Raw genomic sequence first — 57,671 nt, 5'->3', positions numbered from 1 at the left:
AGTCATTTCGGCGTCTTGGCCTACAAAGTGAGTTGTAACGCCCATCTAGGCTTGGCCGAAAGTCTGAAAGGGAGACACATGACTGCACTCGACAGTGGTGCGAGGGTGTGGGCGGGTCTGGCCGTCACACCTTCCAGTGAGTTGATGTTCATCGTCGGCGTGCTGCTGGCCGGCGCGTTGGCCGGCGAATTCATTGCCGCGACCACGCGGCTGCCGCGCGTGGTCGGCTACACGCTGGCCGGCTGCTTCGCGGCCGCCTTCGGCCATGGCGTGGCCATGCCGCTGGGCGGCGCCGCACAGACGGTCACGGACCTGGCGCTGGGCCTGCTGCTATTCGAGATCGGCAGCCGCGTGCACCTGCGCTGGCTGGCCCGCAACCCGGGCCTGGCCGCCACCAGCCTGGCCGAGGCGCTGCTCAGCGCCGTGGCCGTGGCGCTGGTGCTGCGGCTGTTCAATGTCGGCTGGCAGACGGCCGTGGCCTGCGCCATCCTGGCCATGCCCGCGCCGGCCGCCGTGTCGGGCCGCGTCGCGATGGAACTGGGCGCCGAAGGCCAGGTCACGCAGCGCGCGACGGTGCTGACCGCGCTGAACACGCTGTACGCCGTCGTCGCGCTGACGCTGATGCGCACCTGGTGGGCGGCCGACGACGGCGGCAGCCTGCCGCAGGCGCTGGCGGGCCTGGCCATCTCGCTGCTGACGACGCTGGGCGTGGCCGCACTGCTGGCCGCCGCGACATTCCTCGCGGCGCGCCGGCTGGACCTGCGCAACGAGAGCGCGGCGCTGCTGCTGTTCGGCCTGGTCGCCTTCGCCATCGTCGCGGCGCGCGCCATCGGCGTGTCGACGCTGCTGATGCCGCTGCTGGCCGGCCTGCTGCTGCGCAACACCAGCGAGCGGCCCTGGGTGTGGCCGCGCCATTTCGGCACGTCGGGCGGCGCGCTGGTGCTGATGCTGTTCGTCATTGTCGGCTCGGCCTGGACGCCCAAGATCCTGGTGGCCGGCGGCTTCGCGGCGCTGGCGCTGCTGGTGACGCGCTTCCTGGCCAAGGCCGTGGCCATCGTCGCGCTGTCGCCCTGGGCGCGCAGCAGCTGGCGTCAGGGCCTGGCGCTGTCCATCACGATGACGCCGCTGTCGGCGACGGCGCTGGTCATGCTCAGCGAGCTGATGCGCGCCGAGCCCGAACTGGCGGCCGGTGCCGTGCCCATCATCCTGGCAAGCATCGCCGTGCTGGAGTTGATCGGGCCCATCGCCGTGCAGTTCGCGCTGCGCCTGGCGGGCGAGCTGCCGCCGGCACCCAAGCGCGCAACGCGCAACAAGGAGGGCAGGTGATGAGCCTGGGAGAGTTTGCGAAATCGCAGCCGCTGACGCTGGGCGTCGAGCTGGAGCTGCAGATCGTCAGCAGCGACGACTACGACCTGGCGCCCGTCTCGGGCGACCTGCTGCGGCTGATGGAGAAGCGCAGCATCCCGGGCGACGTGAAGCCCGAGATCACCAGCAGCATGATCGAGCTGGCCACCGGCGTGTGCACGGGCTTCGGCCAGGTGCTGTCGGAGCTGGGCCAGATCCGCGACGCTCTGGTGGACTGCGCCGAGCAGCTGGACGTGGGCCTGTGCGGCGGCGGCACCCACCCTTTCCAGCACTGGACGCGCCGGCGCATCTTCGAGACGCCGCGCTTTCACGAGCTGTCGTCGCTGTACGGCTACCTGTCCAAGCAGTTCACCATTTTCGGCCAGCACGTGCACATCGGCTGCCCCAGCGCCGACGAAGCGCTGGTGCTGCTGCACGGCATGAGCCGCTTCATCCCGCACCTGATCGCGCTGGCCGCGTCGTCGCCGTTCGTGCAGGGCGAGGACACGGGCTTTGATTCGGCGCGGCTGAACTCGGTGTTCGCCTTCCCGCTGTCGGGCCGCGCGCCCTTCGTGCAGACCTGGGACGACTTCGGCAGCTTCTTCACCAAGATGACGCGCACCGGCGTCGTCTCGGGCATGAAGGACTTCTACTGGGACATCCGCCCCAAGCCCGAGTTCGGCACCATCGAGGTCCGCGTGCTGGACACGCCGCTGACCATCGAGAAGGCTGCCGCGCTGGCCGGCCTCATCCAGTGCCTGGCGCGCTGGATCAGCGTGGAGAAGCCGTTCAAGCTCAGCGAGGACGATTACCTGCCCTACACCTTCAACCGCTTCCAGGCCTGCCGCTTCGGGCTGGACGGCACCTTCGTGGACCCCGAGACCGGCGAGCACCGCGTGCTGCGCGACGACCTCATCCACGTGCTGACCAAGCTGGACAGCCATGCGGGCGACCTGCACGCCGAGGCCGCGCTGCAGTACATGCGCCGTGAGATCAACGGCGCGGGCAACGACGCCGCCTGGCTGCGCGGCATCGAGGACGAGAACCACCTGCTGCCGGAGATGGTGCGCCGCGCCACCCGGCGCTGGCACGGGCGTTGAGGCCTCAGCGGCCGGCCTGGCGCAGCGTCTGCAACAGCATCTGCTGCAGGCTGTCCACGGCCTTGTTGCCCTTGGACGCCGGGCTGCGATAGACGGCCACTTCCATCGGTGCCAGCGGGCCCAGCCCCTGCTCCAGGCCCAACACCTGCAGGTGCGGCGGCGCGCTGCACTGCGTCAGCGCCGCGATGGCCAGGCCGCTCTCGACGGCGGCGATCTGCCCCGCCAGGCTGGAGCTGTTGTAGACCACCTTGTAGGGCCGGCCCTGCAGCGCCAGCGAGTTGATGGCGCTGCGCCGTCCCAGGCTGGCTTCCTCGTAGACGGCGATGGGCAGCGGGTTGCGCGCCCAGACGTCGAACTGCGCCGCACCGACCCACACCATGGGCTCGTGGAACAGCAGCGTGCCGCGCCGGGCGTGGTCGCGCGACACCAGCGCCAGGTCCAGCTCGCCGCGGGCCACGCGCGGGATCAGCGCCGTCGATTGCTCGCAGTCCAGCTGGATCTCCACGCCGCCATGCCGTGGCGCAAAGCGCTTGAGCACCGGCGTCAGGTATTTGCTGGCGTAGTCGTCCGGCACACCCAGGCGCACGACGCCCGAGATGGCTTCGCCCTGCAGCGCTGCCTGCGCTTCGGCCTGCAGGTCCAGCATGCGCCGGGCGTAGCCCAGCAGCGTCTGTCCTTCGTGCGTCAGTGCCAGCTGCCGCGGCCCGCGCAGCAGCAGCGCGTGGCCCACGGCGTCCTCCAGCTTCTTCAGCTGCATGCTGACGGCCGACTGCGAGCGGCTCACCTCGGCCGCAGCCGCCGACAGCGAGCCGGCGTCCACCGTGGCGACGAAGCACTTCAGCCAGTCGATCTGCAGGTCGCGCATGGTTTCGAAAACCTCATGGATGCCCAATGAATTATGAGCTTTTCGATTTCAGCAGACGGCCGCAGAGTGGCGTCATGCCGTCCCCTTCGTCACCCGCTCCCCTGGACGCCCGCGCCGGCGGCCTCATGACGCTGCTGTGCCTGGTCTGGAGCCTGCAGCAGATCTCGCTGAAGGCGGTGGCGGCCGACGCCAGCCCCCTGCTGATGGTGGCGCTGCGCTCGCTGATCGCGCTGGCGCTGCTGGCCGCGCTGATGCGCCGCCGCGGCGAGGCACCGCAGCGCGATCGCTGGGCGCCGGGCCTGCTGGCGGGCGCGCTGTTCGCGCTGGAATACCTGCTGGTGGCCCAGGCGCTGCAGCTCACGCACGCGTCGCACGTGGTCATCTTCCTGTACACCGCGCCGCTGTTCGCGGCACTGGGCCTGCACCTCAAACTGCCAGCCGAGCGGCTCGGCGCGGTGCAGTGGGCCGGCATCCTGCTGGCCTTCGGCGGCATTGCCGTGAGCTTTCTGGGCGGCGCTGCGGGCGACTGGTCGCCGCTGGGCGACCTGCTGGCCCTGCTGGCCGGCGCCGCCTGGGGCGCCACGACGATCACCATCCGCTGCTCGCGCCTGGCCGCCGCGCCGGCGCCCGAGACGCTGTTCTATCAACTGCTGGGCGCGGCCGCCTTGTTGCTGCCCGCGACCTGGCTCAGCGGGCAATGGCACTTCGAATCCTCGGTCGCCGTCTGGGCGCATCTGGGCTTCCAGAGCCTGGTCGTGTCGTTGGCCAGCTTCCTGGCCTGGTGCTGGCTGCTGCGCCGCTACCTGGCATCCCAACTCGGCGTGTTCTCCTTCCTGACGCCTTTCTTCGGCGTCGCGCTGGGCATGTTGCTGCTGGGCGAGCGGCCGGCGCCGAGCTTCCTGGCGGGCAGCGCCCTGGTGCTCTCCGGCATCGCGCTGGTCGGCGGGCAGGCCAGTGTGACGCGCTGGCTGGCGCGGCCGCGGCGCGCGCCGTCTCCCCACCTGCGCTGAGCGACCACGACGCCCGAGCGCGCCGTGGCTGCCGAGAGGCTTCGGCCGTCAGCCGATGCGGCGCCGCCGCGACAGGAGCCCCACCACGCCCAGCCCGGCCAGCAGCAGCGCGTACGGCCCCGGCTCGGGAACCGCGCTGATGGACAGGTCGAGCACGGCGTCGCGCACGGCCGTACCGGTGGCCACCAGGTGGTAGGTTCCCGGGCCGATGGCGCCATTCAGGCTGGAAATGGCGAACCCGCCGAGCGCGCCGGTGAACGCGTCGCTGAACACCAGCGTGTTGCTGGCGTCGAGGATGTCGATGTTGACGCCGATGAGGCGCGGCCCAGGGCCAGTCGCCGTGGAGATTTCCCACGCCGCGCGCCCCGTGAGGCCGGTGACGCCAGCCCCCAACGTGAAGGTGATGCTCTGCAGCAGCGCGCCGGTTTCCTGCGTGACCGTGGTGTCCAGCATCAACGTGTCGCCCGAGAGGAACGGTGTCGCCAACGTCGCCGACGCGTTGAGCACGTTGAACTCCACCACTTTCGTCACGGCATGCGCCGGCAACGCCAGCGCGGCGACCAAGGTCGCGGCCGATGCCAGCGCTGCCTTCTTGAACCCTGCAAACCCAGCCATCGCACTCTCCTGTTCGCACATCCAGGCGCCCAGCACCTCGCCGGGTTCCAAGCTGGAAAACTTAGGTGGCGACAAGGTGCGATCAAACTTCACTACTAGGGGAGTCCCCCCATCTGCGGGTGCCGGGCGCGCCAGTTGCTGGACAAGCCGCTCAGCAGAAAGACAGCGGCGGCTTCGTAACCCAGTTGCGGCAGATTTCACGCAGTCTTCGCGTAAACCCCAGGCCCACTTCGCCACTGCCGTGAGCCTGGCGCCCAGGCCCGCATGGCGTTATTCCTGTTTTGCATGACCCCACTGATCCCGGTGGTTACGGCGTGATTACATTGGATTCGACAATCCGCCTCCCGCGCGAGGTGTGCTTGGGCCAGCTTGCCGCAGCTGGCCCAAACACATCACCATGATCGGAGCTCCCATGAACCAACCCGCGATGCAGGGCTTGCGCCTGAACCTGCCCGCCTATGTGAAGAACGCCCGGCTGATCGCCTGGGTGGCCGAGATCGCGGCCCTCACCGAGGCCGCCGACGTCTACTGGTGCGACGGCAGCGCCGAGGAGTACCAGCGGCTGTGCGACCAGCTCGTCGCCGCAGGCACCTTCAAGAAGCTCAACCCCGAGCTGCGCCCCGGCAGCTACCTGGCCAATTCCGACCCCAGCGACGTCGCTCGCGTCGAGGACCGCACCTACATCTGTTCCGCCCGCAAGGAAGACGCCGGCCCGACCAACAACTGGATGGCCCCGGCCGAGATGCGCGAGCTGCTGCAGACCGGTGACAAGGCGCTGTTCAAGGGCTGCATGCGCGGCCGCACGCTCTACGTCGTGCCGTTCAGCATGGGCCCGCTGGGCAGCCCGATCGCCCACATCGGCGTCGAACTGAGCGACAGCCCCTACGTGGCCGTCAACATGCGCACGATGACGCGGATGGGCCAGGCCGTCATCGAGCTGCTGGGTACCGACGGCGACTTCGTGCCCTGCGTGCACACGGTCGGCGCGCCGCTGCAAGCCGGCCAGGCCGACGTGTCCTGGCCCTGCAACAAGACCAAGTACATCGTCCACTACCCCGAGACGCGCGAGATCTGGAGCTACGGCTCGGGCTACGGCGGCAACGCGCTGCTGGGCAAGAAGTGCTTCGCGCTGCGCATCGCGTCCACCATGGGCCGCAACCAGGGCTGGCTGGCCGAGCACATGCTGGTGCTGGGCGTGGAAAGCCCTGCCGGCAAGAAGATGCACGTCGCCGCCGCCTTCCCCAGCGCCTGCGGCAAGACCAACTTCGCGATGCTGATCCCGCCTGCTGCGTTCAACGGCTGGAAGATCACCACCATCGGCGACGACATCGCCTGGATCAAGCCGGGCGCCGACGGCAAGCTGTACGCGATCAACCCCGAGGCCGGCTACTTTGGCGTCGCCCCCGGCACCAACTCGCACACCAACCCCAACTGCATGGACAGCCTGCAGCGTGACGTGATCTTCACGAACGTGGCGCTGACCGACGACGGCGACGTCTGGTGGGAAGGCATGACCGACACGCCGCCGGCCCACGCCATCGACTGGCAGGGCAAGGACTGGACGCCGGCCATCGCCAAGGAGACGGGCGCCAAGGCCGCCCACCCGAACGCGCGCTTCACCGTCGCCGCGACCAACAACCCGGCGCTGGACGCCAACTGGGACAACCCCGCCGGTGTCGCCATTGACGCCTTCATCTTCGGCGGCCGCCGCTCCACCACCGTGCCGCTGGTGACCGAGGCGCGCGACTGGACCGAAGGCGTCTACATGGCCGCGACCATGGGCAGCGAAACCACGGCCGCCGCGGCTGGCCAGCAGGGCGTCGTGCGCCGCGACCCGTTCGCGATGCTGCCGTTCATGGGCTACAACATGGCCGACTACTTCCAGCACTGGCTGGACCTGGGTGCCAAGCTGCAGGCCTCGGGTGCCAAGCTGCCGGCCATCTACTGCGTCAACTGGTTCCGCAAGGGCGCCGACGGCAAGTTCGTCTGGCCCGGCTACGGCGAGAACATGCGCGTGCTGAAGTGGATGCTGGACCGCCTGGAAGGCACGGGCGGTGGCCAGGAGCATGTGTTCGGCGTGACGCCCAGCTACGCCGACCTGAACTGGGACGGCCTGGACTTCTCGCAGGAGAAGTTCGACACCGTCACCCGCATCGACGCCGCCGAATGGCAGGCCGAGATGAAGCTGCACGACGAGCTGTTCGCGCAGCTGGCGCAAGGCCTGCCGGCGCAGCTGCCGGCGACCAAGGCCAGGATCGAAGCCCGCCTGGCCGAATTGGGCTGAGCCCCGCCGGCACGGCCAGAACGGGCGCCTGAGGGCGCCCGTTTTCATTGCGCCGCCGCTGGCCGCATGACTCTGCACGAGCGGGATCGAACCGCAATCGATGCCATCGATGTCACTCACGCACCACATTGGTATTTACCCAAATGACATCGATAACATTTGTCGTCAAAGTCCAGCCCATCGAAAGTCGATGGCCGCCGCGCCGGCTTTCGGGACGTACAACAACCACCGGAGACATTCCATGCAAAGCACTCAGGCCGCGTCGCGCACCGGCGCCCGCTTCCGTCCCCAGTTGATCGCCCTGGCCGTCGCCGCCCTCTGCGGCACCGCATTCGCGCAGGACAGTGCCAAACCCGCCGCCACCAAGGCCGCCGAATCGCCCGAGGTCAAGGAACTCGACGCCGTCGTCGTCACCGGCACGGCCCGCCGCGAAGGCGTGCGCAAGCTGGAGGCGGGCTTCTCCATCACGACCGCCACTGAAGAGCAGATCAAGCAGGCCGCCCCCACCAGCACGGCCGACATCCTGAAGACCGTGCCCGGCATCTTTGTCGAGACCTCGGGCGGCCAGGCCGGCGCCAACATCCGCGTGCGCGGCTTCCCGACACCGGGTGACGGCCCCTACTCCACCTTCCAGCTCAACGGCGCGCCGCTGTACCACCTGCCCACGCTCTCCTTCTTCGAGCACTCGCAGCTGTTCCGCCTGGACGACACGATCGACCGCATGGAAGTGCTGCGCGGCGGCCCCAGCCCCATCTTCGGCAGCGGCCAGCCGGGTGTGACGGTCAACTTCATCCAGAAGGACGGCCGCAACCCCGAAGCCAGCCTGCGCGTGACGACCGGCACCGGCAGCCTCAAGCGCATCGACGGCGTCTACGCCGGCAAGCTCAGCGACGCCTGGAACATCATGGTCGGCGGCTTCTGGCGCCAGAGCGACGGCGTGCGCGACACGCAGTTCCCCGCCGACGACGGCGGCCAAGCCAGCGTGGTGCTGAGCCGCAAGCTCGACGGCGGCAGCCTGCAGCTCTATGCCCGTGCGCTGCGCGACCGCAATGCCTTCATCACGGCCATCCCGGTCGTGGGCGGCAGCGACGGCAAGAGCGTGTCCAGCTACCCGGGCTTCAATGCCAGCAAGGACTATTTCTACGGCAATGAGCTGCGCAACATCGTGCTGGAGACCGGCCGCGCGACCGGCCGTACGCTGCCCAACGGCAAGCCCGAGATCCTGCGCAGCACGGTGACCAAGGACCTGGCCGACGGCCGCGGCGCCGACGTGCAGACCTACGGCGCCAACCTCGACACCAAGCTGGGCGACTGGACGCTGACCAACAAGCTCAGCCACACGACCGGCGACACGCCCACCTACGCGCTGTTCTCTGGCGCCAACCCGCAGACGCTGTCCAGCTACATCACGTCGCAGGTGACGGCCGCCAACGCCGATGCGGCCGTCGTCGCCGCGGCCGGCGGCGTGGCCACCACCGGCACCGCCACCTTCACGAACGGCGGCGGCGCGGTGGCGAGCACGACGCCGGTCATCGTCAACGGCATGTGGGCCGTGGACAAGGCGCTGCGCTCGACCAGCAACGAGACCCGCCTGTCGCGCGAAATCACCCCGGGCAACAACCTGACGGTCGGCCTGTACCTGGCCGGCTACAGCTCGCACGATGTCTGGACGCTGGGCCAGGCGCAACTGATGACGGTGCAGTCGCATGCCCGCCTCATCGACGTTCAGCTGGACAACGGCGTCAAGGCCTCGCGCAACGGCTACGTCACACCGCCGTTCTCCTTCAACCTCGATGCGAACTACAGCGGCAACACGCACGCCTTCTTCATCGCCGACGAATGGCAGCTGACGAAGGAATTGCGCGTGGACCTGGGCGCGCGCCGCGAGACGCAGCGCATCACCGGCACCATCGCCAACGTCAGCAACGGCGACCTGGATGCCGACCCGACGACGATCTACAACAACAACCTGTCGTACTTCAACGGCACCAACACGCTGATCGACAGCAAACTGACGCGCAACTCCTTCACCGCCGGCGCCAATTACGCCTTGAGCCGCGAGTTCAGCGCCTTCGTGCGCGTGAACAAGGGCCACCGCCTGCCGGACTTCGACGTGCTGCGCGGCCGCGGCGCCAACGAGACCAAGGATTCGGTCGAGGACATCACGCAGTACGAGATCGGCCTGAAGACCGCGACCAAGCTGTACAGCGCCTTCCTGACGGCCTATGCCAACAAGTTGACCAACTCGCAGACGCAGCAGTTCACCAACGCCGGCAACGTCGTGCTGCGTCCCAACAGCAAGGCCACGGGCGTGGAGTTCGAGCTGGCGCTGCGCCCCGGCTATGGCTTCGAGATCGCCGCGACCGGCAACTTCCAGGACGCCAAGTACAAGGACTTCCAGCAGTTCACCGGCAACCGCGTCGAGCGCGCACCGAAGTTCCAGGCGCGGCTCACGCCCAGCTGGCAGACGCAGACCGGCTTTGGCCAGCTGCGCACCTTCGCGACCTTCAGCCATGTCGGCGAGCGCTTTGCCGACCAGACCAACACGCTGAAGCTGCCGGCCTACCGCACCATCGACGCGGGCGCCGTGTTCGCGATGGACAACGGCCTGGAAGTGCGCCTGACCGGCACCAACCTGACCAACAAGATCGGCCTGACGGAGGGCAACTTCCGCGTGCCGGGCCAGGGCGTGGGGCAGGACGGCGTGTTCCTCGCGCGGCCCTTGTTCGGCCGGGCCTACGAGCTGAGCGTCGGCTTCCAGTTCTGACGCGCCAAGATGGCGCAGCCTGAACTCAACGCAGCCCTCGACATGACACAACCTTCCACCTTGCCGGCGGTGCCCCTGTCGAGCGGCGGCCTGCGCATCAGGCTGGCCATCATCCTGACCTACATGCTGTTCGGCGCGCTGCTGAACAGCGTCGGTGCGGTCAACCTGCTGGTCGTGCAGACGCTGGGCGTGCCGCGCGCCGAGGCCGCGCTGCTGGACGCGTGGAAGGACTTGCCGATCGCGCTGACGTCCTTCCTCGTCGCCTCGCTGCTGCCGCGGCTGGGCCTGAAGCGGTCCATGCTGCTGGCCGTCGCCGCGGTCGGTGCGGCGTGCGCCGCAATGCCGGTGCTGTCGGCCTTCTGGGCCATCAAGCTGCTGTTCGCCACGCTGGGCGCGGGCTTCGCGCTGGTCAAGGTGTCGGCGTATTCCATGATCGGCCTGGTCACCCATGACCGCGCCGGCCATGCGCGTTTCACCAACCTGCTGGAAGGCCTGTTCATGGTCGGCGTGCTGGGCGGCTTCCTGCTGTTCAGCAATGCCGCCCACGCCGAAGGCACCGGCTGGCTGCAGGTCTACCCGGTGCTCGCGGCGATCGCCGCGGCGGCCTTCGTGCTGCTGCTCGTCAGCCCGCTGGACGAAGGCCCCATCCAGTCGCCCGGCACGACGCTGCGCGAAGACCTCGTCGCGATGGCGCCGCTGCTGAAGATGGGCCTGGTCGTCGTCTTCCTGCTGTCGGCCTTCCTGTATGTGCTGATCGAGCAAGGGCTGTCGACCTGGTTGCCCAGCTTCAACAACGAGGTGCTGCACCTGCCCACGGCGATGAGCGTGGGCCTGGCGGTCATCATGCCGGCCACCACCGCACTGGGGCGGCTCACCAGCGCGGCCGTCATCGGCCGGCTGGGCTGGTTCGCGGTCGTCATCGCCTGCCTGGTCGGCATCGCGGCGCTCATCCTCGTGGCGCTCCCGCTGTCGCGCGGCGCCGCGCCGCTGACCGGCGACGTCGGCTGGCTGAACGCACCGCCCGCGGCCTACCTGCTGCCGCTGACGGGCCTGCTGCTGGCGCCCATCTACCCGGCCATCAACTCGGCCATGCTCAGCGCGCTGCCGCAGCGCCAGCACGCGGCCATGACCGGCCTCATCGTCGTCTTCTCGGCGCTGGGCGGCACGCTGGGCAGCTTCATCACCGGCCGGCTCTTCGTCGCCTTCGACGGCGCCACCGCCTTCGCCCTGCTGCTGGTGCCCGTCGCGGCGCTGGCCGTCTCGCTCACCCGGCTGCGCCGGGCTCTCTCCTCATGACCCCCTCCCGTCCGCGCGACCTGGTCGCCGCCGCGCCCGTTCACGCCGTCGCACCCGCCGCACAAGAGACGGCGGCCACACCGCACGAGCTCTATGGCGAGCTGTTCGTCGCCGTGCAGATGACGCGGGTGTTCGGCGACGGCAAGAGCTTTGTCGACGCGCGCCCCAAGACCGCGCCGGCGCTGATCCGTGCGCGCTTCGAGGCCGAGCGCCGCCTGCCCGGCTTCTCGCTGAACGACTTCGTGCACGCTCACTTCGTGCTGCCCGGGCATGACACCGCCGTCGGCCCGCGGCTGGGCATCCGTGAACACATCCAGGCCCTGTGGCCGCTGCTGGTGCGCGAGCATCGCGACGCCGCCGACGGCGAGAGCCTGCTGGCGCTGCCCCGGCCCTATGTCGTGCCGGGCGGGCGCTTCCGCGAGCTGTACTACTGGGACAGCTACTTCACGATGTTGGGCCTGGTGGCGGACAGCCGGCGCGACCTGGCCGAGCACATGCTCGCCAACTTCGCGCACCTGATCGCCACCCACGGCTTCATTCCCAACAGCAGCCGCAGCTACATGCTGAGCCGCTCGCAACCGCCGTTCTTCTTCAAGATGGTCGAGCTGCTGCACGTCGACGACCCGGCCGCCGGGTTTGCCACCCACCTGCAGGCGCTGACGGCCGAGCATGCTTTCTGGATGGACGGCGAGGCCACGCTGACCCCTGGCCAGGCCCACCGCCGCGTGCTGCGCACCGCCGATGGCGCGCTGCTGAACCGCTACTGGGACGACCGCTGCACGCCGCGCGAGGAGAGCTGGCGCGAGGACGTGCTGACGGCCGAAGCCGGCGGCCGCACGCCCACCGACGTCTGGCGCGACATCCGCGCCGCCGCCGAGAGCGGCTGGGACTTCTCCGGCCGCTGGTGCGCCGACCCGGCCGACATCGCCACCATCGAGACGACAGCATTGGCGCCGGTGGACCTAAACGCGCTGCTGGGCGGCCTGGAGAACGCCATCGCGCTGGGCGCCGCGCGCAGCGGCGACACGGCCACGGCCCAGGCCTTCGAAGCGCGGGTCACGAACCGGCGCCGGCTGCTGCAGACCCGGCTCTGGCGCGCCGACGTGGACCACTTCGCCGACCTGAACTGGCGCGACCCCGCCGACCCGCGGCCGCTGACCGCCGCCGCCCTGGTGCCGCTGTACCTCGGCCTGGCCACCCAGCCCCAGGCCGACGCGATGGCGGCCCAGGTGCAGCGCCACCTGCTGGGCGCCAACGGCCTGCTGTCCACGGCGCTGGTCACCGGCCAGCAATGGGACGCCCCCAACGGCTGGGCGCCGCTGCAGTGGATGGCCGCGCTGGGCCTGGCCCGCTACGGCCACGCGCGCCTGGCCCGCGACATCGCCGAGCGCTGGTGCGCCAGCGTGCACCGCGTCTACCTGGCCACCGGTCGGCTGCTGGAGAAATACGACGTCGCCGAGGACCGGCCCGGCGGCGGCGGCGAGTACGAGACCCAGGACGGCTTCGGCTGGACCAATGGCGTCTTCGTCGCGTTCAAGGACGGCCTGCTGCAAGCCGCGCCCCCCTGATCCGAAGGCCTGACGGCGTCTTGGTCTGTCATCGGCTGCGGCTAAGCTGACGCTCGATGCCTGCCGACACGCCCTCGCTCAGCCCCGCCGCACTCGCCCGTTGCGTCCCGTTCGTGGTTTTCATGGCCTTGCTGGCGCTGCGCGGCTACCTGCCCGTCGAGCTGGGCCTGGATGCGCGCTGGATCTACGGCGCCCAGACCCTCATCGTCGCGGGCCTGCTGGCCTGGTACTGGCGCGACTACGGCGAACTCGTGCGGCAAAACCTGCCCGACGCCCGCGAAACCGGCTGGGCCGTCGTCGTTGGCGTGGTCGTGTTCGCGATCTGGGTGCAACTGGACGCACCCTGGATGCAGCTGGGCACGGCCACGGCCAGCTTCGTGCCGCTGGACGCCGCCGGCCAGCCGATCTGGGCGCTGATCGCGCTGCGCCTGGCCGGCGCCGCGCTGGTCGTGCCCGTCATGGAAGAGCTGTTCTGGCGCAGCTTCCTGATGCGCTGGGTGCACCACCCCGGCTTCGAGCGCGTGGACCCGCAGCGCGTGGGCATCAAGGCCATCGTGCTGTCCACCTTCGTCTTCACGCTGGCCCACACGCTGTGGCTGGCCGCCGTCGTCGCCGGCCTGGCCTATGCCTGGCTATACAAGCGCAGCGGCAAGCTGTGGACGGCCGTCATCGCGCACGCGGTGACGAACGGGATGCTCGGCATCTGGGTGATCTGGACGGGGCGCTGGGAGTTCTGGTAACCCCCTTGAATCGCAGGGTCTGCGGTTCTAGGGAGAACCCTGAAATACCCCGCTCCGGCTTCCTACACTGCGCCCCGCCTCGAAGTCCGAGGCCGTCAGGTGCGAGACAGCGCCGGGACCATCACGCAGGGAGTGCCATGCTTCACCCGTTCCAGCGCCTGCTCGGCGCTTTCGCCAGCCTTTGCCTTGCCACCAGCCTGACCGCCAGTTTGAGCGGATGCGGCGGAGGTGGCGGCACGGCCGACACGCCCACGCCGCCGCCCATCGTCGCCACCGGCCAGATCACCGGCCAGGTGCTGGGCGCCACCGGCGCCAACCCTGTGGCCGGCGCGCGCATCACGGCCGGCGGCACCAGCACGACCAGCGATGCCCAAGGCCGCTTCACGCTGGGCGCGGTGCCCTTATCTGCCGCCGTGGTGCTGCGCATCCAGGCCGACGGCCATCTCGACGCCGTGCTGCCGCTGACCGTGCTGGCCAACCAGACGACCGCCATCACGCAACGGCTGACCGCCGCCGCCAGCGCCCAGACCTTCAGCGCCGCCGCACCCGGCACGGTGCGGGCCGCCAACTCGCTGGCCAGCGTGGACCTGCCGGCCGACGGCTTCGTCGTCGATGGTGGCACCACCGCCGCCACCGGCACGCTCAGTGCGCGCCTCACCGTCATCGACCCGGTGCGCGACCCCGCCGCGATGCCGGGCCGCTACGTCAGCACCACCGGCCGCGCCATTGAGAGCTTCGGCGCGCTCAGCGTGGACCTGCGCGACGCCGCGGGCAACAAGCTCAACCTGAAGGCCGGGGCCACCGCCACCGTGCGCATCCCGCTGGCGACGCGTTCGGGCACCGCGCCGGCCACCGTGCCGCTGTTCCACCTGAACGAAGCCACCGGCGAGTGGGTGCAGGAGGGCCAGGCCACGCTGAAGACCACGGCGCAAGGCAGCTACTACGAAGGCACCGTCAGCCACTTCAGCGTGTGGAACGCCGACCGGGAGATGGACACCATCTACGTGAACGGCTGCGTCAACGACGCCACCGGCAAGCCGGTCAGCATGGCGCTGGTCACGGCCACCGGTGTCGACTACTCCGGCAGCGCCTACGACCTGAGCGCCAGCACCGGCAAGTTCCGCGTCGCCATCCGCAAGAGCTCGCTGGCCGAGGTGGTGGCCACGTCCGCCAACCTGTCCAGCACGCCGCTCGTCGTCGGCCCGTCAGACACCGACATCACGCTGCCCACCTGCCTGGTGCTGGACGCCCCCGCCGTGCCCACGATCGCCATCGCTCCTGCCGACCGCACCGCGGTCGAGGGCCAGCAGGTCTATTTCAACGTCAGCGCCCGCGGCGGCGAGCTGCGCTACCAGTGGCAGCGCAACGGCGTGGACCTGGCCGGCGAGACGTTCAGCACGCTGAACCTCACCGCCCGCCTGGCTGACGACGGCGCGCGCTACACCTGCGTGGTCAGCAACGGCCTGGGCCGCGTCACCAGCGCGGCTGGCGTGCTGCACGTCAGTGCGGCCACGGTGCCGGTCATCGACGAGCAGCCGGTCAGCGCCAGCGCACTGGTGGGCGGCAACGTCACCTTCGTGGCCACCGCGCTGGGCAGCGGGCCGCTCAGCTACCAATGGCAGCGCAACGGCGTGGACATCGCCGGCGCCACCGCGCCGGCGTACACCACCCCGGCGCTGGTGCTGGCTGACCAGGGCACGCGCTACCGCCTGGTGGTGCGCAACGCCTACGGCAGCGTCACCAGCGCCGAGGCCACGCTGAGCGTCACCGCCGTCGTGCTGGCCGCGCCCAGCATCACGGTGCAGCCCACCGACGTCTCCCGCGCCGCAGGGCTGACGGCCACCTTCACCGTGCTCGCCAGTGGCAGCCCCACGCCCACCTACCAGTGGCTGAGGAACGGCACGGCCATCCCCGGCGCCACGTCGACCGTCTACATCACGCCCGCGCTGACCACCGCCGACAACGGCGCCAGCTACAGCGTGCGCATCACCAACAGCGAAGGCAGCGTGACGAGCGCCAGCGCCGTGCTGACGGTGCCGACCAACACGGGCGGCAGCGACGCCGACAAGGCCAACCTGATGCGCCTGCTGGGTACTGCCGGCGTGTGGCTGGAGGCCGTCGGTGCGCCGATGGAAGTCAGCGACGAGCAAGGCGTGGTGATCAGCAGCGCCGCGCTGTGCCGCAGCGGCAGCGTCAGCGCGACGCTGAACGGCGCCAATGTGGTGGTGGGCCAGACGCTGCCCGCCACCGGCGTGCTGGCCACGCGCTTCACCGACTGCATCGACGACGGCACCCGCTACAACGGCAGCGCCAGCGCAAACTACAACCTGACCAGCCTCAACAGCCCGATCAACGGCAGCATCACCGTCACGCTCGCCAACCTGCGCATGGCCGACATCGGCGGCAGCAGCGATGACACGGTGGACGGCGGCGCCAGCGTCGTGCTGGGCGGCAGCGTGGACAACGGCACGCTGACGCAGACGGTCATCGTCACGCCGACCGCCGGCACCCGCATCACCAACAACCTGCTGGGCTTGAGCGCCACGCTGTCGGGCGGCAGCCTGACCGTGGGCAGCGGCACCCGCGTCAGCGACGATCGCCTGCTGACGAGCCGCATCAGCTACACCGACTTCAGCTTCACCGTGGCCGGCACGCCCTATGTGACGAGTGGCAGCCTGGTGCTGGGCTTCAGCACCGTCGATGGCAGCCCCACCAGCGGCAGCGGCGAGATCCGGCTCTTCAGCAACGGCGCCACCGTGGGCCGGCTGTACTTCCTGAACGGCACGCTGCAGATCGAGGTCAACGGCACGGTGCAGCCGTTCTCGGCAGGCGGGCGGCGCTCGGCGTTGGCGAACGCGTCGCCGCCGCGGCGCGCTGGCCGCTGATCCGGCGCGACGGCCGGGTCAGCGCGACCGGCCGTTGTGCGTGCGCGCCAGGCCCAACCCCGGGCGTTCGAGGTCGCGAAACGCCTCGAACACCCACGACCGCAGGCCGATGACGACGCTGTAGGGTCGCTTGTCGGCGGACGGCAGCTTCTGGTCCAGCAGGTGCTGGCGCGCGAAGTCGTCGGCCGCGCGCTGCAGCCGCTCGGCCAGCTCGCGCGCATGGCCGGCGCCGAACTCGCCGTGCACCAGCGTCAGCAGCTCGCCCTCGCCGTCGAAGCCGCCAGCGAAGAAGTCCGCCATCACGCGCTCGCGGAAGAAGGTCATCACCGGCCCCTGCGCGCGCCAGCGCAGCGTCTTGGCCACCAGCAGCTTGTAGCGGTTGTGCGGCCGCAGCTCGATGACGCCCAGCCGGTCCAGCTGGGCCAGCGCCGCCACCGCCTCGGCCTCGCCGATGCGGTAGCGCGACAGCACGTCCTCCAGCGCCCAGTGGCTGAGGCAGCAGATGGCGACCAGCAGCAGCACGGGCGACGCGACGACGGCCTGCTCCTGCGCCAGGCTCAGCTCGCGCAGCTCGGGCGCCTGCGCCGCCAGGCGCGCGGCCAGCTCGGCGAAGTCCAGCTTCAGCACGCGGCAGACCTCGTCCACGCGCGACAGCGGCATCTCCCCGCCGGGCGCCAGCATGCGCTTCACGCTGGACTCCGACAGGTCCAGCTCCCGGGCCAGCTCGGCATAGCTCAGCCCCTGAGATTTCAGCTCGGCCTTGATCAAGGCCACCAGCGATTGCGTGCTCGACATGGGCGAGACGGTAGCGCAAGACAGGCCCGGGAGCGCGGCGGTGTCATGCCGTGCTACCGCCCGGCGCTCGCCATGCGCCTCGGAACTATTCCCGAGGCCGACTCCGCCGGCTTCACGCAAGATCGCGGCCATCGCAACATTCGCTCACACAACGACACCATGTCCCACTTCCCCACCGTCCGTCGCGACACCAGCGCCTGGCGCCTGCAGGTCTGGATCTCGTTTGCCATCAGCGTGCTGCTGTGCGCCTCGGGCCTGGCCTGGCTGCCGGGGCAGGACCTGGACCGCGCCTTCATGGTCATGGGCTATGTGTTCTGCCTGTCCACCGCGTTCGCGCTGGCCAAGTTCATCCGCGACAACCAGGCCCGCCCGGTCGACACGCCGATGTGGCGCGTGGTCGTGTGGGCCGGCTTCGCACTGGCCATGGGCCTGACCGGCTGGGGCCTGTGGCGCATGGAGATACAGCCCGTCTGGAAGGCCTACCTCGGCGTGTGCTGGCTGTACCTCATTTCAAACGTCTTCACGCTGGCCAAGATGCTGCGCGACGCGCACGAGGCCGACCTGATGGAAGCCCGCCTGCAGGGCCGCCGCGAGGCCGCGATGCAGCCGCAAGCCGAAACGCAGTAACCCCCGGGGAACCCACGATGAAACGCCTGCTTGTCCTCACCAGCCTGTCCCTGTCCCTCGCGCTGAGCCTGCCGGCCCAGGCCCACACCAGCCCGTCGGAGGCCAGCGCGGCCTTGTCGCTCGCCCCCGTCGTGCTGTCGGTCGGTGCGGTCAGCGCCACCGGCGTCGCGCTCAGCGCGCTGCCGGTGGGCATCCTGTCGGCCGGCGTCACGCTGGTGGTCGTCAGCGTCGAGGTGGTCGGCGGCGTGACGGTCTGGGTGCTGGAGCGCGCCTCGGACGGCGCCCGCATCAGCATCAAGGCCTCGGGCAAGCTGGCCGAGGGCGTCGTCGTGTCGACCGGCGCGGCCGTCACGGTGTCCGTCATCGGCGCCGGCACCCTCCTGTCCGTCGCCGGCGAGGTCATCGCCTTCATCCCCAACGAGATCGGCAAGGCGCTGCTCTACAACGAACAGGTGAGCCGTTGAGGCGGCCACTGGCCCTTGCGGCGCTCACGCTCGCCACGGCGGCCCATGCGGGCCGCACCTGCGAGGAGAAGCAACCCACGGTGCGGCAGATCGAGCAAGGCCTCCAGCTCGCCCAGGCCACGGCCCGGCAGCTCGACGCCAGCGGCGCGCAGGTCGTCGTGCTGGCCCGTGCGGGGCAGGACCTCTCCAAGTACGGCCTGCAGTGGTCGCACCTGGGCTTCGTCTACAAGGACACGACGCAGCAACCCACGGTCTGGCGCGTCATGCACAAGCTGAACCACTGCGGCACCGACCACGCCGCGCTGTACCGGCAAGGCCTGGGCGAGTTCTTCCTGGACCGCCCCCACCGCTACGACGCCGCCTTCGTCGTGCTGAAGCCCGAGCTGCAGCAGGCGCTGCTGCCCATCCTCACCGACAACGCCCGCGTCGCGCGCTTCAACGAGCGCCGCTACAGCATGGTGGCCTATGCCTTCGGCACCAAGTACCAGCAGAGCAACCAGTGGGTGCTGGAGACGCTGGCCGGCGCCGCCGCGCCCGGCGTCGTCAGCCGCCGCGCGGCCCAGGACTGGCTGCAGGCCCAGGGCTACCAGCCCACCGACCTGCACCTGTCCACGATGACCCGCCTGGGCGGCCGCATGACGCAAGCCAACATCGCCTTCGACGATCATCCGAGCGCGCGCCGCTTCAGCAGCCACATCGACACGGTCACCGTGGACTCGATGTTTGCCTGGCTGCCGCGCGCCGGCCTGTCCCAGTCACCCCAACTCGTCCAGCAATGAGCCAAGACCACCCGAATCAGTTCGCGCTGCTGGGCCAGCGCCGCTTCGCGCCCTTCTTCTGGACGCAGTTCCTCGGCGCCGCGAACGACAACGTCTTCAAGTTCGCGTTCACGCTGATGATCACCTACCAGCTGCAGCTGGACTGGCTGCCGCCCAGCCACGCGGGCCTGGTCATCGGCGCGCTGTTCATCCTGCCCTACGTGCTGTTCTCGGCCACCAGCGGCCAGCTCGCCGACAAGCACGACAAGGCGCGGCTGATGCAGCTGGTCAAGAGCCTGGAGATCGCCATCATGGCCATCGCAGGCTGGGGCTTCTACGCGGCGAACGTGCCGGCGCTGCTGGGCTGCGTGTTCCTGATGGGCCTGCATTCGACGTTGTTCGGCCCGGTCAAGTACGCCTACATGCCTCAGCAGTTGAGCGAGCGCGAGCTGACCGGCGGCAACGGCATGGTGGAGATGGGCACCTTCGTCGCCATCCTGCTGGGCCAGCTGGCCGGCGGCATCCTGGTCGACACGCCCGTCGTCGGGCCGCAGCATGTCGCCTGGGCCTGCATGGCGCTGGCCATCGCCGGCCGCGCGACCGCACAGGCGATTCCGGCGAGCCCGTCGACCGACCCCACGCTGGTCATCAACTGGAACCCCTTCACCGAGACCTGGCGCAACCTCAAGCTGGCGCACGAAGGCCTGGCCGTGTTCCGCTCGCTGCTGGGCATCTCGTGGATGTGGTTCTTCGGCGCCGTGTTCCTGAGCAACTTCCCGGCGTTTGCGAAAGAGGTGCTGCACGGCAGCCCGCAGGTCGCGTCGCTCTTGCTGGCGGTGTTCTCCATCGGCATCGGCATCGGCTCGCTGATGTGCGAGATGCTGTCCAAGCGCCATGTCGAGATCGGCCTGGTGCCGCTGGGCGCCATCGGCATGAGCGTGTTCGCCATCGACCTCTACTTCGCCGCGACCGGGCTGCCGGTCAGCGAGCCCTACACGGTGAGCGCCTTCCTCAGCGTGACCGCCCACTGGCGCGTGCTGGCCGACCTGACACTGCTGGCGCTGTTCGCCGGCCTGTACAGCGTGCCGATGTATGCGCTGATCCAGCTGCGCGCCCAGCCCACGCACCGGGCCCGCATCATCGCGGCCAACAACATCCTGAACGCGGTGTTCATGATCGCCAGCTCCGTCATCGCCGGCGCCATGCTGAGCGCGGGCCTGACCATCCCGCAGATCTTCCTGGCCGTGGGCATTGCCAACGCGGTGGTGGCCTTCTACATCTTCCTCATCGTGCCGGAGTACCTGCTGCGCTTCGTCGCCTTCGTGCTGACACGCCTGGTCTACCGCTTTCGCATCGTCCACGACGAGCGCATCCCCACCACCGGCCCGGCCGTGCTGGTCTGCAACCACGTGTCCTTCGTCGACGCCGTGCTCTTGATGGCCGCCAGCCCGCGCCCCATCCGCTTCCTGATGGACGCGCAGATCTTCCGCACGCCGGTGCTGGGCTGGATGTTCAAGCTGGCCAAGGCCATCCCCATCGCGCCGGCCAAGAGCGACCCGGCCACGTACGAGGCCGCCTTCACCGCCGCACGCGCCGTGCTGGCCGATGGCGAGATGGTCTGCATCTTCCCGGAGGGCGGCATCACGCGCGACGGCACGCTGCAACCGTTCAAGGGCGGCGTCATGAAGCTCATCGAAGGCATGCCCGACGTGCCCGTCATCCCGATGGCGCTGGGCAACCTGTGGGGCAGCTATTTCTCGCGCGTGGAGGGCGGCCAGGCGATGGTCAAGCCGATGCGGCGCGGGCTCTGGAGCCGGGTGTCCTTGCACGTCGGCGAGGCGGCGGCGCCGGCCACCGTGTCACCCGAGCATCTGCGAACGCAAGTGCAGGGACTTCTGGCAGGAGCGGCATCATGAGCGACACCGGGTCTTCCGTCGGGCGCGCCTTCGTCATCGGCGTGCTGTCCATCGCGACACTGGGTTTCGGCATGGCCGGCCTGTGTGGCGGCGTCTTCACGGCCGTCGCGCTGCCGGAGATGTTCTCGTCCAGCCACGAGAACTACTCCGGCGCGATGCTGGTCATCTCGGTGCCCAGCCTGCTGATCGGTGGCGGGCTGGCCTGGTGGTGCGGGCGCAAGGCGGCCCAGCTGTTCAAACGCGACGCTTGATCGCCGACGCCACCGCCGCCGCCTGGGCGCACAGCGCCTTCGCCTATGCCGGCATGACGTTGGGTGCTGCGCTGTGGCGGGCCACGCTGCGGCGTCAATCCACAAGCGGCGCGCTGGCGCCGGGCAACTTCGGCGTGCTGGTGGGCCTGCTGCTCGGCGCGGCCCTCGGCAACAAGCTGGTCTTTCTCATCGAGCGGCCGGATGTGGCGGCAGCGATCTGGCAGGCCGGCACGCTGGCCTGGCCCGGCCAGAGCATCGTCGGCGGCCTGCTGGGCGGGCTGATCGGCGTCGAGATCGCGAAGAAGCTGACCGGCCAGACGCGCAGCACCGGCGACGCGATGGTCTTGCCCATCGCCGTCGGGCTGGCCATCGGCCGCATCGGCTGCTTCCTCGCCGGCCTGCATGACGACACCTACGGCTTGGCGACGACGCTGCCGTGGGGTGTGGACTTCGGCGACGGCACAGCGCGCCACCCGACGCAGCTCTACGAGATCGCCGCCGTGCTGGCGCTGGGCGTCACGCTGCACCACGCCCGCATCGCCACACCCGGCCTGGCGTTCAAGCTGTTCCTAAGCGGCTACCTGCTGTGGCGCCTCGCCGTGGAGTTCCTCAAGCCCGTGCCGGTCGCGTATCCGCTGGGCCTGTCGGGCATCCAGTGGACGTGCCTCGTCGCGCTGGCCGTCTATCTGCCCCTCGTGGCGCGCGCCTGGCGCCCACCTCTGCTGGCCACGCCATGAACCGCAAGAACCGCCCTTACCTGTTCTACGACACGACGCAATCGGTCTGCACGACCTGCCTGCGCCCGTGCGAGGCCAAGATCGTCATCAAGGACGACATGGTCTACATGGACAAATGGTGTCCGGCCCACGGCACGGAGCGCGTGCTCGTCAGCGACGACGCGGCCTGGTACCGGCAATGCCGCGAGGTGTTCGTGAAGCCGCCCGAGATGCCGCAGCGCTTCGCGACGCCGATGAAGTACGGCTGCCCCTATGACTGCGGCCTGTGCCCCGACCACATGCAGCACAGCTGCCTGTCCATCGTCGAAATCAGCGACCACTGCAACCTGCGCTGCCCCACCTGCTACGCCGGCTCGGGGCCGGAGCGTCTGTCACACCGCACGATGGCCGAGGTCATCGCGATGCTGGACGCCGTCGTCGCCAGCGAGGGCGAGGCGGACGTCGTGCAGATCTCCGGCGGCGAGCCGACGCTGCACCCGCGGTTCTTCGACATCCTGGATGCCGCCAAAGCCCGGCCCATCAAGCACCTGATGGTCAACACCAACGGGCTGCGCATCGCCCAGGACGCGGCCTTTGCCGAGCGGCTGGCAGGTTATGCGCCGGGGCTGGAGGTCTACCTGCAGTTCGACTCACTGCGTCGCGAGGCGCTGATGAACCTGCGCGGCGCCGACCTGCGCGGCCCGCACGACGCAGCGCTGGCTCGGCTGGACGCTCTGGGCATCTCGACGACGCTGGTGATGACCGTCAAGCGCGGCGTCAACGACGACGAGATCGGCGACGTGATCCGCCATGCGCAAAGCCATGCCTGCGTGCGCGGCGTGACGCTGCAACCGATCCAGAACGCCGGCCGCGTGGAGGCTTACGACGCGGCGAAGCACCGCCTGACCGTCAGCGAGCTGCGCCGCCGCATTGCCGAGCAGAGCGGCGTGTTCACGCTGGCCGACGTGCTGCCCGTGCCCTGCAACCCCGACACGCTGGCGATGGCCTATGCGCTGCGCAGCCAAGACTCGGAAACGGGCCTGGTGCCGCTGACGCGCTATCTCGACGCCGCCACGCTGCTGTCCGGCGACCGCAGCACCATCGTCTTCGAGGGCGACCCGGCGCTGAAGGCCTCGGTCTTCAAGCTGTTCTCCACCAACCACTCGCCCGAGAGCCAGTCCAACTGCCTGTCCGAGCTGCTGTGCTGCCTGCCCAGGATTGACGCGCCGCAGCTCAGCTACCGCGACGTGTTCCGCGTGCTCATCGTGCAGTTCATGGACGCGCAGTCGCTGGACATCCGCGCGTTGAAGAAGAGCTGCATCCACATCGCGCAGGCGGATGGCCGCATGGTGCCGTTCGAGGCCTACAACCTGTTCTACCGCGACGAGCGCCAGGCCGAGTTGGCGGCCATCCGCGCCGAGATAGACGCGCAGCGCGAGCAGCGCCTGCGGGTCAGGCCGGCGGTGGTGCCGCTCGTCCGCGCCTGAACAACCGCTTCACGCGCAGCTTGACCGCGCGCGCCCAGCGCCAGGCGGCACTTGCGCGCACCCACGTGAGCAGTTCCGTCTTCCACGCCGTCCAGCGCGCATGCAGCCGCGCGAACCAGGGCAGCTGCATCAGCGCGGGCTGGATGAGCTGGAACAGCCAGGCCAGCAGCGCCGTGCCGATCAGCTTGGCCGCGACGATGACCGCCAGGCCCAGCGTCACGCGGCCCATCGACATCAGCCACAGCGCCAGCACCTTGACCGGCAGGATCAGAAGGCTGGGCAGCAGCAGCGCGACGAAGGCCCAGCGCGGCGGCAGCCGCTTCAGTAGGGCCTCCAGCTGGCGGATGACCGGCAGCCGCGCAAACAGCGCGAACACACGGCGCAGCGGCTCCCAGCCCCATTCCTCGAAGAGGATGAGCAGCGCGAAGACGACCCGGAAGAGCCAGCGCAGCGGGGCGAGAAGATGCTTGAGCATGAAGCTCAGAGTTTGACGCGGCAGCGCAGCCCCGCCGGCAACTCGCCCTTCGCGTTGTCGATCTCGGCGACGATGCCAAACGTCCCGGCCGCCGCATCGACGACCCGGTCCACCGTGCGCACCCGCGCCTGGATGGCGTGGCCGAACGGCGCCTCGGGGGTCACGCTGACCATCTGCCCGGGCCTGACCTGCGTGAAGGCCTTGACCGGCAGCAGCGCCTGCACCTTCAGCGGATGGGTCTGCGCGATCTTCAGCACGGGCTTCTTGGTGTCGCTGCTGTCCATCAGCGCGCCGGGGTAGAGGTACTGGTCGACGACGACGCCACTGAACGGCGCCAGGATCTGGCGGCGGCGCAACTGGTCAACGGCCTGGCGGTGGTCGAGGCGGGCAATCTGGTTGTTCTCCGTGGCCGTCTTCAACTCGGCCTCAGCCAACTTGAGTTCGGCCTGCGCATCTTCAACCGCCTGGGCGGAAACAAATTCTTCCTTGAGCAGGTCTTGCAGCCGGCGCGCCTTCTCGCGCAGCGCGCCGACCTTGGCATTCGCCAGCTGCGCCTGGCCCTGGGCGTCGGCGCGCGCCTTGGCCGAGTCCGCCGCGCTGGCCTCCACGCTGCTCTCGATGCTGACCAGCACCTGGCCCTGGCGGATGGCCTCGCCACGGCGCGCATGCACGCGCTCCAGGATGCCCACGACAGGGCTGCGGATCTCCACCGTCTGGGCGGGTTCGATCATGCAGTCGTAGTCCTGCGCGGCGACGGGCAGGCTGAGCAGGGCGAGAAGGAGGGTCGGTTTCATGTCGTGGTGCCGGCGATGCCAATGATGCGGTGTAACTCGCGATCCTGGCGGAGGGTCTGTTTGCGCATCTGCCAGGCGCGGCGTTCGGCGTCGCGCTGGGCCAGGCGCACGGCGAGCCTGAGGCACCGGCCGCGTGCCAGCGCGGCGCGCAGCGGGGCGGGCAGCGTCTTGAAGATCGCGTCGTCCGCCGCCACCAGCGCGCGCACCGTGCCCGGCTGGCCCTGGCGGCCGCTGCGGCCGAACAGCTGGCGGTCCACGCGCGGGGACTCGTGGTACTCGGTCAGGATGACGTGCAGCCCGCCCGCGGCGAGTGCAGTCGCATCGGGCTTGATGTCGGTGCCGCGGCCGGCCATGTTGGTGGCGACCGTGATGCGGCCCGCCGCGCCGGCGCGCGCCACGATGGCGGCCTCCTCGGCGTCCTGCCGCGCGTTCAGCACGACGGCCTCGACGCCGCGCTCCGCAAACACCGCCGCCACCGCCTCGCTGGCCTCGACGCTGCGCGTGCCCACCAGCACGGCCTGGCCACGCGCGGCGGCGGCGATGGCGTCGTCGGCCACCGCCTGCCACTTGACGGCGGCGTTTGCATGGCAGGCCGCCGACAGCTCGCACCGCTGGATGGGCTTGTTCGTCGGCAGCCGGCGCACGCGCAGCCGGTAGGTGGCCCACAGCTCGGTCGCGGCCTCGGCGGCCGTGCCGGTCAGGCCGGCCAGCAGGTAGTAGCGCCGGAAGAAGCGCTGGAAGGTCATGCGCGCCAGCGTGTCGCGGCCGGCGGTCAGCTTCACGCCTTCCTTGGCCTCGATGAGCTGGTGCAGGCCTTGCTCCCAGCTGCGGTCCGCCATCACGCGGCCGGTGCTCTCGTCGACGATCTGCACCTTCAGGCCCTCTTCCTCTTTGTCGCCGGGCGCCAGGATGTAGTGCTGGTCGCGCTCGTAGAAGTGCAGCGCCGTCAACGCCTGGCGCAGCAGCTGCTCGCGCCAGGGCCGCGCGCGCCAGACCGGGCGAACGCCGTCGGGCAGGGCCGGGCAGGCCTCCAGCGCGCCGGGCTTGAGCTCGATCTCGCGGTTTGCCAGGCGCAGCGAGAAATGCTCGCCCTCGCGCAGACCGCGCGCCGCTTGAATCGCCCAGGTGAGCAGCGCGGGCTCGTGGATGCCCTCGGACTCCTGCGAAATGATCATCGGCGTGCGCGCCTCGTCGATGAGCACGCTGTCGGCCTCGTCGACGATGGCGAAGTGCAGCGCCGGAATCAGCGGCTCGGGCGCGTCGCCACGCACGAAGCCGCGCAGGCCAGCGACGCGGCCCGGCAGCAGCCCGTGGCCGGCGAGGCGGTCCTTCAGGTAGTCGAATACCAGCTCCTTGCCGCTGGCGTAGCAGACCGAGTGCCGGTAGGCCGCGCGGCGCTCGTCGGGCTCCATGCCGCCCTTGACGAAGCCGCCCGTCAAGCCGAAGAACTCGAACAGCGGCCGCATCTCCTCGCAGTCGCGCTCGGCCAGGTAGTCGTTGGTGCTGACGACATGCACGCGCGCGCCGCTGGCGGCCATGACGGTGGCGGCCAGCGCGGCGACCAGCGTCTTGCCTTCGCCGGTGCGCATCTCTGCCAGCCGCCCGGTGATGAGGATGCGTGCGCCGGCAAACTGCACCGGGTGCGGCCACAGGCCCAGCGAGCGGCGCGCGGCCTCGCCGACGCTGCCGAGGGCCCGTGCGAGGGCCGCTGCGTCACCGGCGTTGGCGCGCAAGGCAGCCATCGCCGACTGCAGCTGTTGAACGATGTCGCCATCGCCGACGTCGCGCAACGGCGCGATGGCGGCATTCAGTGCGTCGACACTCGCCGCGGATTCACTGCGCACCGGCAACCAGCCCGGCAGGTCGCGCAGCCAGCGCTCCAGCTTCTGGTCGCCCTCGCCGCCGCGCTCGTCGCGCAGCGTGTCGGCGCGGCGGAACTCGGCGCCAGCCAGGGCCTTGAGCCAGCGCAGGTCGGCGGCGATGGCGGCGCTAGACATTGAGACGGGCCAGGAAGGCCTGGCGCAAGCGCAGCAGCCACTGCGCCGCCAGCGGCGTCGGGCCCAGGTCGAAGCGCACCCAGACCTTGTCGCCAAACACCGCGCTGGGCGAAGGCCCGTCCAGCTGCAGCTCGATGTCGAAGACGCGGCGCAGGCTGTGCTTGCCGCCCTCCTTGGACGGGTCCACGCCGATCTCGCCCCCGGCCGTGGAGCCCAGCGCCGGCGACACCAGCTCGAAGCCGCCGCCCGGCACCTCCCGGCGCACGTGCGCGTCCAGCATCGCATGCGGCGTCTGCACCAGCCGCACCTGCACCGACTGCACGCGATGCTTGACCATGTCCGCATCCTCCTGCGTGACGGCCACGCGCACGCGGTCCGTCGGGCCGGCGACGAGGTAACCCAGCAGCTCGCCGCGCTTGACGGCGCGACCGGTCAGCTCGGTCGGCGCGTCAGGCACCCAGCGCCCGGCGGTGGTGGCCATCACGTCCAGCGCGGCGACGCGGGCGCGCGCCTCGTCATAACGCGACTGCCGGGCGGCCAGCTCGCTGCGCAGTGCAATGGCCTTGGGCGGCTCCGCCACCTCGGCGCGGCGCAGGCTGGCCTCGGTCTGCGCCAGCGCCGCGGCGGCCTGCGTCAGCTCGGCCTGCAGCGGCAGGTTGTCGATCTTCAGCAGCGGCGCGCCACGCGCGACCGCGCTGCCCGAGGCCGCCTGCACGGCGCTGATCTGGCCGGGCGCCTCGGCGCGCACCAGTGCCTCGTCGGGCAGCCAGATGACGCCCTGATGCACCGAGTAGAACGGCAGCGGCACCAGGCCCAGGAAGGCCAGCACGCCGGCCAGCAACAGCAGCGCGCGTCGCTTGGCCGGTTCGCGGCGGCGCGCCAGCGAGCCGCCTTCATTGAGATGCTTCCAGGCCTTCCAGACAGGCATCACCAGCGCCTGCCAACCGGCCATGACGGCCATGATGGCGCCGATCAGCAGGTACTCGCTGGCGACGAACCAGATCAGGCCGACGGTGATCAGCAAGCGATAGACCGGCGCGATCGCGCCGTAGAGACCGAGGATCAGCCGCTCGCCGCGCGACGAGGCCATGGGCGGCTCCGCGTCCTTGGCGCCGAACAGGAAGCGGTCGCTCAAATAGACCCAGTAGTTCTGCGCGCGCTGCGCAAGGTTGGGCAGCTCCAGCAGGTCGGTGGCGATGAAGTAGCCGTCGTAGCGCATCAGCGGGTTGCCGTTGACGAGGATGGTGGACACGCCGGCGATCAGGATGACGTTGTAGGCAATCGCGGTCAGCAGCCCGGGTTCCGCCGCCAGCCACACGTAGACGGCGACGGCGCCCAGCGCCAGTTCGGCCAAGATGCCCGCCGCCGCGACCTGGGCCCGTGCCCATTTGGACGGGAAGGCATAGGACGACGTCGCGTCCACGTAGGGCACGGGCGTGAAGATGATGAACAGCAGGCCGATCTCGCGCACCGTGCCGCCCCGCGCCTTCACGGCCAGGCCGTGCGCCCATTCATGGATGGCCTTGACGACCGGGTAGACGAACCACAACAGCACCAGGTTGCTGGCCGACAGCACGCGGTCCGACAGGTTCTCGGTCAGCTCATGCCAATGCTGCGCGCCCAGCACCGCGGCGGGCGCGACGAGTGCCAGCCACAGCAACGCGACGGGCAGGCTGAACAGCGCGCGCGCCAGGCCCGCCTGCTTGTCGAACCACGCGTCGGGGTGGAACAGCGGCAGGCGCAGGCTCATCAGGTTCAGCCAGTTCTGCTTGAACTTGGCCTTGCGCTGGCGCTCGAAACGCTCGAACACCTCGCCGGCGTCGGGCGACACCTGGGTCTGCAGCAAGTCGTTGGAATGCAGCGACGACACCAGCTGCACCAGCTCATGCTGCGAGATGCTGGCACCGTCGTCGCTGGCGGCGGCGCAGGCGGCGTCCCAGACCTGGTCCAGCGTGCGGCGGCCGTCGCACAGCGACAGCACGCGCCAGACCTCCGGCGTCATGCGATGGAAGCGCTGGCTGACCGGGTCGGACAGCAGCACCCAGGAGCGGCCACGCAGACGGCGGTGCAGCGGCTCGACGCCGTCCCTGAGCCTGGGCCTCAGGTGGCGAAGCGCGTGCCAGTGTTCGGAGAGGAGTGCTTGCATCAGGCGCCGCTCCGTCGTTCAGGCGCGGCAAGCCGGCGCGTCGGCGGCCGATCCACACGGCGCGCGTAGAACGGTTCGCCCTTGCAGTCGATGGACTCGGTGTTGAACCCCAGCACCAGCCGCTCGGTGACCCGGATCCGCTGCCCCCCGAGCTCGATCAGAAACACGATCCGATCCTCGGTGCCATCGGGCGTGCCGTCATTCGCTTCGTACCGGAACCCCGGGCCGGCGTCGCGGTCGATGTCACCGGTGGCCGTCACCACGCCGGTCTTCGGCGGCTCCAGCACGATGACTTTCGCGTGCTTCAGCGGCAGACGGATCCTCGCCTTCGGCGAAGAACGCAGGAGCGCATATCCCGGCGCCACAAAAGAAATGGCAGGCAGCGATTGCGTCTCGACGGGGCTGCACTTTTCATACGACTCGTCGAAGACCTGAGCGGACGATGGGCCTTGCGGGGACGCAACAGCCTGCAGCGTGAGGCCGCCGAGCAGGCCTGCCATCCAGTGCCGTTTCATATCCAGTACTGCCAGAGCTTCAGACGCAGCCAATCGATGGACTCGCGCGTCCAGATCGTCAGCAGGTTGGACGTGCCGACCACCACCTTGGCCACGCCCTGCATGCCGGGGCTCAGGCGCGGCACGTCGCCGACCCACGCCGCCTCGGCGCGGAAGCCATTGGTGCCGTCCTGAACGCTGGCCGTGGCCGTCACGCGGCTCAGCTCGAAGTCGTGGCCGTCCTGCGGCTGGCCCGCCAGGCGCAGCACGCCACGCTGGCCGTTGCGCACGCGGGCGATGTCCCGCTCGGGCACATGCAGCACGACGCGATAACCCTCGGATGCGATCTCGAACATCTCCTTGCCGAGCTCGGCCGGTGCGCCCAGCTGCTGCACCCAGTCGCCGCTGACGATGAGGCCGTCGATGGGCGCCACCAGCTGCGCGCGCGCCAGCTTGGCCTCCACCAGCGCCAACTGGCCCTCGGCGCCCTGCAACTCGGCGCTGGCCAGCGCCACGCTGGCGGCCTCGCGGTCGGCCATGGCCTGCCGCAGCTTGCCGGCGGCCTGGTCGCGCTCGCCGCGCAGCTTGGCCTGCTCCAGCTTCAGGTCGCGATCGTCCAGCTTTAGCAAGACCTGGCCCTGGCGGACGCGGTCGCCCGGCCGCACCAGCGCCTCGGCGATGAAGCCCTCGAACGGCGCCGTGACGAGCTGGCGCGTGCGACCCTCGATGACGGTGTGCGCCGTGACGCGGTCGTCCACCGGCACCAGCAGCAGCACGGCCAGCACGAGGACCACGGCCACGGTGCCGGCCTTCCAGGCCCAGTGCCCCGGCCCGCGCAGCTTGGCCGCGACGCGGCGCAGCGCGCGCCAGGTCTGCACGGGCAGTGGCAGTTCGGCGGCATGCCAATGGCGCAGCAGCGGCTCGGCCAGCGCGGCGCTGGTGCGCAGTACCTGTTGCGCGGCGGGCGTCGTGGCGCCTTGTGCGACGAGCACAGCCGCGACTTCGCCCTGGTCCAGCAGCGGCAGCGCCCACGCGCCACCTTCGCTGAGCTCGCGGCCTTCGACAAAGGCGCGCTGCGCGATCTCGGTGGCCGCCTGAACGGCCGGGCTACCGGTCTCGGCATGGGCCACGTCTGCCGCCACCCACCAATGCGCGCGCTCGTGACGCACCTCAAAGAGCGCCAGTCGCAGGTCGGCTTCGGGCGGCAGCTCGCGCCGCGCCCAGGCAGCCGTGCGGTTGACCCAGTCCTGCGCCGCGGCACGGGATTCCTTTTGCGAGGCCACATGGCCCATCAACTCCAGCAGCTCGGCCGCGCGCTGGTTGTGCGCGAGGCTGGCGGCGGACAGCGTCAGCTGCAGCCAGCCCAGCGACAGCAGCAGCAGCTGCAGGCTGCGGTCGTTGTGCGGAGGCTGAAGCAGCGCGCCGACGATGCCCGGCTGGCCGCTGGGCAACGCGAGGTGCGTGCCCACCAGCAGCTCACCCGTGGCCACGCGGCTCAGCGCGACGGGGCTGTCACGCGTGACGCGCACGCGTGCCTCGGCCCAGGCCTCGGCGACGTCCTCACGCTCGAACGGCGCGCGCCAGGCCGCGTCGGCCGAGTACAGCGCCACGCCCTGGCAGGCCAGGCCGGCGGCATGCAGCCGCTGCAGCCACATCGCCAGCGCGGGCGCCAGCTCGGCCGCCTGCGGCGTGGCCGAAGGCGGCGGCAGAACGACCTCGTGGTCGCTCATGAACCGCTCCGGTCGCGCGCGCGACCCATCTCGCTGGGTCGGTGCTCGACGAGTTGCACATCCAGCGCCTGCCAGTCCGCCTCGCCGAGCGCGCCGGACAGTGCGCGCAACCTGAAATAGCTCGCCCAGGCGTCGTGGCGCGCGCGCGAGAGGTCACGGCGCGCCTCGAAGAGCTTGCCCTGGGCTTCCAGCACGTCGGCGTTGGTCTTGATCCCGACCTCGAAGCCGCGCTGGTTGGCGCGCACCGACAGTGCCTGCGATCGCTCGGCCGTGCCCAGCGCCCTGGCCTGCGACAGCGCCGACAGCGTCGAGACAAAGGCCTGGCGCACGCCGATGACCAGCGTGCGGCGCGCCAGGTCCAGCTCGCCGGCCGCCTTGTCGCGCAGCGCCAGCGTCTCGGCCACCTTGGACTGCGTCGCGCCGCTGGCGAACAGCGGGATGGTCAGCGTCGCACCAACGGCCGACGAGCTGCCGCGGCGCGGGAAGATGCTGGTCACCGTGCCGGTGTCGTTGGAGCGCGTGTAGTTGTAATTGATGTCCACCGTCGGCGCATGCGCCAGCGAGGCCTTGCGGGTCTCGGCCTCAGCGGCCTCCACGGCCAGGCGGGCCTGGCGCAGCGATGGGCTCTCGGCCTCAGCGCGGGACAGCCAGTCCAGCACGCTGTTGGCCTGCAGCGGCGGCAGCGCCTCGGGCGCGACAGCGCGCACCAGCAGGGCCGGCGTCGGGCCCGCGGCCACCTCGGCCAGCACCTGCTGGCGCAGGTCCAGCTCCGCCTCGGCGGCAAGCACCTGGGCCACGGCGTTGTCCACGCGTGCCTCGGCCTCGCGCACTTCGGGCGCCGCCGCGCGGCCGACCTGGAAGCCGCGACGCGCCGCGGCGAGCTGCTCGCCCTGCGCCTCGCGCAGCGCCGTCGCATGGGCCAGCACGTCACGCGCCTTGAAGACCTCCAGCACCGCTTCGGCCAGCCGCTGCTGGGCCTCCATCCGGGCCTGGGTCAGTGCGCTATCGGCTTGCTCCAGCTGGCTGCGCGCGGCCTGCATGGCCGGGTACAGCGCGCCGCGCCACAACGGCTGGCTGACCTGCACGACGTACTGGTCGGACTTGAACGGCCGCATCTCGCCGGACGGCGCTTCGCGATAGCGCGTATCGGTGGTCGTGGCCGTGAGATTGGCCGTCGGGCCATAGGCGGCCCTGGCCTGGAACAACCGCTCCTCGGCCGCACGCAGCGACGCGCCGGAAGCACGCACGGCCGGGTCAGCATCCAGCGCGCGGGAGGCCAGCTCGGGCAGCGTCTGGGCAGCGGCCGGCAGGGCGAGAAGCAGCGGAAGGAGTCGGATCACGGGAAGACAGCCAAAAACGGACGCGCCGGCCGAAATGGCCGGCGCGAGAGTGTGCGCGAGATTGCTCAGTCGCGGCGACGGCGGCGGGTGAGCAGCGCGCCGGCGAGCGCGACGCCGGCGAGTGCGATGCTGCCGGGTTCGGGGACGGTGTTGCCACCATCGTCGGCGATGCGCAGCGTCAGCTGGAGATAGTCCACCGCGCCACCGTCAAAAGCATCGGCCGGGCGGATTTCGAACAGGTCGCTGCCGGTCAGCAAGTCCAGCACGGCAGCAAGGTCGAAGACATCCAGAGCGGCGGTGTTGAACTGCCCGATGCCGACGTCGCCATTGGTGATGTCGCCAATGAACGTGCCGTTGAGGTAGAGGCCGGCAGAACCGGCAAAGCCCCAGCCGCCGCTCATGATCTGCAACTGAGCGGCGAGAACCTGACCCGACCAACTGCTGTTCAGCAGGGCGCTGAAGCCACCTTCAAAGATCCAGGCATCGGTTTCGGTGCTGGCGCCGGCCTCGGGCAGATCGGAGAACAGGAATTGGCTGCCGATGCCTATAGGCGGGGTAGCGCCGAAGCCGTTGTCGTTGCCATAGGCCGTGACGACGGTGGCGGCCTGCGCACCGCCGGCGGCCAGCGTGCTCAAGGACAGCAGGGCGGCGGACAACCAGCGGCGGGAGGTGGAGGCAAAGGGCATGAAGGAGTCCAGGGTCGGAGGGCGCCGGAGCGCGAACCCCGACATGCTAGGGAAAACGCCCCGAGCCGGCCATCCCCGGAGCATGGGACGGGAGTGGCCGGTGCGCCAGAGCGAGGAGGGGCTCATCCTCATCATTTGCCGCCCACCAGTTGCTGCCACTGGACCTTGGCGCGCTCTTCCAGGTCCTTCAGCCAGGCATCGCTGAGGGCGCGGGCTCGGTCGGCCTCGTCCTGGGCGATCTCGGCCGCGGTCTTGGGAGGCGGCGCCGCCGTGGCTCCGGCCTCCAGCTGTCCACGGGCGTTGACCAGCAGTTCGAAGGCAGCGGCCGAGGGCGGCGTCACCGTCTGGCTGCCAGCCTGCATCTGGGTCGTCGGGGCCGCTGAGGTGGTCACGACGAAGGGGTTCACCCCCGCCGGCGTGGCGACCGGTGCACCCGGCAACACGCGCACCGTGACGGTCTGGCTCACGYTGGCGCTGGCACCGTTGCTGGTCTCCACGCTGGCCGCGACGATGCTGAGGYTGAGCTCCCCGGTGAAACCAGTCGGCGCCCTGAGGCTCAGATGGGCGAGATCCCAGCCGGTCAGATCGATGGCGCTGCCACCGCTGGCGCTGTGCACGCCGTCGCTCAGCAGGGCACCGGCGGGCAGGCCCAGCAGGCTCAGGCCAAGCCGCTCGCTGCCGAAGCGGTCGGTCAGCGCGGCATCCACCCGGGGCAAGGCGATGGCGGTGTCGACCAGGCCATACACCAGGCCCGCGCCCACCGGCAGCGTCTCGACGATGCGGATGTCGTCGATCATGGCGCTGCGCTGTGGCACGGTGGTGCCGCTGGCGATGCTGTCGCCGCCCTCCAGCACGATGGCGATCTTGCGGCTGGCGCCGTTGCCGGCAAAGCTGAAGCTCAGCGCCTGCCAGTTCAAAGCCGTGGTCGGGCTGGTGCCCGCGTGGCTGCCGACCTTGACGCCGTCGACATAGATGCCGATCTGGGTGTTGGCGACCAGGAAGCCGAGAGCGCCAGCGTAATCCAGGCTGAGCGTGTAGGTCGCACCGGCAATGGTGGCAATGCTGCGCTCCACGCCCAAGGTCTGGTAGGTCGCGCTGGCGCGGCCATTGCGCAACGCCAGCCACTGGTTGCCGTTGCCGGCCATGGGCTGGACGATGACCAGGTTGCCGCCCACGTTGGCCATGCGGTCGCCCGCGGACCAGATTTCAAAGGCGGCGGTCTTGCCCGTGGTCGGGCTCTGCACGGTCCAGCCTTCCAACGCCGGGCCGGCGACGACGCTGACCGAGGTGTTGGGGTTGGCCGTGCTCTCCCAGCCCGTCCCCACCAGCTCGCGGCTGACGGCGACGTCGCGCGGGCTCAGCACCAACGTCGGCGCATCSGCCACGGCAACGAAYTGCGCCGTCAGCAGCTGGCTTGTCGTCGCGTACTCCCCGGTGGCGCCTTCGATGGCCGTGGCCTGCAGTTGCAGGACCACTGTGCCGTTGAAGTCGCGTGGAGCGGTCAGCCTCAGCGCATCCAGTTGCCAGCCGCCAAGGTTGACAACGCGCTGTGTGGCGGAGGGCACAAAGCTGCGCGTGCCGTCGGACAGCGTGAAGCCGTCCGGCAGACCGGTCAGCGTCAGCACCAGCGTCTCCGAGCCGTCGTTGTCGACGAGGCCGGCAACGATGGTGTGCAGGGCCAAGGCCACGTCTTCCAGGCCGGTGACGGTGTTGCCCGCGGTGACGGCCAGGGTCGGCGTGTCGGCCACGGCGGCGATGTCGATGACGAGGCGGGCGGCGGGGCTGTAGAGCTCGCCGTCGAAGGCCTTGAAGCCGATGCGGGCGTAGTGCTCGCGCTGGTTGCCTTCACCCGAGCCGAAGTAGCCGGCACCGCCCGTGGCGTTGGCCGCAGGCACGAAGCGCAGGCCGCGCGCGGCCAGGTCAGCCTGGCTGAAGCGCTCGCGCACGGCGACCGCCGCCCAGCTGCCGTCGGCCTGCTGGCGTTGCAGCTCGCCATCGGCGGGCAGGGCGGTGATCTCCACCTGCAGCAGATCGGGTCGGTTGTCGGGATCGACGACGGCGAAGCTGGTCCAGCTCAGCGGCAGCGGCTGGTCTTCCGTGCCGCTGGCCTGGCCGTTCGCGGCTGTCGGCGCCTGGTTGGGCGTACCGTCGTTGCTGACGGTGATGCTGACCGTGACGATGCTGGAGTCTGCCTGGCCGTCGCTGACCTTGTAGCTGAAGCTGTCGGGCCCGGCAAAGCCACTGGCCGCCTTGTAGCTGAAGCTGCCATCGGCCAGCACGCTGAGCACGCCATGGGCCGGGCCGTTGACGACGGCCGCAGTCAGCGTATCGCCATCGATGTCGAACGCAGTGGCGAGTGGGTTGATGGCGATCGTCTGACCGGCCTGGGCCGTCAGGCTGCGGCTGGTCAGCGTCGGCGCGTCGTTGACAGGACGGACCGTCAGCGACACGGTGGCCGTGTTGCTGGGCTTGCCGTCAATGACGAAACGGTAGCTGAAGCTGTCGGTGCCGTTGAAGTTGGCGGCCGGCTGGTAGCTGAACTGTCCGTTGGCCAGCAGCGTCAGCGTGCCGTGCGCCGGGCCGTCAACCTGCTCTATCGTGACGACGGTGGTGCCGAAGACGAGGTCATTGGCGAGCACGTCGATGGCGATTGAGCCATCCTCGTCCAGCGCAACGGCGTCGCCGACGGCCTGCGGGTCGCCGATGAGCGCCACGTCGAGCACGGTCATCGTGCTGGTCTGTGCGGCAAAGCCAAGCAAGTCAAAACTCAGCAATACCGATTTGCCCGCAAGCTCCGGGGCCAACGCGACGAGGTAGGTCGCGCTGCCGTCGGCGTTGAGCTGCTTGCGCACCGTGCTGGCAAGGCGCTCGCGGCCGTTGGTCTGCAGGTTGAGCAGCGCGTCGGAGCCGTTCAGCGCGACCTTGCCGGCGATGGGCAAGCCGGTCGTGGCATCGAGCAGCGCGACTTCGAATGCGTCGAACGGGCCGGCCGCGTTCGCGAGCAAGTGCGGCGACTCGATCGTGAAGCTGAGCAGCTTGTCGTTCGCGCCGACCGTGAAGGCCTGCGACAACTGGGCCTGGCGCGTGGCGGACTCGCCCAGTACGGCCTTGCCATCCTGGATGACGACGTTGCCGCGAGTGCTCCAGCCGGTGGCATCCAGCAGATCGCCGCCACGCAGCGCGGCGTGGACGGGCAGGCCCGAGGCGAAGCTGGGCGCCGTCGTCGTCGGATGGACCGCGGCGGAGGATGCGGACGAGTCGTTGACCTGGAGCGCGAAGGTTGCGCCCGCCGAGTCGGCGTCGGCCACCGGCGGTGCACCCGAGAACTCCTTGCCAGCCGACAGGTCGCGCAAGTAGCGAATCAACTTGTCCACGCTCGCGGCGTCCAGTCGCCCGTCTCCGCTGTGCAGAGCCAGCAGCAAGGCCTGGTTCTGTTCCGCACTGCGCGCCTGGCTGCCGGGCACGCCCATGAAGCTGCCCGTCGACGTGAGCGAAATGCGATTGCCCAGGCCATCAACTTTGTACTCGTCGGGCAGGCCCAGGTTGTGCGCGAACTCATGGCCGATCAACCAGCCGAAGTAGCGGCCGATGGTGACCATGCGTGTGCTGCGGTCGGCGATGGTGCCAGCCCATGCGACCGCCTGACGGAGCGCCGCTGGCACGGACACCTGCGCCACTGCGCCGTACGCCGTGCCAGCCTGATCCTGGTTGAGCAGGCGGCTGAGCAGGTACTGCTTGGCGCGGCTGCCAACGTCGTCGCGCACGCTGCCATCGGCCTTGGTCAGCAGCAGATTCATCTGATGGCTGGGCAGGTCCACGCCCGCGCGACCGGCTTCGGTGCCATTGCCCAACAGCTCGGAAACGAAGCCCACGGCCGTGGTGCGGGCTGCGGTCTTGTCGTCCATGCTGGCGGCGCTGCCGTAGCGGATGTCGATGAAGCCGGGCGTCTTGAACTGGTCGAACAAGCCGCTGCCATCGCCGCCGCCCAAGCCCGACTTGAGGCCCTCAGCGATCTGCGCCAGGTCAGCGGCACTCAGGTCGGCGGGCAGGGCGAGCTTGACGTCGCCCCCCGAGAGCAGGTTGTAGATCGCCAGTTGATTGCCACTGAAGCCGGCACTCGTCGCCGCGTCCGCATGCGCGATCGTCATCGCCTGCGCGATCTGGTTTTGAAGCGCGTTGAGATCGACGCTGAGTTGCTGGGTCGCCTTGACCTCGCACTGAACAGCGGCGCGTCCGTAGACCTGACCGGCGAGCTTGAACACGATATTGGCGCGGATCACGCCGCGATCCTGCGGGGTGGTGAGCAGAGTCAGCATCGTGCTGGCCCCCACCTGCTTGGCCGTCCATCGCGCGTCACCCTCGACAACCACCTCAAACTCGTTGGGGTTGTAGATGCTGATGTTGCGCCACTGGCCCGCTTGAACGGCGGGTGCGTTCAGCACGCCATCGACGGCATTGAGGTCACCGAGTTCGCTGAAGTAGACCGACTGGACGCTGGTGGACCCCGCCGCCACATAGCCGCTGGCGGTTTGCTGCTCGGCGTCGAAGCGCACCGTGCCCGACAGCAGGACGGCGTCGTACAAGTTGGCAAAGCGCTTGCGGGCGGCTTCCGTCAGCTGGGCGGTCACCGTCATGGCAGCCGTCCCGCCCTTGGCCAGGGCCTGGTTCGACAGCAGCAGGCGCTCGCCGCTCGGCGTGTCTGCCGGCGTTGCGCTGGCGCCAAGCCCGAAGCCCAGGAACTCATTCGGAAGCGCATAGGCGCTGAATCTCACATCGCCGTCGCTGTCGTTCTTGAGATCCACGCGATGCTCGTTGGCGCGGAAGAACAGGCCGGCCGGCGTCCACGCCAGACCCTCGGGGGCGGTACTGGGCAAGCTGGCGGGGTTGTCGCGCATGAAGATCATCTGGTCTTCTTCGCCACCACTGGAGTCGCGCAGGGTCAGCGTGCTGCCAAACCGGATGTTGTCGATGACGACACGGTCGCCCGTGACCAGCGGAATCTTCTCGGAGGTGCCGCGGCGGTAGTTGACCAGTTCGAACTGGAGGCGAACCGACTCGGCGGCCGACGCCAGAATCCCTGCCGGGATGCCGATGATCTTCATCGTCGTGGGCGAATCCGTGGGCAGATCCCGGATGCGAATTTGCTGCGGCAGGACGTATTCGGTCGACTGGCCCGTCGCCGGGTCGTCCACCAGGAGCTTCACCAACAGCACCGGGTCACTGTCGCTGCCGGGCTGCACCGCGCCACTGCTGAGGCTGAAGCTGACCTGTTGCACCGATTGCGGCACCACGGTGCGGTTGTGCGTAAGCGTGGGAACCCCCGCGTCAAGACGGAAGCCCCACTCCGCGACCTTTTGAAGGTTCAAGCCGAAATCGCCGATCTGTTGCTTGTAGCCGAGCACAAACTTGGAGATCACCGCGTCGAAAGCCTTTTGAAGATACACCTCGACAGCTTCTGTCGCTCCCGGGATGCTCAAGACGATGCCGGCAGGCGGGAAACGCTTGATCGCGAATTTGACGAGCACCTCAATCAATTTGTCGCGCAGATAGTCGGCAACATTGGATACCCAGGCAGCCTCTTCAAGATGGCGCATGCCGAACTGAGTCCCAAAAACAGACTCGTATTTTGCGAAGGTATCCTTGAAGTCCTGAAGGTCTTTGGCTTCCACCAAAGATTCCCAATCAGGCTTGAAGCCGAGGAACTCCAGCTGACGCGCCTGCACCGCATCGCTGCCGGTCAGGCTCGCGCCGTTGTGCAGGCCCCAGCCGGGCAATTGATAACTGGTGATGAAGCGGCCGAAGTAGGGGTGGACACTGGCCTGGAAGTCGCCGTTGAAAACCGTCGGAACTGCCAGCACCGATTTGCCGAACTCCGTGTTGTCGACGGAAGCCTCCACCCGCTGAGCTTCGCCCAGCACGAGGCGGTCACTGGCACCTCCGCCGAGTTTCGAGAAGTAGAAGCCGGCGCCGACGCCCTCCCAGGTATTGCTCGGTTCGTCCTCTGCCGCAGCTTCGTCTGCAAGTTCGTTGATTTCCTCCCCGTCAACGTGGCGCCCGAAAAGCTCGCTCAGGCGCTGGATATACCAGGCCGACTGATTGTCGCCATAGGTTGCAGGACGATGGCCGAGGCCAGCTACCTTCTCAAAAGCGCTGTCTGCACGACGTCGCACGATCCAATCGCGATCCGGGAATTTGTTCTCGCCCTTGGTCATCGACGGGCTGAAGTAGCTCAACGTTGAAGACAAGGTACCGGCATACCAGGCGTGCGGACGGGAATGGGTCTGCGCCTTGGAGCCGATCAAAGGCAGGAAATCGTCCTCCGTGAAGCCCTTGAGACCGGTGAGGTCGATTTCAAAGTCGAAACCGGCATCCCGATAATCGTCCTGCGCGCCTGTCAGTGATCGACCATTGGGCGTGACCGTGGTGCCGGGGTCTGCTTTTTCCTTGGCGACAATCTGATAGTAATTGTCGGCATAGTTGATACCCTTCCAGGCCATGACATCGGGATCGTAGAATTCCGCGAAATCAATATTCTTGAGGCCCAGTTTTTCTGCGTCTAGCTGGAATATCTCAGCAAAGTCCACGATCTGGTCGACGGTTTCTCCCAATGCCCCGACCAGGGTATCGCGGGCAATTTTCATGAAGTCGTCCAGCATGTCGCCGGACCCGCCGATCTTGGCCAGCAGGCCGCCCAAGCCCAGCTTTTCCAGCAACGCATCCACGCCGCCCAGCGCCACCGCCCCGAGGAAGTTGGTCGCCAGCTTGGTCGGGTCGCCGCGATCCAGGCTGACCATCAGGTTGGAAACCGTCGAACTCTGGGTCAGCGAGGGCTGGTTGAAATCATGCGGATCCAGCGTCGTCATCTGCAGATCGGCCGGGGCAGCCAGTTTGTACTTTTCGACGCCCCAGACGATGCGCTGCGCCAGTTCCGAATTGAAGACGGTGCCGCGGCTGTGACCGATGAGATGCAGATTGCCCGACAGCAACTTGCCGCCCGCAGCGCGATCAGCCGTGAGCAGCGACGCGTACACCGCATCCGCGGCGGCTTCCGCGAAGCCGGAGTCACTCCAGCCCGACTCGAGCACCCAATCCGGGACGAGGGCGACGGGTTTGCCCATGCTCAGGGCCTCTGTCAGGCTGGTCCCTGTTTCGCCGTCCAGGCCAACCCATTGGCCGCTGAACCGGTCGTACTTGAATGCAAAGCCTTCCTGGTCTTTCGCGATGGTTCGGGCGAGTTCGGCGGCGCCCGTGGTCTCAGCCTTTGTCTTGCCAAACACGGCATTGGGAATGGACGAACTCAGACCATCCGAGCCCGAGACCAAGGGGGGCTGATAGCCGTGAGTGAGGATGGTGACGGATGAGCCGCCGAAGTTGGCGTCCTGATAGGCCTTCTTGACCGTGAAGGGCTGGGACGCGGTCAGGATCGTGCCGTCTGCCAACTTGGCTTCGGCCGCCCACCAGTAGCGCTGGCCGGCGGTGAGCTTGAACTTGGCCAGGTCAGCGTCGTCGATGAAGTCCCGGATCGTGATGGGCTGACCCGCGCGATAGACGACGCCGTCGCCGACATCAAGAAGCGTGAGGATTCGCTCGTCGTGCTCGGGGCCCTCGGCGGACAGGTCGCCGCCATGCCAGTCCGGCAACTTGGGAGAGTCGTTGGGGAAGAGCCCTTCGCCCGGCCCGAAGCTGCTGAGGTAGATGTTCAGCTCGACGATATTCTGGCTGGACTTGAGCTCGAAGATCGGGCGCGCATTGGCGTCGACCTTGGGGCTGATCAGCACCAGGTCGCCGCTGGAGGCCAAGGTGGACACGGCCCAGGACTTGGGCAGGCTGTCGTAGCGCTTGGGCAGCAGGGCATCGTTGCCCAGGCCGATGGGTTTTTGCTTGTTGCCGTCGCCCGCCTCGGCTGCGGCGATGAGGCCGGTGGCGTTGTACTGGAAGACGGTGGAGAGGACGCGGCTGTAGTAGCCGTCACCGGGGCCGCCGTACTCCTCGACCATCGCCGTCACCAGCAGCGTGCTGCCGTCGGGGGACAGCGAAAGGTTGTCCAGGCTGGCGCCCTCGATGGGCGTGGTCGCCCCCAGGTACACGGGGTTCGTGAACGGGTCCTTGATGATGCCGATCTTGCCGCCGACCTGTTTGGAAACAAGGGCGCCGTCCATGAAGCCCGGCTCGTCAAAGATCAATTCGTAGTCCGCCACGAAGGCATAGCGGCCGTCCGCCGAGACGGCGACGCCAGCCGCATGCTGGATGTTCTGGCGGAACTTGGTGCCCCACCACCACTGCGGCTGGTCGGGGCGCAGCCAGGGGGCCAGGACCTTGGCGTCGCTCCAGGCACCGGTGGTCGCATCGCGGCTGACGGTGGCGCCCGCAAAGCCCTGGTTGTAGGCACCGATGGTGCTCATCACGAACTGGCCCGGCTCCTTGCCGGCGCTGACGTAGTAAGGCACCTGGCCCGTGCGCGGCTTGCCGGAGGTGTTGAAGTCCAGGACCTTCACGTCGGCATCGCTGACGCGCAGCGTGCGGTCCGCGCCTTGACTGTCCTTGACCTGCTTCTCCCAGGCGGCTTCCACGGCCTTGAGGTCGATGACGAACACGTCCCCCTTGTCCTGGACCCCGAAGCCGATGCGGGCGAAGCGTGATGCCGGCGCGGTGACGGCCAGGTAGCGGCCCGCGCTGACCGCGAGATCCACGAAACCGGCGGAGCCCGGAGTCACGCTGGCGGGCAGGTTGAGCTGCTGGATCTCGCGCAGGAACTTCGGATCCTTGCTGTTGATGTTGATGCGCAGCAGCCGGGCAGCGCCGGCACTGCCGTACTGGTTGCCTTCGGCGACGTACATCCAGTCGCCCACCACTGCCAGAGACGTGATGTTGCTGCGGGGGCCAGGCACGTCCAGGGTGTAGACGAGCTTGCGGCTGAGCATGTCGATCATGTAGATCTTGCCCGCCCCGGCGACGTAGACGACGCGGTCGTCCGTGCCGTAGATCATGGCGTCGGTCTTCAGTCCGGTCAGATAACCGGGCAGGTCGACCACGTCTTCCAGCACACGCAGGACTTCATCGCCGCCATTGCCGCTGTTGCGCGTACCGTCGGTGAACTGGACGTGCTGGCGATCCAGCACCACGCCCAGCTCCTTCTGGGGCTTGAGCTCGATGGGGTAGCTGGGGTTGCCGGAGAGGAAGCCGTAGCCTGGACCGGCCGTGCCGTCGGGGTTGACCGCATCCATGACGCGTTCGACCTTGATCTCGTGCAGGCCCAGTGCCACGCCCGCCGGCACCTTGACGGTGGCGGAGGTCTTGCTGACGGCGCTGACCTCCAGCGTGTCCCAGAGCAGGCCACGATCCGGCGTCGAGTTGCGCTCTTCAAGGCCGCTGCCCACGGGCTTGATCCAGACCCGCAGGCGCGTCTGGCCCGACTCGAGCTTGAAGTTGTCACCCGTGAGCCTGAAGGTGGTGGCGTCCACCTGCGTGATGCCGGTCAGAGTGGGGTCGCCGACTGCAATCGGCTTGAGGGGCGTGACGCTGATCTCCAGGTTCTCGCCCGTCACCGTGGCAGTGCCGGTCTGGAAGTACTGCGCCGTCGTCGTGAAGGTGTGAACGCCGAACACCGCGGTCGGCAGCATCCCCATGAGGGCGATGGCGGTGCCCGAAGCCACCAGGTTGCCGCTAGCGGCGACCATCATGGCCGTGTTGATGGCGTTGAAGTAGATGTACTGGTAGTTGGCGTCCAGCGAAACGAAGCGCGTGCTCGATGCGCCGGTTTTCGGGTCCTTGCTGGTGCGCCGCGCGGAAACCAGGTAGTCGCCCGAGCTGGTCACGCCAGGGTAAGGCGGGCTCGCGGTGCGGGCCTGGCCATCTGCGCCGATATGGCCGTTGTCCACGACCCACCAGGTGTCCTTGACCGTGCCGTCCTCCAGCGTGATCGTGCCCCGGCGCAGGATCAGCACCTCGTACTCCTTCGGGTCCAGCCCCAAGGCCGCCGTGGAGAGCTGCAGCGTGAAGTTGCTCTTCTCGGCGCCCATGTCCAGACGGAAACCCGATAGCACCTGGAAGCCGTCAAAGCTCGGTGCCGCCAGCGGCAGGTTGTTCAGATCGAGATCGGTCAGCGTGACCTGACGCGGCGCCTGGAAAGACCCTGCCGCGATGGCCACTTGCAGCCCGCCCGCGGTTTGCAGCAGTGCCCCGCTGGCGTCAACCTGAATGGACGGTGCCGACTCGCTCAGAACGCTGGGCGCAGCGACATGAACCGTGAGTTCGACTTGGCCGGATTTGTGGATCGCGTAGACCTTCGTCGTGCCGACCGCCTTGGCGCGGATCAGGCCCTCACGCGTGACCTCGACGATGCTGCCATCGGCGACGTGATAGCTGGTGTAGAGGGAATCGGCCACGCTGACAGCGCGAACCACCTCTGTCAGCTTGATCTGGCGCTGGCCCGAACCCGAACCGTCGGCCTTGGGCGCAACCAGCGACACCGAACCGGGGTACACGTCCAAGCCGCCCAAGGCCAGTGCCAGCGTGTCGCGGCTCGGCCCGTCGATTTCGAAACTCCTCACGCCCTGCAAGTTGCCGCGCTTGGCCGTGAGATAGCCCCAGCCCGCCCGGCGCCCGGCCAGCAGGGTCTCGGTTGCCGTGGCGACGACCGCGCCGGCACCGTCCTGCCAGTTCTCGATGGACCACTGCAGGTAGTTCCCCGTCAGCGCCACGCCCTTTTCGTCGGCGAAGTCGCCGAAGGCCTGGAGCACGCGGCTTTCGCCGGAACGCAGGGGGCCCATGTCCTGGACGTTGATGGCCAGCAGCGCCGCCGAGCTGACGTTGAACTGCAGCACGATGGGGCCGCTGGACATGTAGCCGTCGTCGGCCTCGACCGTGATCGCCGCGGCGCCGGCATAGCCGGCCTCAGGCTTGAAGAGCAGGGTCTGGCCATCCGCGCTGAGGCTCGCGCTGCCGTGAACGGCACCGACGACACGCCAGTAGACGCTGTCGCCCTCGCGATCCAGCGCCACGTTGTTGAGCGCCAGCCATTTGTCGAGGTCCGTGTGAGCCAGCACCGGCGTGTCGGCGACCACGCTGACCGGTGCGCGGTTCGCGCGCCAGCCGTAGTTGGCGTACAGCACCTGGCGGTCGGTGTCGTTGCCGACGCCGTCGCCGTTCAGGTCCACGCCCGCCGCGGCGAAGGCGGCGGAGTCCGTGCCGTCGATGCGGCCGTCGCGGTTCAGGTCACCGGCGATGCTGACCTTGAGGCTGGCGGCGCCGCTGCCCGTCAACGTCAGCAGCTTCAAGCCGGCCTCGGTCACGCGGACCAGCGTGACGGTCTTGCCGCCGTTGCTGATCTGGCCGAGCACAGTCGCGCCTTCGATGGACAGGCTGGTGCCGGCCGTGGTTTCGACGGCGTAGACGATGGCGCCCTTGGCGCCGGGCGTCTTGACGGTGCTGGTGAGCTCGCTGTCGCGCACGACGAAGCTGAAACGTGCGGGCGTGGCGGCGTCCAGCGTGCCGCTCCAGCTGTTGGTGGGCGTGGCGACGCCCGCGAGCCAACCGGCCGCGGTGCCGAATTGCGCGGTGATGGCGTCGGTGATGACCGAGCCATCGGCGTGGTAGCCGATGTTGAGGTTCAGGTTGCCCTGACCGTACAGGCTGCGTGCCAACGCCAGGCGGCCGGTGCTGTCGTAGCGGTAGACGATGGCCGCGTCGGCCGTGGCCGTCTGGCGGCCGACGACGCGCTCGATGCGGCCCTGGCTGTCGCGCTCGAAGACGAGGCGGGCGTTGGGGTCGGCGCTGCCGACCAGCGCGACGCCGGCGTCAGACACCAGCCACTGCTGGCCGTCGGCGAAGCTGACGTTGCGCACCTGGCCGCGCGCATCCAGGCGGTAGCGCGTGCCGTCGGGGCCGGTCAGCTCGTAGCCGGTGGGCTGCCAGGGCAGGCCGGTGACGCGGTCGATGAGGCGCTGGCCCTGCGGCAGCAGGGCGACGGGCATGCTGGGGTCGTCGTTGACGACGGCCAGCGTCCAGCCCGCCGTGCTGCCGCTGAAGACGGGACGCTGCACCAGCGGCGAGGTCGGGTCGCTGGACAGCGGCGTGGCCTGCGTGTCCAGCGTGAAGCTGAGGTACTGCGTCGCCGCGTTGGCCGCGGACAGGCTGGCAGGGACTTGCAGCCAGACGCGCGCGCCCAGCAGCCAGGCGGCGGACGCACCGAGCGCGTCACGGCCGGCCTGGTCGTGGCTGAGGCGGGTGTCCAGCAGCGGCAACGTCCAATTGCCGAAGTCGCCGGTGCCGTTGACGTCGAGGCTGCGCGTCAGCGCCAGGTCGTGGTTGCCGAGGCGGAAGACCGCGTCCGTGGCCTGGGCCTGGATGAGCTGCTTGTTCGTTGAATCGACCAGGATGCGGGTCGTGATCTCGGTGGTGCGGCCGGCGAGGTCCCAGCCGCGCAGGCGCAATTGGTAGACGCCGTTGGCCCAGCGGGACGGATCCAGCGTGGCCAGCGTGAGGTCGCCGTTGACGCCGGCGGCTGCGTAGCCGGCCTGGGCCAGCGTGCGCCAGGCGGACTCATCCACCCGATCGCCATTGGAGGGTGCGGCTTCGAGCGCATAACCCATCAGCTGCAGGTCGGCGATGCGGGCGGTCAGCGGCGTCGTGGCCGAGATGACGGCGGGGGCACGGCTGCCGGTGTCCAGCGCGCCGCTGAAGACGAGCGTGGGCGCGGTCGTGTCCAGCGGGTCGCGCACGCGCACGGTCTGCGTCGTCGTGGCCGAGAAACCGTCGGCGTCCACGGCCGTCACGCGCAGCTCGATGAGGCCTGGCGCGCTGGGGGTGATGCGCACGCGGCCGAGGCCGTCGAGCGTGACAGCCACCCAGTCGCTGTCGGTCGAACCACGGCCGATGCCGGCGCCGCGCGCCTGCACGGCGATGCTGGCGATGGGGCTGAAGGCGTCGGCGCGCACTGTGGCGAGCACGACCTGGCCGGGCAGCACGGGCGTGCTGGGCGTCAGGTTGACCAACAGCTTGGGCGCGTTGGCGTCGGCTTCGGCGACGACACGCAGCACGAAGCTGTTGGTCGTTGAGTTGCGGCCGTCGCTGACGGTGGCCAGCACGGTGAAGTCACCCACCTGGCCGGGGCCGGGCGTCCAGTTCAGGCGGCCGCTGGCCGCGTCATAGGCCGCACCCTCGGGCAGGCCGATGAAGCTGACGGCCAGGGCGGCCGTCTGGGTCGCGCCGTCGGCGTCGGACACGCGCAGCGCGCCGACCGGGGCCGTCGCGCCCTTGACGACCGGCAGGCTGAAGCTCTGACCCACCAGCAGCGCGTGGCTGGCGGTGGCGATCTCGGGGGCCTGGTTGGTGTCGAACACGCGCACCTGCACCGTGCGTGTGACCGTGGCCTGGCCGTCGGTGGCGCTGAAGTTGAACGTGAAGGCGCGCGAATCGGCGTTCGCATTGTTGACGATGTCGGCGCCCGGCGTCCATTCGAAGTAGCCGGTGGCGGCGTCGAAGAACACGCCGCTGGGCGTGTCGGCGTCGTAGATCAGCGCCAGCTGCGTGGCGTCGTTGTCGCCGTCGGTGGTGCGCAGGCTGAAGCCAAGCGTCTGGCCTTCAGGCACCAACTGCAGCGGCATGGGCAGCAGCACCGGCGCTTGGTTGACGTTGGCGACGACGATCTCCAGCTCGCGTGTGAAGCTGGCGCTGCCGTCGCCGGCGGTCAGCTTCAGCAGGTAGTGGCTCGGGGCCACGCCGTTCTGGTTGTCGCTTTGCGCGGCGAAGAGGCCGGGCGTCCAGCGCAGCTGCAGGCGGGTCTGGCCGCCGCTGCCTTGGGCTGGCGTCAGCTGCATGCCGGTGGGCAGGCCCTCGACGGTCCAGTTCAGCAGGTCGAGGTCGCTGTCCAGGCCGGACAGGTCCACCGTCAGCGGCGTGCCTTCGTTGACCTTGACGACCGTGCGCGTGCCAGTCAGCGGGTCGCCCTGCACGGCACCGCCGGTCGCGGCGATGGCGAACAGCGTCGGCGCGGCATTGCTGGCGCGCACGACGATGCGGATGTCCTTCACCGAGGTGTTGGGCACCGGCGGGTGCTGCGGGTCGATGACGTAGCCCGAGTCGGCCGGCGGCAGGCCGGCGTCGGTGACGGCTAGGCTGATGTCGAAGTTGCCGCTCAGGCCCGCGGCCGGCGTCCAGACCAGCGTGGCATGGCCGTAGCGCGGGTCGGTCTCGATGCGCGCACCGGCGGGCAGGTTGGTGGCAACGTAGGTCAGCACGTCCTGGTCGAGGTCGGCAACGAGGATGGGCACGCGCAGCTCGGTGCCGGCCACGGCGACGACCTGGGTCGGCAGCGTGATGACGGGCGCCTCGCTGGGGCTCTTGACACTGACGACGATGCTCTTGGCCGTGGCCGCCACCTGGTTCACGTCGCCGTCGCCGTTGTCCTGCGCGACGATGGTGAGCGTGTAGTCGCCGCGGTGGTTGGCGCCCGGCGCGAAGCGGATGACGCCGGTCAGCTTGCCGGCGCTGTTCAGCGTCTGCGTGTAGGTGGCGAAGCTCGGCAGGCCTTGCACGGTCAGCGTCAGCGGGTTGCCGTCGGCGTCGGTCGCCTCCAGCGGGATCTCCAACACGGCGCCGCGGTCGACGAAGGCGTTGGTCACGTCCTTGATCTCGGGCGCGCGGTTGGCGTTGCTGACGACGATGGGCAGCGTGATCTGGCTGGTCAGCTTGGTGCCGGTGCCGTTGCCGTCGTCGGTGGCCTTGACGGTCACGTAGTAGGTGCCGGCCTGGGCGTAGCCCGGGGTCCAGATCAGCTCCAGCGTGTCGCGGTCGAACGTGGCACCCGGCGGCAGGCCGGTGACTTCGTAGTCGACGCTGCTGGCCGTGCCCACGGGGCCGCTGGCCTGGCCGCCGGGGGTCAGGCGGATCTTGGGCTCGAAGCCCGGGTTGTCCGGGTCGAAGGCGAACACGCTGATGCGCAGCGGCTGGCCTTCCAGCACGCCCCAGGTCTGCACCGCGTCGAAGACCGGCGCGCCGTTGGCGTTCTTCACGTCGAACTTGAGCTCGCGCTTCACGGCGGTGACGGCGGTCTTGCCATCGGGCATCGTGAAGGTGGCGATCAGCGTGACCGGCAGCGTCAGCAGGCCGGCTTGGGCATAGCCCGGCGTCCAGGCGAACCAGCCGGTGTCGGCGTCCAGCGTGGCGCCAGCAGGCAGCCAGTCGGCGCTCCACTTCAGCTGGACGCTGCTGCCATCGGCCTGCTGCAGGCCGCCCGGCACGGCACCGGGCAGTTGCAGGCCGAAGCGGTCGCCCTCGCGCAGCACTTGCGTCTCCAGCGTCGGGAAGACAGGCGTCGGCCAGCCCTGGTTGACGGTCAGGTTGAAGCGGCGCTGCACCTCGTGCTTGCCATCGCTGGCGACGACGGTGATGTCCTTGTAGACACCGGCCTGGTCGTAGCCCGGCGTCCAGCTCAGGAGGCCGGTGACGGCGTCGAAGAACGCGCCGGCCGGCAGGTTGCGCACCAGCACCGTGACGGTGTCGCCGTCGGCGTCGCTGGCCAGCAGCGGCAACTGCAGGCTGTCGCCCTCCTCCAGCACCAGGTTCTGGACCGCGTCGATGACCGGCACATGATTGGCACCCGCCACGTCCAGCGTGAAGCGGCGCAGCGCGACGCCGCCGCGGCTGTCGATGACGCGCATCAGGATCTGGTTGTCCGTGCGGTCGGTGGCCTTCGGCGTCCAGTGCAGCGTGGCGTGGTTGCCGTAGCCGCTGGCGCTGCTTTCCACCAGCGCGTCCTGCGTGATGGTCATGCCCGCGGGCGCGCTGACCAGCTCCCAAAAGAACAGGCGGCCGTCGCTGTCGACGGCACCGAGGTTGGCGGTCCAGGCCGCGCCGGCCGTGGCAGCCGGCAGTGCGACGGTGGTCAGGTCCAGGCTGCCGTCGGCCTTGAGCTGGCCCAGCACCGGCGGCGTGTTGTCGTAGGGCAGCGCGTAGACGCCGTGGCCGAGGTTGACCTTGACGATCTGGCCCGAACCCGGCGTGGTGCCGAAGCTGGACGCCGGGCGCACGGTGACCGTGCGGTTGGACAGCGTCTCGCCGGTCTTCAGCGGATGGCCTTGCAGCGCGGCCGTCAGGTCCAGCACCCACAGCTCGGACTGGGCGCCATCACCCTGGGCGGCGCCCAGGATGCTGTCGCCGAAATAGCGGCCCGGATCCAGCAGCAGCATCAGCGGACCCTTGAGGTCGTCCACGCCGATGTTGGTGATGTTGACGTCGTAGCTGATCGCGCCGGTCAGGCGGTCGGCGCGCGTGTCGGCGAACTCCAGCCGCACGATGTTGGAGATGTCGGTGACGGCGGTGAAGACCAGACCCCAGGCCTCGCCCAGCGTGACCTGCTGGGCGCTGCGCACCGTGTTGACGATCTCGACGCGCCAGCCGCCGGCCGGCAGGTTGGGCAGCGTCAAGATGGCGCTCTTGCTCGCCGCATTCCAGCGCACGCTTTCGGGCGTCAGGATCAGCGTGCTGTTGGCGCCGGTGGCGATGAGACTGTAGTTCTTCGGGTTCAGCACCGAGGACGCACTGGTGGTGTCGGCGCCATCGGCACCGGTCCACATGGCCTGGTCGAAGCTGATCGCCAGCTGCGTCAGCGGCAGTGGCACCAGCGCACCGTCGCCAATGCTGGCGGACACGACCTTGGGTGCCTTGATGGGCGCCAGTTCGTCGATGCGGTTGGTCTCGGCGACGAGGATGCGGCCGTCGGCGGTCGCGACGATGCTCTCGCCGCGCGTGCCGCCTTCGGCCAGCTTCAGGGCGCGGCGGCTCTTCAGCTCGATGGCCCAGACGGCGCTGCTGTGCGCGACCATGCTGCTGCCGTCGGCCACAACGGGGCGCTGCGCCGTGTTGCTGCTGGCCAGCAGCAGGCCCGCGAGGCCGGTGCCGGTCTTGCCGAAGGTGATGCTGTCGACCAGGCCGGCAAGGCGGTACTCCAGCTCGGCACGGCCCTTGGTGGCGCCGCTCATCGGGAAGCTGATGATGTCGGTCGTCGCTTCTGGCAGCGCGCCCTTCACGTCACTGCCGGTCCAGCGCACGGCCCACAGGCGGTTGTCCGGGCCGAAGGCCAGGTCGCCGACGCGGGTGTTGCTGAAGTGGGTCCAGGCGCGTGCGGCCTCGGCCTTCGGGTCGAAGATCTCCACGCCATTGCCGCTGGCCACATAGATGAGGCCGGTGCCGGGCTGGATGGCCAGCGCGTGCGTCAGCGGCTCGCCGGCCGGTGCGCGGGTGCGGCTGATGACGGCGCCGCTGCTGCTGTCGATCATCATCAGCTCGGCGCCGGTCATGACCCAGAGGTTGCCGACGGCATCGACAGCCATGTCCATGATGGCGGTCGTCGTCGTGAACAGCGGCTGCACCGAGCGGCCGCCGTCCTTGCCGAAACGGAAGACCTGGTTGCGCTCCGCGCCGGCGCTGGCGAGCACCGAGCCATCGGCCAGTTCGACCATGGCGAGCGCGCCGATGTCGCCCTGGCTGGCGGCAAAGCCGCTGGCGAAGCCACGCAGCTGCAGCGGCGCGAGCACCGATTGCAGGTCGGCACCCAGGCCGCCGAGGGCCGGTGTGATGACGAAGCCGGGCAGCTTCTGCGCGGCCTGGGCGAACAGGTCGCTGGCCGTGTAGTTTCGGTCGGGCGCGGCAGCTGGCAGTTCGGCGCTGGTGTCCAGCGACTCGGTGACGCCCAGGCCTTGCTGGGCTTCGCTGCGGCTGCCGTCGTCGGGCAGCACGGCGTTGGAGACGCTGGCCGCCTCGCGGTTGCCGGCGTTGTCGGTCGCGACGGCCAGGAACTCGTAGTGCTTGCCGGCCTGGCCGGTGAAGATGGCCGTGCTCTCGGCCCCGGCCACCTGCTTCTGCCAGATCTTGAAGTCGCCACCGTCTTCGGCGACGTAGACGGTCACGTGCTTGACGCCGGCCGCGTCGTCGGCGGCCTTCCAGTTCAGCTTGAAGGTGGGCTGGCCACCTGCGTTGTTGCCGTTGCTGGTCACGGTCAACGTCGTCACCGGTGCTTCGGCGTCCAGCGTGTGGCTGATGGAGGCGCTGACGATCGGCGGCGTGGCGTCGAAGAACACGCGCGCCGATGCGCTGATGTTGGCGCCGCTCTGTGCCACGTCGCTGGCGCGGATGGTGTACGACACGAAGCCGCCCGTGGCCTTGCCGTTGGCGTCCGGCGGCAGCAGGCCGCGCGACGGGTCGTGCAGCACTTCGCCGGTGTCGGGGTCGATGGCCTGCAGCAGCCAGGTCGCGACGCGCGACTCGGCGTCGATGCCGGCGCTGACGCGCAGCACATAGCCCTTGCCAGCGGCGCCGGTGAAGTCGAAGTCGCCCTGGAAGACGGCCTGGCCGGCGGGCACGTGGATGTTGATGTCGCCGATCTTCAAGTCACCCAGGCGCAGGCTGCGCGCGTCGAGGTCGGCGTCGATGGCCGTCACCAGACGGATTTCTCCCACCGGCGCATTCGTCGCGTTGTTGAACGTCAGCGTGTAGGGCAGCGCGTAGTCGGTCGGCACATAGGTCGAGCCATTGGCCGCCGGCAGCGCCTGCGGGCCGCGCACGCTGATGGTGGCGCCGGCATTGGCCTGCGCTTGCGCGGCCTGCTGCAGGTAATTGGTCAGGTTCAGCGCCTGCGGGCCGACGGGGCGGAACTCGGCGTCCAGCACGCCGATGTGGCGCAGGTACTCCAGCTCGGCGCGGTTGCCGGCGAAGACGTCGAAGCTGATGAAGTGCGTGGACTGACCGGCGTGCTGGTCGTAGTCGGCCGGGTTGGGCGCGACGGGCACGGGCACCTCGACGACGGTGCCGTCGTCGGTCTGGCGCACTTCCTCGTAGTCCACCGGCGCATGCGCGGCATTGCGGTCACCGGCGTACTTGGCGGTGTCGCCGTACCACTGCTGCACCTTGGCAAAGAAGCCCAGCAAGTCGGCCTGCGTGCGGTAGCTCTCGCCGGCCTTGGACATCAGGATGCCGGTGGCCAGCGTGGCGTTCAGGCTCAGCACCAGCTCGTCGCTGCGGATGGCCGGGGCCGTGCCTTCGGGGCGAAGCAGGCCGGCGGTTTCCAGCGCGCCCAGCCAGCCCTTGACCCATTGCGCCTCGTCGGCCGCCAGCACGGCCAGCGTGCTGGGCGCGGTGGCGTCGGCCAGGATGGCCGTGCGCAGCGCCTTGGCGTGCGCGGTCTGGTCGGCGATGAACTCGGCGCGCGTCAGCGTCGTCACGCTGGCCAGCGTGTCGAAGCGGAAGGGCATCGCGAGCGCCTCTTCCTTGGTGATGTGCTCCTCGGGGTCCTTGGACAGGAACTTCTTGGTCAGACCCTTGGAGATCTTGTCCAGGCCGGTGACGCCTTCATCCAGGATGCCGGCGGCCTTCCAGTCCGGGCGGATCGCGTAGAGCTTGTCGCGCAGGCCTTCGAAGTCGTAGTTGATCCACTCGGCCAGGCCCGGGTAGGTCTGCACCTTGAAGGTGGCGCCGGCGAAGCCGTTGGCCGCCAGGTCGAAGGCATAGCCGGGGGCCAGGTTCCAGCCCTTGGTGTTGTCCATGCCATCCAGGGCGGCCCAGGGCACGTCGGCGCGCACGCCGGTGGTGGGCGTCGTGCCATAGGCCTGGTTGTTGCCGTTGCCGGCCGCAATCGCGCCATCGGGCTGGCCGCCCACGTTGGAACCGAACACGACGAACGGCAGCTCCAGGCCTTCCAGCACGTATTTGCTGTTGCCCATGTCGGTCGCGCCGACGTCGAAGCGCACATAGGGCGTGTCGACGTTGGTCAGGCTCTGCAGGCTGACGCTGTAGACGGCGGAGTCGCCCGGGTTGATGTTGCGCGGGCCGCCGACGCCGATGGCGGCGTCGACCTCGATCATGCGTTCGACCAGGTAGCGGTAGGGCTCGACGACGCGCGAGCCGTCGGGGTTGGTGACGATGACGTCGAACAGCCCCATGGGCACGTGGCGCAGGTCGAAGACGGCGCGGATGTGGGTCGCGTCCAGCACTTGCCAGCGCTCGGGTTCGATCTCGAACTCTCCCGGGCGGGCCAGCTTGACCAGCGCGCCCGCCGCGAAGCGGGCCCCCTCAATGTCCATGGTGACCCAGCGGTGGTCGTCGTCGCCGACGCCGCCCTGGTCCGGCGTGACCTTGGTGATGGACAGCGGCAGCAGGTCCGCGCGCAGCGTGACCGGCGTGGCCGCGCCGCCCTGTCGCGAACGCACCAGGATGTAGTAGTCGCCGGCCTTGGTGGTGGGCACCAGCAGCGTCTGGTCGGGGGAGACGGGGTTGCTGTAGGCGACGTCGAAGGCGCTGCCGGTGGGCACGTCGTTCCAGCGCACGTAGACCTCGTTGGCGCCGGTGGCAGCCGTGGAGTCGAGCAGCACGCGCAGCGTTTCGCCGGCGGCGACGCTGACCTTGTAGACCGGCGTCTGGTCGGTCGACAGCGTCGTGGCCAGTGCCTGGCCGACGGTCAGCACGGGCACGTCGACGCGCAGCGTGGCGCCGGAAGCGGTGCGGTTGTTGGCCTCGCCGGGCGGCAGGTTCAGGCCCGTGTCGGTGTAGGTGATCTTGCCTTCGAAGACCTCGTTGTAGAGGTCCGGGCGCACGATGACGCGCCAGCCGCCGTCCTTGAGCGCCGGCAGCTTGGCCTTCAGCGTGGCGGTGTAGGTGCCGTTGGCGCCCACGTCGCCGACATGGGCGACCTTGCCCAGCTGGATGTCGTTGAGGTCCCAGGCGTTGTCGGCGGACAGGTACAGCGCATCCGTCCAGCGGCCGTAGGCCGGGTTGATGGACGTGTTCTGGACGGTGAACGTGATCTCGACTTCATCTCCGACCTTGGCGCTGCTCGGCACGACGACGTTGGTGACGACGAGGTCGGCCGGTGGCGGCGTCTCGATGCGCATCGGCTGGATGGCCGCGGCGTTGTTGTTGTCGTCCTTGCCGAACTCCAGCACCTGGCCGGTGTCGCCGCTGCCCCAGATGCGGGCCGGGTCGGTCACCACGAAGACGTAGTAAGGCCCTTCCAGATCGCGCGGCGCGGTGTAGGTCAAGGAGCCCGTGTAGCTGCCGCCGGCGGCCAGGCCGCCGCCATGCTGCACATAGCCCAGGTAGCGGTCCTTGTTCAGGTCCAGGAAGCGGTCCTTGGACAGGTAGACCATGTCGTACCAGTTGCCCTGGTCGACCGGTGTCTTGCCGCCGAGGTTCTCGACCTTGTAGGCGACCGTGAAGTTCTGGCCGGCGATGACGGCGTCGGGCGCCGTGACGCTGGTGACCTGCAGGTCGGGCGGCGTGGCCAGCGATATCGGCAGCGCGATCTTGTCGGTGTTGTTGGCCTCGTCCTTGAACTCCAGCACGCCGTTGCTGCCGCTTTCGCGCAGCACGGGCAGGCCGACGCGCACGGTGCTGGGCACCTCGGCGTAGAAGTCCTTGAAGACGCCGGTGTCGGCCTTGACGATGAGCTGGAAGTTGCCGCTGATCGACGTCGGGATCGCGAACGTTGCCGTCTGCGTGTAGCTCTCGCCGGGCTTCAGGTAACGCGGCTTGCCCACGGCATCGGTCAGGTAGATCTGGCGCGCGCGCAGCAGCACCTCGATCTCGCTGCCACGGTCCACCAGCGGGTAGTCGCTCGGGTCCAGCGTCGCGTCGCGCGACAGGTAGACGCCGTCCATCCAGCCCGCCACGCGGGTGTCGCGGGTGCCGCGGTTGGTGACGGTCCAGGTCGCCGTGATCGTGTCGCCCGAACTCGGGTTGGGGTTGCTGACGGTGATCGAGTCGATCTGCAGATCGGGCTCGCGGTAGATGATGTCCAGCGCGCCCTGGCCCAGGTTGTTGTCGCGCTTGGCGCCCTCGAACACCGACGTCGCGTAGAGGCTGTCGCGCGTGTAGACGTTGTAGTCGCTGTGCGGCGTGGGCGGTGCGGTGATCTCGTCCTGCGACTGGTAGCGCGGGTCGGCGCTCTCGCCATGGGCAAAGTCCGGCGCCAGCGAGTCGGTGTAGTGCTTGGCGTCCGTCATCACGTAGACGTAGTACTTGCCGTCGGTGCCCGGCGGCAGCTTGACGACGGCGCTGGCGGTGTAGCTCTCGCCGGCGCCCAGCGTCGTCGTGTTGCTGTGCACGACCGAGCCGATCTGCGTGGCACGTGACGGGATGAAGGTCGGGTCCGGGCTGACCCAGATGTTGTCCAGCCAGCCGCGCGTGCCGGTCCACACGGCGGCGCCGAAGTTCTGCACCGTCCAGGTGACCGTGGTCTCCTCGCCGGAATAGTTGGTGGGCAGCGTCGTGACGTTGGTGACGCGCAGGTCGGCCGGCGCGTTCGTCACGTTGGACGGCGCGCGGTTGACGTTGTTGTCCTCGGCCACTTCGGCGACGTCGTTGCGGCCCAGGTAGCTGTAGCCGGCGTCCGTCTGCACGACGAGATAGCCACCGCTGACCGACGGGCTGAGGTTGACCGTCTGGTTGACGCTGTAGGTCTCGTTGTTGCCGATGCTGCGCTGCTGCTTCAACTCGGCGATGAGCCAGTAGACCTTGGCCTGCGTGGGATCGGGGTTGTCCATCAGCCAGACCTTGTCGGTCCAGGCGCCGTCGAAGGCGTCGCCGCGGTTCTTGACGGTGTAGCTGAAGCTGTAGCTGCCGGCGGCCTGGGCGCTGGTCGGCGCGATGACGCTGCTGACGACCAGATCAGGCGGCGTGATGCCCAGCACGCTGATGGGGCGGGCCTTGTAATTGTTGTTGTCGACCTGGGTCGGGTCGTCGGGGTTGATGTTGCTGGAGAGGGTGTCCTCCAGGATCGCGTCGTAGGTGTCGCTCCAGACGGTCAGGTAGTAGTTGCCGGTCCTGACGCCGTCGGGGATCTGCACGTCCAGCTGGCCAAGGTAGTCCTCGCCGATCGCGAGGTTGCCGGTGTGCGTGACCTGGCCGATGCGGATGTCGCCCTTGGAAGGATTGGGCCGGGTCTTGTCGACCGTCAGCCAGACCGTGTCGGTCCAGCTGTTGGTCGTCGCGGCATCGCCGCGCGTGGTGGCCGAGCCCTTGTTCGTGACCTTGTAGCGCACCTCGACGGTGGCGCCGTGCACGACTTGGTCGGGCGCGACGACGTCGCTGGTGACCAGATCGGCGAAGGGCACCGGGTTGATGTGGAAGCGCTCGGCGCGGGCGTTGTTGGCCTCGTTGGGGTACTCGTCGACGCGGTTGGCGCCGTCGGCCACGACGATGAGATAGACATCGCCGCGGTAGCGGATGGGGATGTCCACACCGTTGACGATGGTCGTGTAGGGCTCGCCGCCGGGGCTGAGCGCGGCGCCGCTGTCCACGCGGGCCAGCAGCACGTCGTCGGCGCTGACAATGCCGTCCAGCGACAGGTAGACGTAGTCCTGCCATTGGCCGGACGTGGCCTCGGGGCCCAGGTTGGCGACGGTGAACCTGAAGCCGGCGGTGGTGCCGGCGGTGACGTTGGTGGGTGCCTCGATCTTGGTGACGCGCAGGTCAGGGCGGTCGTTCAGGCTGACGGTGATGGCGTCGGTGTCGGTCGTCGTGTTGTTGGTGCGGGCGTCGCCGAACTCGTAGACCTGCGGGCTGCCGCCGGTGCCCAGCAGGCTGTTGGTGACCACGCGCAGGCGGTAGCCGCCCTCGATCTTGCTCGGCAGGCGGACCTGCTCGGTGCGGCTGTAGCGCAGGCCGGCGTCCACGCCACGGTCGTAGGTGAAGTTGCCGAGCACGACGGTGGAGCCGTTGGGCGCCAGCAGCAGCACGGTGTCCTGCCACTGGCCGGCGGCGCGCGCCAGGCCTTGGTTGAGCACGGTCCAGCTGATGTCGACGAGGGCGCCTTCCTGCGCCGTCGCGGGCGCGTCCAGGCTTTCGACAATGAGGTCGGGCGAGTCGCTCAACGTGACGGGCACGGCCAGCGAGTGGCCCACGTTGTTGTCACCGTAGATGAACTCGTAGGGGCCGCTGGTGGCCACGTTAAGGAACCAGTCGCCGGAGATGCCATCGGGCAGCCGCACGTTGATGCTGCGGTTGTAGGTCGCGCCCACGGCCATCTGGCCGAGGTGGCCGGCATTGCCGAGGTCGTAGCGCTGGCCGCTGCCGTCGGCGTTGCGGCTCAGCCAGACCTGGTCGTTCCAGCTCGTCGTGTTGGTGATGCCGATGCCGCGGTTGGCGACGGTCCACTGCACGGTCAGGTCGCGGCCGCTGTAGGCGGTGCTGGGCGTGCTGACCGACTCGACGCGCATGTCCGCGTACGGGATGGGCATCACGTCGGTCGTGTGGCCGGCGTCGTTGGTGTTGTTGGTCTCGCCGCCGTTCTCCCAGACGGCGCCGGTGGCGTCCGACTTTACGAAGATCGTGCCGTGGCGGCTGAAGGCCGGGCCGAAGCTGTAGTCCAGATGACCGGTGTAGCTGGCGCCCGCGGCCAGCGCGCCGTCGTGGGCGACGTTGCCCAGCACGATGTCGTCGCCGTCGCCCAGGATGGCGTTGGTGCTGTAGACGATGCGATCGGTCCAGCCGACCGAGCGGCCGGCGCCGACGCCGACGTTCTGGACGGTCCA

The 57,671-nt window shown here is 69.2% G+C and carries 28 protein-coding genes; 16 read left to right on the top strand and 12 right to left on the bottom strand.

Going from position 1 to position 57,671, the window contains the following annotated elements; translation table 11 throughout:
* The first annotated feature begins 78 nt into the window (after positions 1-78).
* Both AC1D29_RS16230 and AC1D29_RS16225 read left to right on the top strand, forming a co-directional pair.
* Entirely contained in the window at positions 79-1,326 is a 1,248-nt protein-coding gene (locus AC1D29_RS16230; RefSeq protein WP_477899183.1) for a cation:proton antiporter, read from the top strand.
* Positions 1,326-2,444, top strand: coding sequence for a YbdK family carboxylate-amine ligase (locus AC1D29_RS16225; protein WP_477899181.1), 1,119 nt, complete (start codon positions 1,326-1,328; stop codon positions 2,442-2,444). The genes AC1D29_RS16230 and AC1D29_RS16225 overlap by 1 nt, the downstream gene beginning before the upstream one ends.
* Positions 2,445-2,448: 4 nt before the next feature.
* Here AC1D29_RS16225 and AC1D29_RS16220 read toward each other — a convergent pair whose 3' ends face one another.
* Positions 2,449-3,309 (bottom strand): LysR family transcriptional regulator, encoded by an 861-nt coding sequence (locus AC1D29_RS16220; protein ID WP_477899179.1) that lies wholly within the window; start codon positions 3,307-3,309, stop codon positions 2,449-2,451.
* Positions 3,310-3,383: 74 nt separating this feature from the next.
* On the opposite strand from AC1D29_RS16220, the gene AC1D29_RS16215 reads away from it, so the two are divergent.
* Positions 3,384-4,319: a DMT family transporter gene (locus tag AC1D29_RS16215; RefSeq protein WP_477899177.1), complete on the top strand. Its 936-nt coding sequence runs from the start codon at positions 3,384-3,386 to the stop codon at positions 4,317-4,319.
* A 48-nt stretch (positions 4,320-4,367) separates the two neighbouring features.
* Here AC1D29_RS16215 and AC1D29_RS16210 read toward each other — a convergent pair whose 3' ends face one another.
* Positions 4,368-4,985, bottom strand: a complete 618-nt coding sequence (locus tag AC1D29_RS16210) for a PEP-CTERM sorting domain-containing protein (protein WP_477899175.1) — start codon at positions 4,983-4,985, stop codon at positions 4,368-4,370.
* 361 nt (positions 4,986-5,346) lie between these two features.
* Between AC1D29_RS16210 and AC1D29_RS16205 the strand changes: the two genes are divergently transcribed.
* The 6 genes from AC1D29_RS16205 (at position 5,347) to AC1D29_RS16180 (ending at position 16,474) form a co-directional block, all read left to right on the top strand.
* The gene (locus AC1D29_RS16205; RefSeq protein WP_477899173.1) at positions 5,347-7,218 is read left to right on the top strand and encodes a phosphoenolpyruvate carboxykinase (GTP); all 1,872 of its coding nucleotides are present in this window, start codon (positions 5,347-5,349) and stop codon (positions 7,216-7,218) included.
* A 241-nt stretch (positions 7,219-7,459) separates the two neighbouring features.
* A complete protein-coding gene (locus AC1D29_RS16200) occupies positions 7,460-9,985 on the top strand; it encodes a TonB-dependent receptor (RefSeq protein WP_477899171.1) in 2,526 nt (841 codons plus the stop codon).
* 42 nt (positions 9,986-10,027) lie between these two features.
* Positions 10,028-11,281 (top strand): MFS transporter, encoded by a 1,254-nt coding sequence (locus AC1D29_RS16195; RefSeq protein ID WP_477899169.1) that lies wholly within the window; start codon positions 10,028-10,030, stop codon positions 11,279-11,281.
* Complete coding sequence (gene treF, locus AC1D29_RS16190) at positions 11,278-12,849, top strand: alpha,alpha-trehalase TreF (RefSeq protein WP_477899167.1); 1,572 nt, start codon at positions 11,278-11,280, stop codon at positions 12,847-12,849. The genes AC1D29_RS16195 and treF overlap by 4 nt, the downstream gene beginning before the upstream one ends.
* 56 nt (positions 12,850-12,905) lie before the next feature.
* Positions 12,906-13,589: a CAAX prenyl protease-related protein gene (locus AC1D29_RS16185; protein WP_477899165.1), complete on the top strand. Its 684-nt coding sequence runs from the start codon at positions 12,906-12,908 to the stop codon at positions 13,587-13,589.
* A 137-nt stretch (positions 13,590-13,726) separates the two neighbouring features.
* On the top strand, positions 13,727-16,474 hold the full coding sequence (locus AC1D29_RS16180; RefSeq protein WP_477899163.1) for an immunoglobulin domain-containing protein: 2,748 nt from the start codon (positions 13,727-13,729) through the stop codon (positions 16,472-16,474).
* An 18-nt stretch (positions 16,475-16,492) separates the two neighbouring features.
* On the opposite strand, the gene AC1D29_RS16175 is transcribed toward AC1D29_RS16180, so the two are convergent.
* Positions 16,493-17,269 carry a helix-turn-helix domain-containing protein gene (locus tag AC1D29_RS16175; protein WP_477899162.1) on the bottom strand — a complete coding sequence of 259 codons (777 nt, stop codon included), beginning with the start codon at positions 17,267-17,269 and terminating at the stop codon, positions 16,493-16,495.
* 159 nt (positions 17,270-17,428) lie between these two features.
* Here AC1D29_RS16175 and AC1D29_RS16170 point away from each other — a divergent pair, with 159 nt between their 5' ends.
* From AC1D29_RS16170 to AC1D29_RS16140, 7 genes are read left to right on the top strand one after another with little or no spacing between them, the layout of a single operon-like run.
* The gene (locus AC1D29_RS16170) at positions 17,429-17,896 is read left to right on the top strand and encodes a YiaA/YiaB family inner membrane protein (RefSeq protein WP_477899160.1); all 468 of its coding nucleotides are present in this window, start codon (positions 17,429-17,431) and stop codon (positions 17,894-17,896) included.
* Positions 17,897-17,913: 17 nt separating this feature from the next.
* Positions 17,914-18,360, top strand: a complete 447-nt coding sequence (locus AC1D29_RS16165; RefSeq protein ID WP_477899158.1) for a hypothetical protein — start codon at positions 17,914-17,916, stop codon at positions 18,358-18,360.
* Positions 18,357-19,139, top strand: coding sequence for a DUF2145 domain-containing protein (locus tag AC1D29_RS16160; RefSeq protein ID WP_477899156.1), 783 nt, complete (start codon positions 18,357-18,359; stop codon positions 19,137-19,139). Before AC1D29_RS16165 ends, AC1D29_RS16160 begins: the two co-directional genes overlap by 4 nt.
* Positions 19,136-21,034 carry an MFS transporter gene (locus AC1D29_RS16155; protein WP_477899154.1) on the top strand — a complete coding sequence of 633 codons (1,899 nt, stop codon included), beginning with the start codon at positions 19,136-19,138 and terminating at the stop codon, positions 21,032-21,034. Before AC1D29_RS16160 ends, AC1D29_RS16155 begins: the two co-directional genes overlap by 4 nt.
* Complete coding sequence (locus AC1D29_RS16150) at positions 21,031-21,285, top strand: hypothetical protein (protein WP_477899152.1); 255 nt, start codon at positions 21,031-21,033, stop codon at positions 21,283-21,285. Before AC1D29_RS16155 ends, AC1D29_RS16150 begins: the two co-directional genes overlap by 4 nt.
* Positions 21,282-22,022 carry a prolipoprotein diacylglyceryl transferase gene (locus AC1D29_RS16145; protein WP_477899150.1) on the top strand — a complete coding sequence of 247 codons (741 nt, stop codon included), beginning with the start codon at positions 21,282-21,284 and terminating at the stop codon, positions 22,020-22,022. Before AC1D29_RS16150 ends, AC1D29_RS16145 begins: the two co-directional genes overlap by 4 nt.
* Positions 22,019-23,488 (top strand): radical SAM protein, encoded by a 1,470-nt coding sequence (locus AC1D29_RS16140; protein ID WP_477899148.1) that lies wholly within the window; start codon positions 22,019-22,021, stop codon positions 23,486-23,488. The genes AC1D29_RS16145 and AC1D29_RS16140 overlap by 4 nt, the downstream gene beginning before the upstream one ends.
* Here AC1D29_RS16140 and AC1D29_RS16135 read toward each other — a convergent pair.
* From AC1D29_RS16135 to AC1D29_RS16095, 9 genes are all read right to left on the bottom strand, one after another.
* Positions 23,454-23,963 carry a hypothetical protein gene (locus AC1D29_RS16135; protein WP_477899146.1) on the bottom strand — a complete coding sequence of 170 codons (510 nt, stop codon included), beginning with the start codon at positions 23,961-23,963 and terminating at the stop codon, positions 23,454-23,456. The two genes, AC1D29_RS16140 and AC1D29_RS16135, sit on opposite strands and share 35 nt — an antisense overlap.
* Positions 23,964-23,968: 5 nt before the next feature.
* Positions 23,969-24,757: an efflux RND transporter periplasmic adaptor subunit gene (locus tag AC1D29_RS16130; RefSeq protein WP_477899144.1), complete on the bottom strand. Its 789-nt coding sequence runs from the start codon at positions 24,755-24,757 to the stop codon at positions 23,969-23,971.
* The gene (locus AC1D29_RS16125; protein WP_477899142.1) at positions 24,754-26,754 is read right to left on the bottom strand and encodes a preprotein translocase subunit SecA; all 2,001 of its coding nucleotides are present in this window, start codon (positions 26,752-26,754) and stop codon (positions 24,754-24,756) included. Before AC1D29_RS16125 ends, AC1D29_RS16130 begins: the two co-directional genes overlap by 4 nt.
* A complete protein-coding gene (locus AC1D29_RS16120; RefSeq protein WP_477899140.1) occupies positions 26,747-28,900 on the bottom strand; it encodes a hypothetical protein in 2,154 nt (717 codons plus the stop codon). Before AC1D29_RS16120 ends, AC1D29_RS16125 begins: the two co-directional genes overlap by 8 nt.
* Positions 28,900-29,400 carry a hypothetical protein gene (locus AC1D29_RS16115; protein ID WP_477899138.1) on the bottom strand — a complete coding sequence of 167 codons (501 nt, stop codon included), beginning with the start codon at positions 29,398-29,400 and terminating at the stop codon, positions 28,900-28,902. Before AC1D29_RS16115 ends, AC1D29_RS16120 begins: the two co-directional genes overlap by 1 nt.
* An 11-nt stretch (positions 29,401-29,411) precedes the next feature.
* Entirely contained in the window at positions 29,412-31,124 is a 1,713-nt protein-coding gene (locus AC1D29_RS16110; protein ID WP_477899136.1) for a hypothetical protein, read from the bottom strand.
* The gene (locus tag AC1D29_RS16105; protein ID WP_477899134.1) at positions 31,121-32,464 is read right to left on the bottom strand and encodes a TolC family protein; all 1,344 of its coding nucleotides are present in this window, start codon (positions 32,462-32,464) and stop codon (positions 31,121-31,123) included. The genes AC1D29_RS16110 and AC1D29_RS16105 overlap by 4 nt, the downstream gene beginning before the upstream one ends.
* A 65-nt stretch (positions 32,465-32,529) precedes the next feature.
* On the bottom strand, positions 32,530-33,195 hold the full coding sequence (locus AC1D29_RS16100) for a PEP-CTERM sorting domain-containing protein (RefSeq protein ID WP_477899132.1): 666 nt from the start codon (positions 33,193-33,195) through the stop codon (positions 32,530-32,532).
* Positions 33,196-33,281: 86 nt separating this feature from the next.
* Positions 33,282-57,569, bottom strand: a complete 24,288-nt coding sequence (locus tag AC1D29_RS16095) for an Ig-like domain-containing protein (RefSeq protein ID WP_477899130.1) — start codon at positions 57,567-57,569, stop codon at positions 33,282-33,284.
* Positions 57,570-57,671 lie beyond the last annotated feature (102 nt).

Source organism: Roseateles sp. P1_C6 (genome assembly GCF_056406315.1).
Note: the sequence above shows the minus strand (reverse complement) of the source record. Positions and strands in the feature narration are given on the sequence as shown.

Coding starts and splice junctions, on each gene's coding strand:
- AC1D29_RS16230 (WP_477899183.1), top strand. CDS start 79: ATGACTGCACTCGACAGTGGTGCGAGGGTGTGGGCGGGTCTGGCCGTC.
- AC1D29_RS16225 (WP_477899181.1), top strand. CDS start 1,326: ATGAGCCTGGGAGAGTTTGCGAAATCGCAGCCGCTGACGCTGGGCGTC.
- AC1D29_RS16220 (WP_477899179.1), bottom strand. CDS start 3,309: ATGCGCGACCTGCAGATCGACTGGCTGAAGTGCTTCGTCGCCACGGTG.
- AC1D29_RS16215 (WP_477899177.1), top strand. CDS start 3,384: ATGCCGTCCCCTTCGTCACCCGCTCCCCTGGACGCCCGCGCCGGCGGC.
- AC1D29_RS16205 (WP_477899173.1), top strand. CDS start 5,347: ATGAACCAACCCGCGATGCAGGGCTTGCGCCTGAACCTGCCCGCCTAT.
- AC1D29_RS16200 (WP_477899171.1), top strand. CDS start 7,460: ATGCAAAGCACTCAGGCCGCGTCGCGCACCGGCGCCCGCTTCCGTCCC.
- AC1D29_RS16195 (WP_477899169.1), top strand. CDS start 10,028: ATGACACAACCTTCCACCTTGCCGGCGGTGCCCCTGTCGAGCGGCGGC.
- treF (WP_477899167.1), top strand. CDS start 11,278: ATGACCCCCTCCCGTCCGCGCGACCTGGTCGCCGCCGCGCCCGTTCAC.
- AC1D29_RS16185 (WP_477899165.1), top strand. CDS start 12,906: ATGCCTGCCGACACGCCCTCGCTCAGCCCCGCCGCACTCGCCCGTTGC.
- AC1D29_RS16180 (WP_477899163.1), top strand. CDS start 13,727: ATGCTTCACCCGTTCCAGCGCCTGCTCGGCGCTTTCGCCAGCCTTTGC.
- AC1D29_RS16175 (WP_477899162.1), bottom strand. CDS start 17,269: ATGTCGAGCACGCAATCGCTGGTGGCCTTGATCAAGGCCGAGCTGAAA.
- AC1D29_RS16170 (WP_477899160.1), top strand. CDS start 17,429: ATGTCCCACTTCCCCACCGTCCGTCGCGACACCAGCGCCTGGCGCCTG.
- AC1D29_RS16165 (WP_477899158.1), top strand. CDS start 17,914: ATGAAACGCCTGCTTGTCCTCACCAGCCTGTCCCTGTCCCTCGCGCTG.
- AC1D29_RS16155 (WP_477899154.1), top strand. CDS start 19,136: ATGAGCCAAGACCACCCGAATCAGTTCGCGCTGCTGGGCCAGCGCCGC.
- AC1D29_RS16150 (WP_477899152.1), top strand. CDS start 21,031: ATGAGCGACACCGGGTCTTCCGTCGGGCGCGCCTTCGTCATCGGCGTG.
- AC1D29_RS16140 (WP_477899148.1), top strand. CDS start 22,019: ATGAACCGCAAGAACCGCCCTTACCTGTTCTACGACACGACGCAATCG.
- AC1D29_RS16135 (WP_477899146.1), bottom strand. CDS start 23,963: ATGCTCAAGCATCTTCTCGCCCCGCTGCGCTGGCTCTTCCGGGTCGTC.
- AC1D29_RS16130 (WP_477899144.1), bottom strand. CDS start 24,757: ATGAAACCGACCCTCCTTCTCGCCCTGCTCAGCCTGCCCGTCGCCGCG.
- AC1D29_RS16125 (WP_477899142.1), bottom strand. CDS start 26,754: ATGTCTAGCGCCGCCATCGCCGCCGACCTGCGCTGGCTCAAGGCCCTG.
- AC1D29_RS16120 (WP_477899140.1), bottom strand. CDS start 28,900: ATGCAAGCACTCCTCTCCGAACACTGGCACGCGCTTCGCCACCTGAGG.
- AC1D29_RS16115 (WP_477899138.1), bottom strand. CDS start 29,400: ATGGCAGGCCTGCTCGGCGGCCTCACGCTGCAGGCTGTTGCGTCCCCG.
- AC1D29_RS16110 (WP_477899136.1), bottom strand. CDS start 31,124: ATGAGCGACCACGAGGTCGTTCTGCCGCCGCCTTCGGCCACGCCGCAG.
- AC1D29_RS16100 (WP_477899132.1), bottom strand. CDS start 33,195: ATGTCGGGGTTCGCGCTCCGGCGCCCTCCGACCCTGGACTCCTTCATG.